This is a genomic window from uncultured Ruegeria sp., from assembly GCF_947500045.1.
In the GTDB taxonomy this organism is placed as follows: domain Bacteria; phylum Pseudomonadota; class Alphaproteobacteria; order Rhodobacterales; family Rhodobacteraceae; genus Ruegeria.
The window spans coordinates 167380-224143 of record NZ_CANMQQ010000003.1 but is presented as its reverse complement, the minus strand read 5'-3'; the positions used below and the strand labels follow the sequence as shown (position 1 = coordinate 224143).

53 protein-coding genes and 3 tRNA genes (2 of these 56 running past the window's edge) are annotated in these 56764 nt (G+C 56.1%); 31 read left to right on the top strand and 25 right to left on the bottom strand.

Features of this window, described 5'->3' with window-relative positions; all coding sequences use genetic code 11:
• The 3 genes from Q1B46_RS06995 to fabI all read right to left on the bottom strand — a co-directional run.
• Positions 1-582: the 5' portion of an aminotransferase gene (locus Q1B46_RS06995; RefSeq protein WP_299946254.1), read on the bottom strand. 594 nt of this gene lie to the left of the window's left edge; only the first 582 of its 1176 coding nucleotides appear in the window; it begins with the start codon at positions 580-582; the stop codon falls past the left edge of the window.
• Between the two features lie 65 nt (positions 583-647).
• Positions 648-1157: a xanthine phosphoribosyltransferase gene (gpt, locus tag Q1B46_RS06990; protein ID WP_299660598.1), complete on the bottom strand. Its 510-nt coding sequence runs from the start codon at positions 1155-1157 to the stop codon at positions 648-650.
• A gap of 6 nt (positions 1158-1163) precedes the next feature.
• Positions 1164-1970 (bottom strand): enoyl-ACP reductase FabI, encoded by an 807-nt coding sequence (gene fabI / locus Q1B46_RS06985; protein ID WP_299946250.1) that lies wholly within the window; start codon positions 1968-1970, stop codon positions 1164-1166.
• Between the two features lie 134 nt (positions 1971-2104).
• On the opposite strand from fabI, the gene pdxH reads away from it, so the two are divergent.
• The 4 genes from pdxH to Q1B46_RS06965 all read left to right on the top strand — a co-directional run bounded on the left by pdxH (position 2105) and on the right by Q1B46_RS06965 (position 3954).
• Positions 2105-2710 carry a pyridoxamine 5'-phosphate oxidase gene (gene pdxH / locus Q1B46_RS06980; RefSeq protein ID WP_299946247.1) on the top strand — a complete coding sequence of 202 codons (606 nt, stop codon included), beginning with the start codon at positions 2105-2107 and terminating at the stop codon, positions 2708-2710.
• A gap of 121 nt (positions 2711-2831) precedes the next feature.
• Positions 2832-3359 carry a cold-shock protein gene (locus Q1B46_RS06975; RefSeq protein WP_299946243.1) on the top strand — a complete coding sequence of 176 codons (528 nt, stop codon included), beginning with the start codon at positions 2832-2834 and terminating at the stop codon, positions 3357-3359.
• 10 nt (positions 3360-3369) lie between these two features.
• The gene (locus tag Q1B46_RS06970) at positions 3370-3834 is read left to right on the top strand and encodes a DUF192 domain-containing protein (RefSeq protein WP_299946241.1); all 465 of its coding nucleotides are present in this window, start codon (positions 3370-3372) and stop codon (positions 3832-3834) included.
• A gap of 43 nt (positions 3835-3877) precedes the next feature.
• Positions 3878-3954: transfer RNA gene (locus tag Q1B46_RS06965), tRNA-Pro, on the top strand.
• 9 nt (positions 3955-3963) lie between these two features.
• On the opposite strand, the gene Q1B46_RS06960 is transcribed toward Q1B46_RS06965, so the two are convergent.
• Complete coding sequence (locus tag Q1B46_RS06960) at positions 3964-4398, bottom strand: hypothetical protein (protein ID WP_299946238.1); 435 nt, start codon at positions 4396-4398, stop codon at positions 3964-3966.
• A 540-nt stretch (positions 4399-4938) separates the two neighbouring features.
• On the opposite strand from Q1B46_RS06960, the gene Q1B46_RS06955 reads away from it, so the two are divergent.
• Positions 4939-8556, top strand: a complete 3618-nt coding sequence (locus tag Q1B46_RS06955) for a vitamin B12-dependent ribonucleotide reductase (RefSeq protein WP_299946236.1) — start codon at positions 4939-4941, stop codon at positions 8554-8556.
• A 543-nt stretch (positions 8557-9099) separates the two neighbouring features.
• On the top strand, positions 9100-9345 hold the full coding sequence (locus Q1B46_RS06950) for a hypothetical protein (RefSeq protein ID WP_299946234.1): 246 nt from the start codon (positions 9100-9102) through the stop codon (positions 9343-9345).
• A gap of 54 nt (positions 9346-9399) precedes the next feature.
• Here the strand turns inward: Q1B46_RS06950 and Q1B46_RS06945 are convergent, their stop codons facing one another.
• Complete coding sequence (locus tag Q1B46_RS06945; RefSeq protein WP_299946232.1) at positions 9400-10944, bottom strand: trimethylamine methyltransferase family protein; 1545 nt, start codon at positions 10942-10944, stop codon at positions 9400-9402.
• A 420-nt stretch (positions 10945-11364) separates the two neighbouring features.
• On the opposite strand from Q1B46_RS06945, the gene Q1B46_RS06940 reads away from it, so the two are divergent.
• Positions 11365-11883 carry an outer membrane beta-barrel protein gene (locus Q1B46_RS06940; RefSeq protein ID WP_299946229.1) on the top strand — a complete coding sequence of 173 codons (519 nt, stop codon included), beginning with the start codon at positions 11365-11367 and terminating at the stop codon, positions 11881-11883.
• Positions 11884-11954: 71 nt separating this feature from the next.
• On the opposite strand, the gene Q1B46_RS06935 is transcribed toward Q1B46_RS06940, so the two are convergent.
• A complete protein-coding gene (locus Q1B46_RS06935) occupies positions 11955-12299 on the bottom strand; it encodes an MmcQ/YjbR family DNA-binding protein (RefSeq protein ID WP_299946694.1) in 345 nt (114 codons plus the stop codon).
• Between the two features lie 218 nt (positions 12300-12517).
• On the opposite strand from Q1B46_RS06935, the gene cysS reads away from it, so the two are divergent.
• The 3 genes from cysS to Q1B46_RS06920 all read left to right on the top strand — a co-directional run bounded on the left by cysS (position 12518) and on the right by Q1B46_RS06920 (position 16613).
• Entirely contained in the window at positions 12518-14137 is a 1620-nt protein-coding gene (gene cysS, locus Q1B46_RS06930; protein WP_299946227.1) for a cysteine--tRNA ligase, read from the top strand.
• 63 nt (positions 14138-14200) lie between these two features.
• A complete protein-coding gene (gene cimA / locus Q1B46_RS06925) occupies positions 14201-15835 on the top strand; it encodes a citramalate synthase (protein ID WP_299946692.1) in 1635 nt (544 codons plus the stop codon).
• 1 nt (position 15836) lies between these two features.
• Positions 15837-16613, top strand: coding sequence for a squalene/phytoene synthase family protein (locus Q1B46_RS06920; protein WP_299946224.1), 777 nt, complete (start codon positions 15837-15839; stop codon positions 16611-16613).
• A gap of 2 nt (positions 16614-16615) precedes the next feature.
• Here Q1B46_RS06920 and Q1B46_RS06915 read toward each other — a convergent pair whose 3' ends face one another.
• On the bottom strand, positions 16616-17845 hold the full coding sequence (locus tag Q1B46_RS06915; protein WP_299946221.1) for an MFS transporter: 1230 nt from the start codon (positions 17843-17845) through the stop codon (positions 16616-16618).
• 98 nt (positions 17846-17943) lie between these two features.
• Between Q1B46_RS06915 and Q1B46_RS06910 the strand changes: the two genes are divergently transcribed.
• Genes Q1B46_RS06910 through Q1B46_RS06900 form a run of 3 tightly spaced genes read left to right on the top strand, consistent with a single transcriptional unit; the run spans position 17944 to position 19570 of the window.
• On the top strand, positions 17944-18576 hold the full coding sequence (locus Q1B46_RS06910; RefSeq protein WP_299946219.1) for a DNA-3-methyladenine glycosylase 2 family protein: 633 nt from the start codon (positions 17944-17946) through the stop codon (positions 18574-18576).
• On the top strand, positions 18573-19238 hold the full coding sequence (locus Q1B46_RS06905) for an alpha/beta fold hydrolase (RefSeq protein WP_170757582.1): 666 nt from the start codon (positions 18573-18575) through the stop codon (positions 19236-19238). The genes Q1B46_RS06910 and Q1B46_RS06905 overlap by 4 nt, the downstream gene beginning before the upstream one ends.
• Before the next feature lie 29 nt (positions 19239-19267).
• Positions 19268-19570: a putative quinol monooxygenase gene (locus Q1B46_RS06900; protein ID WP_299946216.1), complete on the top strand. Its 303-nt coding sequence runs from the start codon at positions 19268-19270 to the stop codon at positions 19568-19570.
• 4 nt (positions 19571-19574) lie between these two features.
• Here the strand turns inward: Q1B46_RS06900 and Q1B46_RS06895 are convergent, their stop codons facing one another.
• Positions 19575-20000: a VOC family protein gene (locus tag Q1B46_RS06895; RefSeq protein ID WP_299946214.1), complete on the bottom strand. Its 426-nt coding sequence runs from the start codon at positions 19998-20000 to the stop codon at positions 19575-19577.
• 31 nt (positions 20001-20031) lie between these two features.
• Positions 20032-20637, bottom strand: coding sequence for a pseudouridine synthase (locus Q1B46_RS06890; protein WP_299946689.1), 606 nt, complete (start codon positions 20635-20637; stop codon positions 20032-20034).
• A gap of 213 nt (positions 20638-20850) precedes the next feature.
• On the opposite strand from Q1B46_RS06890, the gene Q1B46_RS06885 reads away from it, so the two are divergent.
• Positions 20851-21438 carry an HNH endonuclease gene (locus Q1B46_RS06885; RefSeq protein WP_299946211.1) on the top strand — a complete coding sequence of 196 codons (588 nt, stop codon included), beginning with the start codon at positions 20851-20853 and terminating at the stop codon, positions 21436-21438.
• A gap of 3 nt (positions 21439-21441) precedes the next feature.
• On the opposite strand, the gene Q1B46_RS06880 is transcribed toward Q1B46_RS06885, so the two are convergent.
• On the bottom strand, positions 21442-21903 hold the full coding sequence (locus Q1B46_RS06880; RefSeq protein WP_299946208.1) for a disulfide bond formation protein B: 462 nt from the start codon (positions 21901-21903) through the stop codon (positions 21442-21444).
• Positions 21900-22478, bottom strand: coding sequence for a YqaA family protein (locus Q1B46_RS06875; protein WP_299946207.1), 579 nt, complete (start codon positions 22476-22478; stop codon positions 21900-21902). The genes Q1B46_RS06880 and Q1B46_RS06875 overlap by 4 nt, the downstream gene beginning before the upstream one ends.
• Positions 22479-22623: 145 nt before the next feature.
• Here Q1B46_RS06875 and Q1B46_RS06870 point away from each other — a divergent pair.
• A tRNA-Leu gene (locus tag Q1B46_RS06870) sits at positions 22624-22709 on the top strand.
• A gap of 82 nt (positions 22710-22791) precedes the next feature.
• On the opposite strand, the gene Q1B46_RS06865 is transcribed toward Q1B46_RS06870, so the two are convergent.
• The 3 genes from Q1B46_RS06865 to Q1B46_RS06855 are packed head-to-tail and all read right to left on the bottom strand — an operon-like array spanning position 22792 to position 26874.
• Positions 22792-23826: a lipocalin-like domain-containing protein gene (locus Q1B46_RS06865; protein ID WP_299946204.1), complete on the bottom strand. Its 1035-nt coding sequence runs from the start codon at positions 23824-23826 to the stop codon at positions 22792-22794.
• Positions 23816-26230 (bottom strand): ABC transporter permease, encoded by a 2415-nt coding sequence (locus Q1B46_RS06860; RefSeq protein ID WP_299946202.1) that lies wholly within the window; start codon positions 26228-26230, stop codon positions 23816-23818. The genes Q1B46_RS06865 and Q1B46_RS06860 overlap by 11 nt, the downstream gene beginning before the upstream one ends.
• Positions 26227-26874 carry an ABC transporter ATP-binding protein gene (locus Q1B46_RS06855; protein WP_299946199.1) on the bottom strand — a complete coding sequence of 216 codons (648 nt, stop codon included), beginning with the start codon at positions 26872-26874 and terminating at the stop codon, positions 26227-26229. The genes Q1B46_RS06860 and Q1B46_RS06855 overlap by 4 nt, the downstream gene beginning before the upstream one ends.
• A 158-nt stretch (positions 26875-27032) precedes the next feature.
• Between Q1B46_RS06855 and Q1B46_RS06850 the strand changes: the two genes are divergently transcribed.
• Positions 27033-27467 carry an ion channel gene (locus tag Q1B46_RS06850; RefSeq protein WP_299946686.1) on the top strand — a complete coding sequence of 145 codons (435 nt, stop codon included), beginning with the start codon at positions 27033-27035 and terminating at the stop codon, positions 27465-27467.
• Here Q1B46_RS06850 and cls read toward each other — a convergent pair.
• Genes cls through Q1B46_RS06835 form a run of 3 tightly spaced genes read right to left on the bottom strand, consistent with a single transcriptional unit; the run spans position 27464 to position 31542 of the window.
• On the bottom strand, positions 27464-28876 hold the full coding sequence (gene cls, locus Q1B46_RS06845) for a cardiolipin synthase (RefSeq protein ID WP_299946196.1): 1413 nt from the start codon (positions 28874-28876) through the stop codon (positions 27464-27466). The two genes, Q1B46_RS06850 and cls, sit on opposite strands and share 4 nt — an antisense overlap.
• Before the next feature lie 23 nt (positions 28877-28899).
• Entirely contained in the window at positions 28900-29874 is a 975-nt protein-coding gene (locus Q1B46_RS06840) for an HAD family hydrolase (RefSeq protein ID WP_299946194.1), read from the bottom strand.
• A gap of 60 nt (positions 29875-29934) precedes the next feature.
• Entirely contained in the window at positions 29935-31542 is a 1608-nt protein-coding gene (locus tag Q1B46_RS06835; protein ID WP_299946192.1) for an arylsulfatase, read from the bottom strand.
• 275 nt (positions 31543-31817) lie between these two features.
• On the opposite strand from Q1B46_RS06835, the gene Q1B46_RS06830 reads away from it, so the two are divergent.
• Complete coding sequence (locus Q1B46_RS06830; RefSeq protein ID WP_299946189.1) at positions 31818-32414, top strand: Crp/Fnr family transcriptional regulator; 597 nt, start codon at positions 31818-31820, stop codon at positions 32412-32414.
• 8 nt (positions 32415-32422) lie between these two features.
• Here Q1B46_RS06830 and Q1B46_RS06825 read toward each other — a convergent pair whose 3' ends face one another.
• On the bottom strand, positions 32423-33514 hold the full coding sequence (locus tag Q1B46_RS06825; RefSeq protein ID WP_299946186.1) for an AI-2E family transporter: 1092 nt from the start codon (positions 33512-33514) through the stop codon (positions 32423-32425).
• Between the two features lie 168 nt (positions 33515-33682).
• Here Q1B46_RS06825 and Q1B46_RS06820 point away from each other — a divergent pair, with 168 nt between their 5' ends.
• From Q1B46_RS06820 to Q1B46_RS06810, 3 genes are all read left to right on the top strand, one after another.
• Positions 33683-34540: a YihY/virulence factor BrkB family protein gene (locus tag Q1B46_RS06820; RefSeq protein ID WP_299946183.1), complete on the top strand. Its 858-nt coding sequence runs from the start codon at positions 33683-33685 to the stop codon at positions 34538-34540.
• Positions 34537-36444 carry a multiheme c-type cytochrome gene (locus Q1B46_RS06815; protein WP_299946181.1) on the top strand — a complete coding sequence of 636 codons (1908 nt, stop codon included), beginning with the start codon at positions 34537-34539 and terminating at the stop codon, positions 36442-36444. The genes Q1B46_RS06820 and Q1B46_RS06815 overlap by 4 nt, the downstream gene beginning before the upstream one ends.
• 93 nt (positions 36445-36537) lie before the next feature.
• Positions 36538-36729: a hypothetical protein gene (locus tag Q1B46_RS06810; RefSeq protein WP_299946178.1), complete on the top strand. Its 192-nt coding sequence runs from the start codon at positions 36538-36540 to the stop codon at positions 36727-36729.
• 6 nt (positions 36730-36735) lie between these two features.
• On the opposite strand, the gene Q1B46_RS06805 is transcribed toward Q1B46_RS06810, so the two are convergent.
• Both Q1B46_RS06805 and Q1B46_RS06800 read right to left on the bottom strand, forming a co-directional pair.
• Positions 36736-37452 (bottom strand): RlmE family RNA methyltransferase, encoded by a 717-nt coding sequence (locus Q1B46_RS06805; protein WP_299946175.1) that lies wholly within the window; start codon positions 37450-37452, stop codon positions 36736-36738.
• Positions 37453-37842: 390 nt separating this feature from the next.
• Positions 37843-38955, bottom strand: a complete 1113-nt coding sequence (locus Q1B46_RS06800; protein ID WP_299946173.1) for a Ppx/GppA phosphatase family protein — start codon at positions 38953-38955, stop codon at positions 37843-37845.
• Between the two features lie 241 nt (positions 38956-39196).
• Between Q1B46_RS06800 and Q1B46_RS06795 the strand changes: the two genes are divergently transcribed.
• The 4 genes from Q1B46_RS06795 (at position 39197) to Q1B46_RS06780 (ending at position 41724) form a co-directional block, all read left to right on the top strand.
• Positions 39197-39493: a virulence factor gene (locus tag Q1B46_RS06795; RefSeq protein ID WP_299946171.1), complete on the top strand. Its 297-nt coding sequence runs from the start codon at positions 39197-39199 to the stop codon at positions 39491-39493.
• Positions 39494-39519: 26 nt separating this feature from the next.
• Entirely contained in the window at positions 39520-40446 is a 927-nt protein-coding gene (locus tag Q1B46_RS06790) for a methylenetetrahydrofolate reductase (RefSeq protein ID WP_299946169.1), read from the top strand.
• 9 nt (positions 40447-40455) lie between these two features.
• Positions 40456-41517 carry a methyltetrahydrofolate cobalamin methyltransferase gene (locus Q1B46_RS06785; protein WP_299946167.1) on the top strand — a complete coding sequence of 354 codons (1062 nt, stop codon included), beginning with the start codon at positions 40456-40458 and terminating at the stop codon, positions 41515-41517.
• 133 nt (positions 41518-41650) lie between these two features.
• Positions 41651-41724 (top strand) — tRNA-Gly (locus Q1B46_RS06780).
• A gap of 13 nt (positions 41725-41737) precedes the next feature.
• Here Q1B46_RS06780 and Q1B46_RS06775 read toward each other — a convergent pair.
• Positions 41738-42592 (bottom strand): class I SAM-dependent methyltransferase, encoded by an 855-nt coding sequence (locus Q1B46_RS06775; protein WP_299946166.1) that lies wholly within the window; start codon positions 42590-42592, stop codon positions 41738-41740.
• Between the two features lie 23 nt (positions 42593-42615).
• Positions 42616-44658, bottom strand: coding sequence for an ASKHA domain-containing protein (locus tag Q1B46_RS06770; RefSeq protein ID WP_299946164.1), 2043 nt, complete (start codon positions 44656-44658; stop codon positions 42616-42618).
• Between the two features lie 215 nt (positions 44659-44873).
• Here Q1B46_RS06770 and guaB point away from each other — a divergent pair, with 215 nt between their 5' ends.
• From guaB to Q1B46_RS06755, 3 genes are all read left to right on the top strand, one after another.
• A complete protein-coding gene (guaB, locus tag Q1B46_RS06765; RefSeq protein WP_299946163.1) occupies positions 44874-46322 on the top strand; it encodes an IMP dehydrogenase in 1449 nt (482 codons plus the stop codon).
• A 59-nt stretch (positions 46323-46381) separates the two neighbouring features.
• Positions 46382-47545 (top strand): RsmB/NOP family class I SAM-dependent RNA methyltransferase, encoded by a 1164-nt coding sequence (locus tag Q1B46_RS06760; RefSeq protein ID WP_299946161.1) that lies wholly within the window; start codon positions 46382-46384, stop codon positions 47543-47545.
• A 104-nt stretch (positions 47546-47649) separates the two neighbouring features.
• On the top strand, positions 47650-49956 hold the full coding sequence (locus Q1B46_RS06755; RefSeq protein WP_299946159.1) for an ATP-binding protein: 2307 nt from the start codon (positions 47650-47652) through the stop codon (positions 49954-49956).
• A gap of 5 nt (positions 49957-49961) precedes the next feature.
• On the opposite strand, the gene Q1B46_RS06750 is transcribed toward Q1B46_RS06755, so the two are convergent.
• A complete protein-coding gene (locus tag Q1B46_RS06750) occupies positions 49962-50555 on the bottom strand; it encodes a gamma-glutamyl kinase (protein ID WP_299946157.1) in 594 nt (197 codons plus the stop codon).
• Positions 50556-50746: 191 nt separating this feature from the next.
• Here Q1B46_RS06750 and recA point away from each other — a divergent pair, with 191 nt between their 5' ends.
• From recA to Q1B46_RS06730, 4 genes are all read left to right on the top strand, one after another.
• Positions 50747-51811, top strand: coding sequence for a recombinase RecA (gene recA / locus Q1B46_RS06745; protein WP_299946156.1), 1065 nt, complete (start codon positions 50747-50749; stop codon positions 51809-51811).
• Between the two features lie 178 nt (positions 51812-51989).
• Positions 51990-54659, top strand: a complete 2670-nt coding sequence (gene alaS / locus Q1B46_RS06740; protein ID WP_299946155.1) for an alanine--tRNA ligase — start codon at positions 51990-51992, stop codon at positions 54657-54659.
• A gap of 1 nt (position 54660) precedes the next feature.
• Positions 54661-54948, top strand: a complete 288-nt coding sequence (locus Q1B46_RS06735) for a DUF1330 domain-containing protein (protein ID WP_299660461.1) — start codon at positions 54661-54663, stop codon at positions 54946-54948.
• A 356-nt stretch (positions 54949-55304) separates the two neighbouring features.
• Positions 55305-55925: a transglutaminase-like cysteine peptidase gene (locus tag Q1B46_RS06730; protein WP_366871428.1), complete on the top strand. Its 621-nt coding sequence runs from the start codon at positions 55305-55307 to the stop codon at positions 55923-55925.
• 72 nt (positions 55926-55997) lie between these two features.
• On the opposite strand, the gene Q1B46_RS06725 is transcribed toward Q1B46_RS06730, so the two are convergent.
• A complete protein-coding gene (locus Q1B46_RS06725; RefSeq protein WP_299946150.1) occupies positions 55998-56471 on the bottom strand; it encodes a hypothetical protein in 474 nt (157 codons plus the stop codon).
• Between the two features lie 277 nt (positions 56472-56748).
• A protein-coding gene (gene typA, locus Q1B46_RS06720) for a translational GTPase TypA (RefSeq protein WP_299946148.1) crosses the window boundary here: on the bottom strand, positions 56749-56764 show its end. It continues 1802 nt past the right edge of the window; the window shows 16 of its 1818 coding nt (coding positions 1803-1818); its start codon lies beyond the right edge, outside the window; its stop codon occupies positions 56749-56751.

The window sequence follows — 56764 nt, the reverse complement described above, 5'->3', positions numbered from 1 at the left end:
TTCCCGCGCAAGGTCATAGAAGCGGCGCACCAGATTCGAGGGGTATTCAACTCCGCCGGGGTTGTTTGGCGTAACCAAAGCAATAGCCCGGGTGTTGTCCGTTATAAGGGCGCGGGCTTTGTCGGGGTCGGGCAGCAAATCATCACCTGTGGGCAGGTCGATGGTTTTGACCCCGGCCATATCCAGCCACATTTTGTGATTGAAATACCAAGGAGTTGGCAAGATCACTTCGGCCCCCTGGTTGGTGATCGCCGAGATCACGGCGGCAAATGCTTGATTGCAGCCAGAAGTGATAGCGACCTGTTCTGCGGAAACCGTTGCTTCGTAATGTTCGCTGATTTGAGCTGCGAGTTCGGTGCGCAGATCGTCATTGCCCAGAACCGGGCCGTAAAGATGCGCGTTGTCCTGTTCTACCGTGAATTCGGCCAGAGCTTGCCGCAGCGCTAACGGGGGCGGATCGACCGGGGCCGCCTGACTGACATTGATCAGCGGGCGGTCTGCCGGGAATTCTACCCCTTCGAGCCAACGCCGTGCCTCCATCACCGGAGGGGGGAAAGTGGTGCTGGTGCGTGTCTGAGCCATGGCAGAACCGTTTTTACCGCGAGGCTCCGCCTCGCGCTCCGAGGTATTTTTGAACAGGATAAGGGTCAGTCAGTGCCTCTGTAGGGCTCGACATACTGCAACGCCATGTCCCATGGGAAGAAGATCCAGGTGTCCTGGCTGACCTCGGTGATGAAGGTATCCACTAACGGGCGACCCTTGGGTTTGGCGTAGACGGTGGCGAAATGGGCATTGGGATACATCTCGCGGACAAGTTCCAGCGTTTTGCCGCTGTCGACCAGATCGTCGATGATCAGGATGCCGGTTCCATCGCCCATTAGATCGGCATTGGGGGCCTTGAGAACCTCTGCCTCTCCCTGCGATTGATGATGATAGGATTTCACGCTGACGGTATCGACCTTGCGAATATCCAGTTCGCGGCTGACGATCATTGCTGGGGCCATGCCGCCACGGGTGATCGCCACCACCGCACGCCAAGCGCCATCGTCGGGCCCTTGCCCATCCAGACGCCAGGCCAGTGCGCGCGAATCGCGATGAATCTGATCCCAGCTAATGTGGAAGCCTTTTTCGTGCGGCAGACGGTCCTTGGCGCTCATGGTCTTTTACCCTTTTTCAACGTCCGGCGCGTCGACTGCTTTCATGCCGACAATGTGATAGCCCGAATCCACGTGCAGGTTTTCACCTGTCACGCCGCTGCTGAGGTCGGACAGCAGATACAATGCCGATTTCCCGACATCGTCGATTGTCACGTTCCTGCGCAGGGGCGAGTTATACTCGTTCCACTTCATGATATAGCGGAAATCGCCAATGCCGCTGGCGGCGAGCGTCTTGATTGGCCCCGCCGAGATCGAGTTGACGCGGATGCCGTCTTTGCCCAGATCTTCGGCCAGATATTTAACAGAGGCTTCAAGCGCTGCCTTGGCAACACCCATCACATTATAGTGGGGCATGACCTGTTCGGCACCGTAGTAGGTCAGGGTGACTGCGCTACCACCTTCGTTCATCATCTTTTCGGCACGCTGCATAACGGCGGTAAACGAATAGACCGAGACGTCCATTGTCAGTTTGAAATTCGCGCGCGATGTATCGACATAGCGCCCTCGCAGCTCATTCTTGTCAGAAAACCCTATCGCGTGGACGACGAAATCCAATTTGCCCCATTTCTGTTCAAGCGCGTTGAACAGACCATCAACCGAATCTTCGTCGCTGACGTCACAGGGCAATACAATTTCGCTGTCCAATTGTGCGGCCAGTGGATCGACGCGTTTTTTCAGGGCATCCCCCTGATAGGAAAAGGCCAATTCGGCCCCGGCATCGGACAAGGCGCGGGCTATTCCCCATGCGATTGATTTGTCATTGGCCAGTCCCATGATGAGGCCGCGTTTTCCGGCCATCAACTGATTTGACATCTTCGGTTCTCCGCCTGTCGTCGCGTTGTATCCGGTTGGTTTATGCCATTGATTGTCCTGCTTCAAGGCCATGCGCTCTTGCTCGCAGCGGGTTCTCGCCTTAGGGTCGGGTTAATTATTTCCAGGGGATGGAAATGAACGAGCATAATGGCATCTTTGCCGGGGCTGATCCGTTTGAAATTGCGGGTCGGTGGCTGGCTGAGGCGGAAAAGACCGAACCGAATGATCCTAACGCGATTGCTTTGGCAACCGTGGACTCAGATGGTTTACCGAACGCCCGCATGGTTTTGCTGAAGGATATCGAAAAAGGCGCGTTTGTCTTTTATACGAATTACCACAGTGCCAAGGCGCAGGAGCTGGACAGCTCTCATAAGGCCGCTTTCGTGATGCATTGGAAATCTTTGCGGCGTCAAATTCGTGTTCGTGGTATAGTCACAAAAGAAGATGGGCCACAGGCGGACGAGTATTATGCTTCGCGTTCGCTCAAAAGCCGCCTGGGGGCCTGGGCCTCGCGGCAGTCACAACCTTTGGAGAGCCGGACGTCTCTGATGGCCGAGGTGGCCAAGGTGACAGCAAAGCTGGGTCCTAATCCGCCTCGCCCTGAGTTCTGGGGGGGGTATCGAGTAACGCCTGTCGAGGTTGAATTCTGGGCTGACGGTGCCTTCAGGCTGCATGACAGGTTTCAGTGGAAACGGCAGGATGCTGATTCCGACTGGCAAGTGCAGAGGCTGAATCCATGATGTTCGCGTATCGTGAAATGCAACTGATTGCAAATAATGGATTTTTTCGGCTTGAATTTGCACGCCAATGCCATAAACAACAGACCTTTAACGACTTGCCTATCATCGTAATGGGAACACAGTGCCAGAAGATCTGAACAGCATGTATCGCGTCCGTGGACACGTTAAATGGTTCGATCCCGCAAAGGGATACGGATTTGTTGTCTCTGACGAAGGCGGTCCGGATATTCTGTTGCATGTCAACGTTTTGCGGAATTTCGGTCAAAGCTCGGTCGCGGATGGGGCGGGCATTGAGATCATGACCCACAAAACCGACCGCGGTGTTCAGGCGGTCGAGGTGGTCAGCGTTGACCCGCCGGTGCGCGCTGAGGCGATGATGCTGGCTGATTTCGCAGAGCTCGATCCGACTGTGATCGGGAACGCCCCACTGGAGGCTGCGCGCGTCAAATGGTTTGACAAGGGCAAGGGCTTTGGATTTGCCAACGTCTTTGGCAGCAGCGAAGACGTGTTCCTTCATATCGAAGTCCTGCGGCGCTCGGGGTTGGCTGATCTACAGCCGGGTGAGGCCCTGGCTATGCGGGTCATTGACGGCAAGCGTGGACGGATGGCCGCGCAGGTCATGGCCTGGGAAGCGGCGCTGAGCGATTAGGTTCTGAACTATGAAGACAGCTTTCGCACTGGCGATCCTGACCTTTATGTTTTGCGGGGTTGCGTGGGCTGAATGCCGTCCCGACCGCGTTGAATTGCGAAACGATCTGGCTCAGGTTCGCTTTGATATCGAACTGGCTGTAACCCCTCAGGAACGGTCGCGCGGATTGATGTTCCGCGAGAGTATGCCGAGCCGATCCGGTATGATGTTCATATTTGATCCGCCGCAGCCGGTGGCATTCTGGATGAAAAATACTCTGATTCCACTCGACATGATCTTTTTGGATCAAACAGGCGTCGTAACCCGTGTACACGAAGGGGCGATACCGGGCGATCTAACCCCAATTGAAGGGGGCGATTCGGTTTATGCCGTGCTGGAAATCAACTCAGGGCTGGCCAAGCGGTATGCTATTCGACCCGGAACGCAGATGCGGCACGAAGTTTTTTTACAAGGTCCTGCAATTTGGCCCTGTTAGGGCTTTTCAAATCAGATTGGCGCGTTTAGGAAGGCGCACGGTCCGGGGCGTGGCGCAGTCTGGTAGCGCACCTGTTTTGGGTACAGGGGGTCGTAGGTTCGAATCCTGCCGCCCCGACCATTTCTTTTCTTACACCGGTGTTCCACCGAAATTGGTGTAAAGTCTGGAAAAATCCCTGTCCAACTCTTCGCTTTCTATAGGAATCCTAAGGGTGCTTCCGCCCTTTTGCGGAACCATGAAAAACAACTCGGCATCCACCCGATACCCATTTTGATTTCGCGATGAACTTAGGCGGGTGACGATCTCGGGCAGATCCTGAGGATACCCGTCAAAGCTGAGAATCAGATATGCGGTTGCTTCGGGCGATAGGGTTTCCCGACATTCGAAGCTACCTGTTCCGATCTTGACGTATTGGTCACCTGGCCCGGCGCAATCTGTTTTGAATGAATTAAACAGATTTTGTGGATATCCCGAAAACTGGGCACTTCGGGAGGCAGGCGGCGTCTCTTGTGATGTGCAGGACACAATCAGCAACGCGAGGGGCACAAGAAAAAACAGACGCATGTTGAACCGATCCCCGATCAAATTTGTTACATTGCCTCACTATGACATGGACCGCGTTTGCGAAACGATGATTCTCTGAGGCGATCACCTACGGAAGGGTAGGTGATAAACGGTCCCTAACTGTGGCGTAAAAAACGGGAATTCATCTCTATGCATTCCGCTGTTGGGGTACCTGTTTCCGCCGCTGTCCTGTGGAGGAATCGAGAATTGGCGAAAAGCCGCCAATCAGTCGAAACAGGTCAAGTCAAAAGATTCCAAAAATGATTGAAAAGTCCGTTGACCAACTAGGGTGATATACGCCAGATTGTATAGGCCGAAAGACGAGCCACTAAATCTGGTAGGCAATGACCAGAAAAGGCCGGGGCGAGGGATTGAAAGCAAACCAACGTGACGTGAAGCCGTAATTGCGGTTTTGCGCTGTTATCGGCAGCGCCCGGTCCCTTGCGTCTCAAATTTACGGCAACGCGGGCGGCACACCGCGATATCAAAATTTTGTGCCGAGGACTGAAATTTGGACAGATCGAAGCTGGGGCAGCGGACATGAAGATTGAAAGAAAATTCACCAAGCCGGGACAGGATGCATATGCCGATTTGGATTTCGTTTCTGCGACGTCTGAAATCCGCAATCCTGATGGCACCATCGTGTTCCGCCTGGATGAGATCGAGGTTCCCGCGAAGTGGAGCCAGGTGGCCAGCGATGTCATCGCCCAGAAGTATTTCCGCAAAGCCGGTGTGCCCTCCAAGTTGAAAAGGGTCAAGGAAAAGGACGTTCCGGAATTTCTTTGGCGCTCGGTTCCGGCGGAAGATGCAGAATTTGATGGTGAAGTGTCGTCAAAGCAAGTGTTCGACCGTCTGGCCGGTGCCTGGGCGTATTGGGGTTGGAAGGGCGGTTATTTCTCGACCGAGGAAGACGCGCGCGCCTATTTTGACGAGATGCGCTATATGCTGGCAACCCAGCGCGCCGCGCCGAACTCGCCGCAGTGGTTTAACACTGGTCTACACTGGGCTTATGGAATCGACGGTCCCGCGCAGGGTCATCACTATGTCGATTATAAAACCGGCAAGCTGACCAAATCGAAATCCGCTTACGAACATCCGCAGCCGCATGCGTGCTTCATTCAGTCCGTCGATGATGATCTGGTGAACGAAGGCGGTATCATGGATCTGTGGGTGCGTGAGGCGCGCCTGTTCAAATACGGCTCGGGCACCGGGACCAACTTCAGCCATCTGCGTGCAGAAGGCGAGGCGCTGTCGGGCGGTGGCAAATCCTCGGGCCTGATGGGCTTTCTCAAGATCGGCGACCGCGCCGCTGGCGCGATCAAATCAGGCGGCACAACCCGTCGGGCAGCGAAGATGGTAATCGTCGATGCCGATCACCCCGACATCGAGAAATTCATCGAATGGAAGGTGATTGAAGAACAGAAAGTGGCCTCGATCGTTGCTGGATCGAAGATGCACGAGAAAATGCTGAACGGCATTTTCGAGGCCATCCGCACATGGGACGGCACCACTGATGACGCCTATGATCCTGCCAAGAATGACGCGTTGAAAACAGCGATACGCGAAGCGAAAAAGGTTGCGATCCCCGAGACTTACATCAAGCGTGTGCTGGATTATGCTAAGCAGGGCCACGACAGCATCGAATTCCCGACCTATGATACGGACTGGGATTCGGAAGCCTACAGCTCGGTTTCGGGTCAGAATTCGAACAACTCGATCCGTGTGACGAATGCGTTCCTGACGGCTGTTGAAAAAGACGCCGATTGGGAGTTGATCAATCGTAAGGATGGCAAGGTTGCCCGGACCATAAAGGCGCGGGATCTGTGGGAAAAGGTCGGCCACGCGGCATGGGCCTGTGCCGATCCGGGTATCCAGTTCCACGACACCGTCAACGAATGGCATACGTGCCCCAAAGACGGCGAGATTCGCGGCTCGAACCCATGCTCGGAATACATGTTCCTTGATGACACGGCCTGTAATCTGGCGTCGATGAACCTGCTGACATTCCTGAAGGATGATGAATTCCAGGCGGCGGATTATATGCACGCCTCGCGCCTGTGGACTCTGACACTGGAAATTTCAGTGACGATGGCGCAGTTTCCGTCGAAGGAAATCGCGCAGTTGTCTTACGACTTCCGCACCTTGGGTCTGGGTTACGCCAATATCGGCGGCCTGCTGATGAACATGGGCTACAGCTATGACTCGGACGAGGGTCGAGCGATCTGTGGAGCGCTGACCGCGATCATGACCGGTGTGGCTTATGCAACCTCGGCTGAGATCGCCGGTGAGCTTGGTCCGTTCAAAGGGTACGAACGCAATGCCGACCACATGTTGCGCGTTATTCGCAATCACCGCCGTGCGTCGCAGGGCGTGACCGACGGATACGAGAAGTTGGCTGTGAAGCCGGTGCCTCTGGATCATGGCAACTGCCCGGACAAGCGTCTGGTCGATCTGGCCATGTCGGCCTGGGACGAAGCGCTGAGCCTTGGTGAAAAGAATGGCTACCGCAACGCGCAAGCCACTGTGATCGCGCCAACCGGCACCATCGGTCTGGTGATGGATTGCGACACCACCGGGATCGAGCCCGACTTTGCACTGGTGAAGTTCAAAAAGCTGGCCGGTGGCGGTTACTTTAAGATCATCAACCGCTCTGTGCCGTCGGCGCTTGAAAAACTGGGCTATTCCTCGTCTCAGATCGAAGAGATTGTGGGCTACGCCGTCGGTCACGGAACCATCGGCAACGCGCCGGGGATTAACCATACCTCGCTGACAGGTCATGGTTTTGGCCCGAATGAGCTGGCCAAAGTGGATGCCGCGCTGGAAAGCGCTTTTGATATCCGGTTCGTGTTCAACCAATGGACACTGGGCGAGGATTTCTGCACCGGCGTTCTGGGCATTCCGGCGACCAAGCTGAATGACCCGACCTTCGACTTGCTGCGCCATCTGGGCTTTACCAAGGCGGATATCGACGCGGCCAATGACCATGTCTGTGGAACGATGACGCTGGAAGGTGCGCCGCACCTGAAGGAAGAGCATTATTCGATCTTCGACTGCGCCAACCCGTGCGGTAAAAAAGGCAAGCGTTTCCTTGGGGTTAACAGCCACATCACCATGATGGCCGCGGCGCAAAGCTTTATCTCGGGCGCGATCTCGAAAACGATTAATATGCCGAATGACGCGACCATTGAGGACTGTCAGAAAGCCTATGAACTTAGCTGGTCTCTGGGTGTGAAGGCCAACGCGCTGTATCGTGATGGTTCAAAACTGTCGCAGCCTCTGGCTGCCGCACTGGTCGAGGACGATGACGAGGCAGCAGAGGTGCTGGAAAGCGGCTCGGCCCATGAAAAAGCAGTCGTTCTTGCCGAAAAGGTCATCGAGAAGGTCGTCGTCAAGGAAATCATCCGCAGCCATCGTGAGAAACTGCCGCATCGCCGCAAGGGTTACACTCAAAAGGCAATCGTGGGCGGCCACAAGGTATACCTGCGCACGGGTGAGTTCGAAGACGGCCAATTGGGTGAGATCTTTATCGACATGCACAAGGAAGGCGCTGGCTTCCGGGCAATGATGAACAATTTCGCCATCGCCGTGTCGGTCGGCCTGCAATATGGCGTACCGCTGGAAGAATTCGTGGATGCCTTCACCTTCACCAAGTTCGAACCGGCGGGAATGGTACAGGGCAACGACTCGATCAAGAATGCAACGTCGATCCTGGATTACATCTTCCGCGAACTGGCCGTGTCTTATCTTGATCGTACTGATCTGGCCCATGTGAAACCCGAAGGCGCCAGCTTTGATGATCTGGGTCGCGGTGAAGAGGATGGGTTGCCAAACGTGTCAGAAATCAGTGACAGCGCAGCCACCAAGTCTTTGGAAGTGCTGAAACAAATCAGCTCGACCGGCTATCTGCGCAAGCGTCTGCCACAGGATCTGATGGTGTTCAACGGTGGTCAGGCTGACACGACCGGCATGGCAGAAACCGCAGCCACATTCGAAGCGTCCGTTGAAGCGGCGGTCGCAACCGGAATGGACGCGCGCACCAAAGCCAAGATGCAAGGCTATGAGGGTGACCCATGCGGCGAATGCGGCAATTACACGCTGGTGCGCAACGGCACCTGCATGAAATGCAACACTTGTGGTTCTACAAGCGGGTGTAGCTGAATTTAGCGCCCCGGCAACCCGGGGTGCAGGGGTCGGATGCTGCCAAAGTAACCGGCCCCGACGAATACGGAACAAGGCGCTGAGACTTACCTTCGATGCCTTGCTCCACTCGGTCGACATGCCCGTGTTGGCCGGGAACAGGGTGGGGCGGAATATTTGCTCTTTCCCACTCTCTCACGGGGCGGGTGCGCTCGCCCCATGCGCAGTCCAGGCCGCAGGCAAAAAAATACCGGGCGGTCAACGAAATGAGCCTGGAAGGCGAAACTAACAGGGGGCTTCGGCCCCCTTTCTTTTTTTGCACTCAGAATCGGCTTTATCAGCAGAGCTTTGCCGGATCAGCCGCGTCTTGTCGGGCAAAGGTTGCCGAGACGGCGTCTGGCCATTTTGCCCGGCGGGGCTTTGCGGATGCGACTCGGGCAAACACGCAAAGATTGGCGCGAACAGCTTTGACTCGTGCAAAACGGGTGACGCGCTGAAGTAGGGGCGGTTATCTGACGCCTGTCCGGACGCAACAACACAGACAACACACTCAGGAGGCACAAAATGAAACCGAAGAAACTGGCAATTCTCTCTGCTCTGGCTTTTGGACTGCCCGCCATGGCGCTTGCTCAGGGTACTGCAGACACCAATGGTGATGGAGTTCTGACCATCGATGAAGTGCAGGCAGTTGTACCTGATGTCGATGCCGACGGCTTTGCACTGATGGATGCCAATGGAGACGGAGCACTGGACCCCGATGAGATCGCGGTCGCACAGGAGGCAGGATTGCTGCCACCCTCTAACGGCTGATCTAGCTTGAAAAGGGGCGGTCCGGTATCGTTCGGGCCGCCTGTTTTCAATATCTTACATGGGCAAGTGAATGTTGAACTTGCTGCGCAGTTCCGTATCAAGAAGTGGATCGAACCGGGCGTTGGAAGGTGCAGACAGAATTTCTTCTTTCCGCGCGATGGCCTTGGCAATCAAATCCGGTTTTCCCAACTCCACCCATTCCTTGGGCGAAGTACGGTCCCCGAAAGTTGGATACACATAATCCGCCTGCATCCGGCTGAGAGTGGCATCCGTGCCCAGATAGTGCCCGGGTCCACCCATGCAGACCTCGGCGATCTGATCCAGTGCCAGCGTTTCGTCGCTGACCTCGATACCGCGCACGCAGCGCTGTGCCTGACCGATCAGATCATCGCTGAGGATGAGGCTTTCATGGCAAAAACCCAACAGTGACGCATGCATCCCTGCGGCCTCGTAGACCATGTTCAGGCCCGACAAGCCCGCCATGACGTTCGAGCACATCTGCTCCCACCCGGCCTGCATATCAGGCAGTTTCGAATCTGAAGCGCCCGCTGCGGCACCTCCCGGCAGATCGTAGAAGTGATGCATCTGGGCGCAACCAGCGGTAAGCAGCGCTTGCTCGCCCGATCCGATAGACATGGCACCAGTGCGCAAATCAAGACCGAAGGGCCAAGTGCCAAAAATAGCGGGCGCACCTGGGCTTACGGCGTTAACATAAACCAATCCGGCCAGGCATTCGGCGGTTGCCTGCGTGATCGCACCTGCGATGGTTGAGGGTGCCGTTGCCCCGGCCATGCCCGCAGACAGCAGCAAAACAGGCATTCCGGCCTTGATGCATTCCTCCATCACTTCGCAGCTTTCGGTTGCGAACTTCATAGGTGGCACGACGAAACAGTTCGAGTTCGATACGAATGGCCGCGCGCGATACTTGTCTTCGCCACCAGCAATCATGTGCAGCATCTCAATCGCGGGTGCGACATGGCTGGGTTCGGTGAAGGATGTCCCGATATGCTTGAACGTCCCCGAACACGCAGCGTAAATCGTGTTCAGGTCCATCTCAAGGTTGTCGGGGATATCACGGCAAACCATCGGGCGCTGAACAAAGTGAATGTTATCAAGCTGTTCACAGATGCGCGCGGCGTCGTGCAGATCCTGTACTGTTGAATCGCGATATTCTTGCCCGTGTACATCGACCATGCTGACGGCGGCACCGGCAGTTCCGTAATGGACGCGATTGCCCCTCAGCTCCAGGTCAGTTTTCCCATCACGGCTATATAACGTGACGGTGCGATTTGCTTTTGCAATCGTGTCCTCGACCAGCGCGCGGGGGAAGCGGATGCGGCCATCGTCGCCCAAGATGCAGCCCGCGGCGACAAGATAGTCGATCCCGCTTTGGGGTGCATCAGCCAGCCCAATGGTCTCTAGCGCGGTCAATGCGGCCTCATGGATGCGTTCAATCTGCGCTTCGGTCAGAACTTTGAGGGTTCCGCCTTCCATGCCGGCGCGCACGGGCCGCAGATGTTCGGGTAACGCTGAGGCGCGTGCCGCACGTCGTGCCGCGCGCCCGCCGCTGCGCGACGAATTTCGGGTTTGTTGGTTCATAGTTTGGATCCGGTAAAAAAAGGACGTGTTGGAGTGAGTGTTCTCAGGTCACAACAGGCTGTCCACGCGCCGCACGTCCGCGATCCGCACCAATTGTGCGGCTGACCAGACGAATTTTCCAGACCTCGTTTTGCATCGGCCTTCCAAGCTTACTGAAACCATAATTTCAACGCCTAGCGTCATAATCTATTCTATTTGCGACTTGCGCATGAATTTCAGTGCCGATTTTTCATTCGCGCATGGACGAGGGCAAATTCATATACGCAAATGTTTTTTTCCGTTACGTTAGAATTCTGTTAACCTACACATAGTTAATATTAGAAGAACTGTTGATTTGAATTGAAGATTGGGGCGGATTGTCCATGAGATTGGCGCGTCCGCAACTGTACTAGGACCAGTTCCAGTTATTTGGAGGACTGTATGAAGTTGACAAAGACCGCACTCGTCATCGCGCTGCTAGCAGGTGCCGGGCCGGCTTTGGCTGAGGACTGGACCGGAGCTTATGCCGGATTCAGTTTCGGATATGCGGATGTCGACGGGTCTGATGGGGCGGGCGGCAGTAATGCCGGATTCGGCCCGGTCGTCGGGTATGACTATGATTTTGGCAACTTCGTCTTGGGCGGTGAGCTGGAATACAATTGGTTGAACCTTGATCTCGGCCAATCGGAAGGCAGCTTGGATAGCATGTCCCGACTGAAATTACGCGGCGGGTATGATTTTGGCCCGGCGCTTGGATATGTCATCGTAGGAGCCGCGCGTGCCAGCACGTCGGGCGACAGCGATACGGCAGCTGTTTACGGCATTGGCGTCGCTTATCCTTTGGGTGATCGATTCGTGATAAGTGGTGAGGCGCTGAGACAGGATTTTGACAACATTCCGCAGTCAGGTGGCGCCCTTGACGCAAACGTCTTTAACCTGCGCACGACCTTTCGTTTCTAGAAAACGCCCATTCTTAGTTGAATCGCTTGTTCGACGTCACTCCATCTCGATTTACTCAATAAGGCTGCGCATTAGCCACGCGGTGGCAATGTTGCCTGAACTTTCTTGGTGAGCGTTGTTCTTATGATGTCATAAGACGAAAGTAGTCGGTGCTGTATTTCTTCCGGATCCGCGGACCAGGGCAGGCGAACCCAACTGCGATGGAAATAGGGGGCCTTGGCGCCTACACCGGCGTCGATCAACATCTGGGCGGTTTCGATGTCGGGGGTTTTGACGGAAACTCCGTCACCTGCGGTGCCCACGCAGGCAAACATCTTGCCTCCAACTTTCCAAGCGTCGTGGCCTCCGCCCCAGGGATCGGAAAGCTCGGCGCCGGGCAGGGTGGCGCAAACGGTATTGACGTATTCTCGGGTCATGTTGGGCAGAGTGCCGTTGAGGGGGACAAAACTCAAGACTTGGCTCAGGGTCGAACCCGTGCTAGGCAAAGCACATGAACCGGAATATTTGCATCATTACTTGCTGCATTACCTGCTGATATCTCAAGCGGGCCGGTTTCTTTCGTTTTCATCTCTGAGACAAGTTGCTAAGCCCGCGCCAACGCGTGACGTATACGCTGTTTCAGGAGCACGACCCGATGACGACAATCAAACTGCACAACACGAGGACACGGACGAAAGAGGATTTCGTGCCGATCGATCCAATGAATGTGCGGATGTATGTCTGTGGCCCGACGGTCTATGACCGCGCCCATCTTGGGAACGCGCGGCCTGTGGTTGTGTTCGACGTGCTCTACCGTTTGTTGCGTTATGTCTACGGCGCGGATCACGTGACCTATGTGCGCAATTTCACCGACGTGGATGACAAGATCAACGCAACCGCGTTGGCGCGCAAGCAGGCCGGGGCCGAGGGATCGCTTGAGCAGTTGGTACAGGAACGCTCGGACGAGACTATTGGCTGGTACTTGCACGACATGGGCGCGCTTGGCGCGATGGAGCCCGACGCGATGCCGCGCGCCACACAGTACATTGCACAGATGGTTGCGATGATCGAGGACTTGATTGCCAAGGGGCATGCATATGCCGCCGAGGGGCATGTGCTGTTCGCGGTGGACAGTTGGAAGGAACACTACGGCGCGTTGTCCGGGCGCTCGGTGGATGACATGATCGCTGGGGCCCGGGTTGAGGTTGCTCCCTATAAGAAAAATCCGATGGACTTTGTTCTGTGGAAACCCTCGACCGATGAACTTCCGGGTTGGGACAGCCCGTGGGGTCGGGGGCGACCGGGTTGGCATATTGAATGCTCGGCAATGGCGGATGATTTGTTGTGGAAGCAACCGCTGGCTGTGGGCGCTTTGTCTGAACAAGCGCTGCAGCATCCTCACGTCATTGATATTCATGGTGGTGGCAACGATTTGATGTTCCCACACCATGAGAACGAGATCGCCCAAAGCTGCTGTGCAAATGAACAAGACGTCTTTGCCAATTACTGGCTGCATAATGAGATGCTGCAGGTCGAAGGTAAGAAGATGTCCAAATCGCTTGGCAATTTCTTCACCGTGCGTGATCTGCTGGAGCAAGGCGTGCCGGGTGAGGTGATCCGGTTTGTCTTCCTGCAGACCCACTATCGCAAGCCGATGGACTGGACCGAGAAAAAGGCGCATGAGGCCGAGGCGACGCTGCGCAAGTGGCGAGCGCTGACGACGGGCATCGAGCCCGCCGACACCGCTGCACCTGCGGTTATCGATGCGCTGGCAGATGATCTGAACACTGCAGGTGCCATCACTGAACTCCATCGTTTGGCCTCGAAGGGAGAGGGTGCTCTACTTCTTGCCTCAGCAAGAACTCTTGGTCTGCTCGCGAAAAAAAATGGATACTGGGCGGACGATCAAGAAACGATGGATAAGTCATTTTTCTCAGATGAAATATCTGCACTTATGACTCTGAGGGAACGGCTTAAGTCGCGAGCAAAAGCACTAATGAAAGTGGGCGACCGTGAAAACGGCAAATGGTTTTTCGAATGGGCAGATCAAATTCGGGATGAAGCCCTCCCAAGTTTCGGTTTCATCGTAAACGATACCGCAGATGGTTATGATTGGGAGCTGAAACCGGTACTTAAAGGAACAGGAGATGTGACTACATCCGCGGGCGAAACTAGTTCGACTAAAACACAACAAGATCGTTGGGATGATACGCTGGGCAGGCTGAAGAACTACAGACTCCGTTTGCAAAGCCAGTGCGATGAAATGGAAGTCTGAGTTCTTTGACGACTGTTTAAGTGCTTTCAAATGTAATCTCCATCAAGCCTAAGAGCCAGAATGATGATAAAAGAACGCCTCTACCTCTACGACACCACTTTGCGCGATGGGCAGCAGACGCAGGGTGTGCAGTTCTCGACCGCCGAGAAGGTGCAGATCGCACAGGCATTGGATGCGTTGGGCCTCGACTACATTGAAGGCGGTTGGCCCGGGGCGAACCCCACGGATAGTGCATTTTTCGAAGATGCGCCAAAGACTTCGGCGTGCATGACCGCGTTTGGGATGACCAAACGCGCGGGTCGCTCGGCAGAGAATGATGATGTGCTGGCCGCTGTGATGAATGCCGGAACTCCAGCTGTTTGTCTGGTTGGTAAATCGCATGATTACCATGTGACCCAAGCACTTGGTATCGCGTTGGAGGAGAACACTGAGAACGTGCGCGCCTCGGTCGCGCATATCGTGGCGCAAGGGCGCGAGGCTCTGTTCGATGCCGAGCATTTCTTTGATGGCTACAAGGACAACCCGGGTTACGCGGTTGAAGTGTGCCGTGCTGCGCTGGACGCGGGTGCGCGGTGGGTGGTGTTGTGTGACACCAACGGCGGTGCCTTGCCAGCCGAGGTCGGGCGGATCGTGTCCGAGGTGATTGCCGCCGGTCTGCCGGGTGATCGGCTGGGCATTCATACGCATAACGATACGGAAAATGCTGTGGCCAGTTCGTTGGCAGCCGTCGACGCGGGTGCGCGGCAGATTCAGGGTACTTTGAACGGATTGGGAGAGCGTTGCGGCAACGCCAACCTGACCGCTCTGATCCCGACGCTGATGCTGAAAGAACCCTATGCCTCGCGCTATGAGATTGGCGTGAAGCCCGAGGCCTTGGCCGGGCTGACGCGGATCAGCCGGATGCTGGATGATATCCTGAACCGGGTGCCAAGCAAGCAGAGCGCCTACGTTGGTGCGTCGGCTTTTGCGCATAAGGCGGGGTTGCACGCCAGCGCGATCCTCAAAGACCCGACAACCTATGAGCATATCGATCCGGCGCGTGTGGGGAACGCGCGCATCATTCCGATGTCGAATCAGGCCGGGCAATCGAACCTGCGCAAACGTCTGACCGATGCGGGATTATCCGTCGAAGCGGGTGATCCGGCGCTGGGGCGTATTCTTGAGCGGATCAAACTGCGTGAGGCCGAAGGTTATTCCTATGACACGGCGCAGGCCAGCTTTGAGCTGTTGGCGCGCGATGAGCTGGGGCAATTGCCCGAATTCTTTGAGGTCAAACGCTATAAGGTGACCGTTGAGCGCCGGAAGAACAAATACAACAAGATGGTCAGCTTGTCCGAGGCGGTTGTTGTTGTGAAAGTTGATGGTGAGAAGAAGCTGTCTGTCAGTGAATCTCTCGATGAAAGCGGCAGTGACCGGGGCCCGGTGAATGCGCTTGCCAAGGCTCTGGCCAAGGACCTGGGGCAGTATTCGCAGATACTTTCGGATATGCGGCTTGTCGATTTCAAGGTGCGCATCACCCAAGGTGGGACCGAGGCGGTGACGCGCGTGATCATCGACAGCGAAGACGGGCAGGGGCGGCGTTGGTCGACCGTAGGTGTAAGTGCGAACATAATTGATGCATCGTTCGAGGCTCTGTTGGATGCGATCCAGTGGAAACTGGTCAACGATTGTATCCCCCGCTCAGCTGCCGCTGAATAGCGTGGAATTCGACGACGACATCAAAGCCTGCGCAGCACTGGTGCATCGGGCCGATCCGGACCGGTTTATGGCGGCCATGGCCGCACCGGTTGAAGCGCGTGCAGTCCTGTTTCCGATTTATGCGCTGAACGTCGAAGTAGCGCGCGCCCCGTGGGTGACACAGGAAAGCATGATTGCCGAGATGCGTCTGCAATGGTGGCGCGATGCGCTGCAGGAAATTGCCGAACGTCCAAATGTGCGGCGTCACGAAGTTGTCACGCCATTGTCGCGCGTTCTCTCGCCACATCTGGCGGCGCAGCTAGATGAATATGTAGCCGTAAGGCGTTGGGATATTTACCGTGATCCGTTCGAGGATGAAGTGCATTTTGATGCCTACATCAACCACAGCGCGGGAACTCTGATGGCGGTGTCCGCGCAGGCTTTGGGCGCGGCGGATGAAGAAGTCTTGCGCAATTTTGGCTATGCCATGGGGGTCGCGAACTGGTTTCGGGCCATTCCCGATCTTGAGGCGCGGGGTCGCATCCCTCTGCTCGATGGCACACAGGATGGGGTCCGGGTGCTGGCACAGAAGGCTTTGGATCGATTGGCGCGTGCACGATCCACGCGTACTGAGGTTTCATCACAGGCACGTCCTGCCCTTTATGCAGGGTGGCAGACGGAATGGGTGCTGCGGACCACTTTGGCGCGGCCAGAACGCGTGGCTGCAGGCGCGCTGGCACAGGGTGAGCTCCGTCGCCGGTTTTCCTTGATGAAGACAGCAGCGACTGGACGCTGGTAAGGTCAGGCAGGTTGCGGGTCGTCTGACGGCCTCAGAACCAGCCACAGCAATGCACCACCTGCAAGGGTCAGAAGTGGGATCATAGCGAGGTTTACCGCCGTCCAGCCCTCGACCGCTGAGCCGCCCGAACAGTTCATCAACCCACCAGACGCCAGCGAGGCGAATGTTACACCGCCAAAGACTAGCAGATCGTTCAGGCCCTGCATCCGACCACGCTCATGCACTTCATGCGAGGCGGCCAGCATGCTCGTGGCGCCGATAAATCCAAAGTTCCAGCCAACGCCTAACAGGATCAGGGCGATGAAGAAGTTGCCCAGATCGACGCCTTGCAGGGCGACGATGCCCGCCCCGCCGAGGATGGCTAGTCCAAGGGCCACGATTTTCTCAACACCGAACCGTGCAATCAGGTGGCCTGTGAAGAAGCTGGGAATGTACATCGCTAACACGTGGCTGGTGACGATATCTGCTGCATCGCCTTCGGTATATCCACACCCGACAACGGCCAGAGGTGTCGATGTCATCACAAGGTTCATCAAAGCATACGAGACCATGGCACAGATGATTGCGACTGCAATGCGTGGCGTTTTTAGCAGCTCCAACCGTGTACGGCCTTTGGGTTCGTCCTTGGTCGGCTTCGGTGGCGTTGGGATGTCGAGAAAGAAGAACAGGGCGGAGCCGAGTACGTTGATCGCGATTACGGCAAGGTAAGTACCCAGAAACGGGATTACATAGGCCTGTGAGGTCAGTTTGACGATCTGCGGGCCGATGATCGCCGCCGCAAGCCCCCCTGCCATGACGTAAGAGATGGCCTTGGGCCGGAATGCGTCGGACGCGGTATCGGCGGCAGCAAAGCGATAGAATCCATGTGCGCTCATGTAGATGCCGGTCAGGAAGCTGCCCAGCAGGAATATCGGGAACGAGCCAAGATAGAGACCATAGGCTCCGATAACCCCGCCCGCAGCACCCGCAGTCGACCCCACAAGAAACCCGGCGCGGCGTCCCCAGCGTTGCATGATTGCCGAGATCGGCGTGGCCGCCAGCATCGATCCCAGAACGATCAGTGAAATCGGCAATGTCGCGAGGCAAGCGTTGCTGGCCAGCGATTGCCCAGCCAAACCGCCGACAATAAACATAATGGGCATCTGCGCGCCCAAGATCGCCTGCGCGGCCACCAATACGGCGACATTGCGCTTGGCCTGACTATCGTCGGGTGTGGCTGCGGTCAGTGTCATGGGCGAATGGTTATCTACGATTGAGACTAGGCACAAGCGGGTTGCATATGCGGTACATCCGCCTAACGTGCGGACAAGGATCACATATCGGAGAGCACATGTCCGTCGGACGCATCATCGAAACCTTGGACTGCGTGACCGAAGGGGCCGAATGGCTGGCCGGAGCTTGTCCAAAGATGGCTTATGCGATGGAGCAAACCGGTCCTTTGCCATTGCGACGCAAGCCGGATGGGTTCGCACAACTGCTCAGCGCGATTGTTAGCCAACAGGTCAGCGTGGCCTCGGCCAACGCGATTTGGAAGCGGTTACAGGATGCCAAATTGACCGGCCCGCGCAAGATCATGTGGGCCACGGATGATGATCTGCGGGCCGTTGGCCTCAGCCGTCAGAAAATCCGCTATGCCCGCGCTTTGGCCGAGGCGCGGATCGATTACAAAGCACTACAGGACGCCTCGGATGATGAGGTTGTCGCGATCCTGACCGAGGTGCCCGGCATCGGTGTCTGGACCGCTGAGATCTACGCCATGTTCTCGCTGGGTCGTGCGGATGTGATCGCGCCGGGTGATCTGGCCCTGCAGGAGGCGGCTCGCGTCCTTTACGATCTGCCAGAACGACCAACCGACAAAGAGTTGCGCAAGATGGCCGAAGCATGGTCGCCTTGGCGATCGGTTGCGGCGCGGGTGCTCTGGGCCTATTACCGGGTCGCAAAAGACAGAGAAGGGATCAGATGACACGGGTTTTGAATGCGCTGAGAAAAGAGCCGGTTTCGGGGGACACACGCTCGGTCGTGGTGTTTGTGCACGGCTATGGCGCCAACGGGGCTGACCTTCTGGGGCTGGCTGATCCGCTGGGCGAACACTTGCCGGATACTCTGTTCGTGGCCCCTGATGCGCCCGAGCAGATCCCCGGAATGCCCAACGGTTTTCAGTGGTTCCCTATCCCGTGGATTGATGGCTCGTCCGAGGAAGAAGCACGCCGTGGCATGGAAATGGCCGTTGAGGATTTCAACGCTTTCCTGGATGCGCTGATGGTGGATGAGGATGTTTTGCCCGAGCAGGTCGTCTTGTTTGGTTTCTCGCAAGGCACCATGATGAGCCTGTATGTCGCGCCGCGTCGTGAAGACCCGGTCGCCGGTATCGTCGCGTTTTCGGGCCGATTGCTGGAACCCGACCTGCTGCCAGATGAAACCGTTAGCCGCATGCCCATCCTGCTGGTACATGGCGACGCTGATGATGTGGTGCCTCCGCAATCATTGCCTGAGGCAGCCGAGGCGCTGCAGGCCGCTGATTTCAAAGAGGTTTATGCCCACGTGATGAAAGGCACCGGCCACGGGATCGCACCGGATGGCCTGAGTGTGGCGCTGGCTTTCATGCGGGACAAACTGAGCCTTTGACCTCTGGGCACTGACATAAGGAGGATGTGATGCTGATCGTGACAGGAGTGGTGGAAGTATCTGCAGCGGGGGTCGAGAAAGCCTCGACCGCTGCACAGGAAATGGTTGCGGAAACCCTGAAGGAGCCCGGATGCCTGATCTATGAGTTCAGCCAGATTCTGGGACAATCAAACCGTTTTCGGGTCTATGAGGAATGGCAGGACCAGTCCGCGCTCGAAGCCCATTTCACAACGCCACATATGGCAGCGTTTCAGGCTGCTCTGGGTGAGGTCGGAGTAACCTCGAGCGAAATCTACCGCGTGATTGGGGGCGAGAAGCAGCCGCTGCGCTAATGGATCAATCCCAAAGCCTGCCCTCGGAGAACTCCACCGAGTTGCCTGCCGGGTCGCGCACATAAAGTGACCGGGCGCCATTAGGCCAATCGAATTCGGCATCGACGGGAATATTCCAATCTAACAGATGCTTGCGCATCACGGCTATCTCATCGCGGGTCAGGACGAGGCAGACGTGACCAGGTCCGCGCGCGCCATGGGGCGGAACAGGCAGGTCTGGGTTGCTTGGTGGTTGCTCGGTCTCTTCGGCGTTGAATAGCAACAGGACCGACCCGCCGATCCGGTAAAAGACATGGCGATTGGCTGCGCGCTGAATTTTCTCAAGCCCCAGTACTTCTCCATAGAACCCTTCGGCTGCCTCCAGATCGTCGACATAAAGCGCGGCTTCCAGAATTGCCGAAGGGGAAGGAATGTCTGGTGTGACTTTCATACCGTAAGTGTATCACATCACGCAGTTTTTGTCATTGTCGGGGGCGTCGGTCCCGTTTGCGCGATGGAGAGGCGCTAATTGCCGGGATCGGCAGGCTCTCCCACTGACCGGGATTGAGGCCGTCCAACGACCAGTCTCCGATCCGGGCGCGGATCAGGCGCAGGGTCGGGTGGCCGACCGCAGCGGTCATCCGGCGCACCTGACGGTTGCGACCTTCACTGAGTATCAGTTCGATCCAGCAATCTGGCACGGTCTGACGGATACGGATCGGCGGGGTGCGTGGCCATAGGTCTGTGGGCTCGGCAATCAGACGCGCTTTGGCGGGGCGTGTCAGGCCATCCTTAAGCTCAATACCATCTCGCAGCGCCTTCATTGCCGCTGCATCTGGGATACCTTCGACTTGAACCCAATAAGTCTTGGCCATCTTGTGTTTGGGATCGGATATTTGTGCCTGCAGCCGCCCGTTGTCTGTCAGCAGCATCAAACCTTCGCTATCCCGGTCCAGCCGTCCTGCCGGATATACGTCCGGCAGATCGATGAAATCCGACAACGTGCTGCGGGGCGAGTCGGCATTAGCGCGATCCGTAAACTGCGGCAACACATCATAAGGTTTATTGAAACGGATGAACCAGGACATGCCATCGCCATAGCGTCCGGGCCACATCAGTGCAACCTGTGGATAACTGTCACCAATCTGTTACGGATTGAGCATAAGCAATACTCGAGATGTTGTGTGAACTCGGCACTTGTAAGAGTTTAAACACGAGATATAGTTGAATAAAGGCCGGGGCGGGTGTTCCCCGCTCTGGTGTCAAAAAACGGGCAGCTGAGTGCGAGGAGCGATTCTGTTATGGACGGAGACTTCAGGACCGAATTTGTCAGGGAACCCGGTGCGCTCAGGCATCATCCGGCATTGGTTCTGAACGCCGATTATCGCCCGCTTTCCTATTATCCGTTATCTTTGTGGCCTTGGCAGGAGGCGATAAAAGCCGCCTGGCTGGATCGTGTGGATATTGTGGCCGAATATGACGAAGTTGTCCGAAGCCCGAGTACCGAGATCCGAATACCCTCGGTCGTTGTTCTGAAAGATTATGTGAAACCCAGAAAGCGCGTGGCCTTCACGCGCTTTAATTTATTTCTGCGGGACGAATTCAAGTGTCAGTACTGCGGTAGCCGCGGAGATTTAACATTCGATCATGTCGTTCCGCGCGCTGCTGGGGGTGTCACCAGTTGGCAAAACGTCGTGGCGGCCTGTAGCCCGTGCAACCTGCGCAAGGGATCAAAGTCGCTTCGACAAGCCAGAATGTCTTTGAACAAACCTCCTCGGCAGCCCCACGCAGAAGCCCTAAGGAATATCGGCCGCAAATTCCCACCGAACCATCTGCATGACAGCTGGATCGATTTCCTTTACTGGGATGCCGAACTGGATCAGCTATAGCGCCTAACGTGCCCGCCAGGCCGCGATCCAAACAAGAACCAGACCAGCCGATATCAGCCCGTTCCAGCCCGCCATTGAAACGCCGAACATCTCCCACGGGATTTCATCGCACCGCACCAATGGTGCGGACATGATCTGATTCAACAGCTCTTCTGCGCTGAGGCCACCGATATCGCCGGATGTGCAGGTCGCTGGACCTTCCCACCAGCCTTGCTCGACCCCGGCATGGAAGAAACCGACCCCTGCGGTCGTGGCTGCAGCCAGGGCGCCCAGCAGGGGCAATGGACGAATGCCCAGAAAGGCGAACGCAAGCACGCCCAGAACGACTGCAGCGCCGTGCGGGTAGCGTTGCCAGATGCACATTTTGCAGGGCGACAACCCGCCGATGTATTGAAATCCCCAGGCGCCCAACAATAGGGCGGCCGAACCTGCGGTCGCAATCAGGATGAGCGTTTTCTTGGTCATAGGTACTTCACAATAAGGAAGCCACCAAACAGCAGGACGATGAACAAGGTGAACATCAGACCCAACCGCTTTTCGATGAAATCGCGGATTGGCTCACCAAATTTCCACAGCAGTCCGGCGACAAGGAAGAACCGCAACGCGCGTGCCAAAATCGAAGTGGCGATGAAAGTCCCCAGTGGCATACCAGTCCAACCGGACATGATGGTGATGACCTTGTATGGGAACGGAGTCACCCCTGCCGCGAGTACGGCCCAGAAACCGAAATCATTGAAACGTGCATTGAATTCTTCCATCGCGTGGGCTTTGCCCATGGCTTCGAGTATGGGCTGACCGAGGCTTTCGTAGAAGAACGCTCCGATGGCGTAGCCCAGCATTCCACCCAATACAGATGCCACCAAGGCGACAGTGGCGATCAGCCAAGCGCGCGATGGTCGCGCAATGATCATGGGAATCATCAGGACATCGGGTGGAATCGGAAAGAATGAACTCTCAACAAAAGCCACGATGGCCAGCGCCCACAATGCATGAGGGTGTTCTGCCAGACGAAGGGTCCAGTCATAAAGTGATCGCAACATGAAGAACAATTATCCCGGTAACAGTTGCTGCAAGCCAAACCATGCACCTGTCTGACCGTCAACCTCCGGTGATGAAACAATCGATGCAGTGGTTGTTTTTTGCCTCTGGACCTTCCCGCGGTAGGGCGGTAATTCAGTGGTCGTGGCCCAAGTGGCGGAATGGTAGACGCAGGGGATTCAAAATCCCCCGTCCTAACGGACGTGCCGGTTCGAGTCCGGCCTTGGGTACCAAAGTAAAAACAGAGGGTTAGGGGAACCTGCTCTCTGTTTTTTCTTTTTGACAATTATGTTTGCTCACACCAATTAGCTGGGTTCAGTATCCGGTCATCTCAAGATACCCGCGTCCTGCATGGCTGCCTGAGACGGTAACTGGGCCTTCCCAGTATTCGAATCGAGTCCCCATCCAGGCCTTGGGTGTCAGGGCAGATACTTCGACATCGACGTTATGATCCAGCAATGAAACACGCCATCGGGTTGGAACATCACGTTGTGCCACCCGGGTGGATTCAAGTGGATCTAACATAACAGAACCATCGGGCAGGGGCATGGTTTGCCCGTTCGAATCAATCCACGTCGCGGCGGTGAAATCCCCACGATCTCCGCGCAACCGGAATGCCATCAGTTTGTCGCCGCTATCAAAGCTGAGCGAGAACCAGTCCCAGCCGCTTTGATCTTGGGCAAGCGGTTGCGACGACCACTCACGATCCAACCAGCCTTTGCCGGTGACTTCGACGTCTTGGTCAGGCAAGTGCAGGATGCCTTCGACCGCAAAGAATGGCTGTGAGTAATAGTAACTGGCCTGACCATCAGCCGATTTCACCGAATATCCCGCATCGCCATGAAACACCAAGGGCCCCTGCGCCGCTAGTTTGAGATCATAACCAAAGTCTGATCCATTGGCGGTCAGGCTTAAGGTATTCAAATCGTCGCCGCGCATGTGCCATTCGTCGATCCAGGCCTCAAACGGATCAGCTGTGACACCGGCTTGCCCGATGCCGCCGCGGGATAACCGTTCCGCGAAATAGTGGTTTTCAGGTGTGGTCACCGCAGCGTGCCCCATCCAAATCTGGGGGCTTTGCCAACCTTCCGCTTCAGATGGCTTCAGGGCGGATCGGAACAAGGTCCACTGAATGCCATAGTCGCGGCCCTCGGCATCTTTGAGGTTTGCTGTCAGATACCACCATTCGATTCGGTATGATGGATGCGGGCCGTGATCCATGGGGAACTGAAAGCTGTAGCCCGGAACAGGTCGCGTGAATCCTTCTGCGCTGCCGCCAAGCCCTGCATAGCCCTGCGCCCAGCTGGTTATCGGGAGCAGGACAAATATGATGAATGCTCTAACGCTCACTGGCGAAAACCCTCAGCAAAGCGGCAGGCGGCAACCGGAGCAATCGCAGAGCGGGCAAGGCTGCCGCCAAAACAGCGGCGGCCAAAGTCAAAAGGAACAGAGCAAGCCAATCACCGGGGAATAGCTGCATGGGCAGACGCCAGCCGAATGCCTGCACGTTAATTATCGTCAGCAATACCCAGGCGAGGATCAATCCCAATGGCAAAGCCAGGCAGGCAGTTAATGCTGCAAGCAGGACGCTGCGCAAAACCTCCAGCCGGGCGAGCTGCGCGCGGGTCAGGCCCAACGCCCAGACCGGGGCGACTTGGGGAAGGCGCTGAGTCCACAATGTCAGCAGACTGGTCAGGATCGCAAAGCCCGCGACGCCCAGGGTCAGCACGTTCAGCGCCGAGGTGATTACGAAAGTTTTCTCGAAGATGGCCATCGATCGTGCCTTCATGGCCGCTTGTTGAACCACTGCCGTGGGCGATAGGTCAAACTGGGCGCGTAAACTCTGCACCAAATCCGAAGCCTGATCCGGTGCAACACGGACACCAAAGCGCCGGGTTTCTGTATTCGGGGCAATCTGATTGAGCAGCGGCATAGAAACGATCGCCTGACCGGTTGGGTTTCCATAGTCGGAATAGACGCCTGCGATTTGCAAAATATGCTCGGGTGTGATCGCCACTGTGTCTCCGGGCCACAAATCCGCGCGGCGGGCAAGTTGTTCGTTGATCAGGACTGCACCGTGGTTCAGGACGTTATCCCAAACGTCTGGTCCTTCAGCGATCAGGGGCCAATTGAGACGATAGCTTTCGTGATCAACGATCCCGTACAGAAACAAAGGCCCGGTTTCATGGGCCAACTCAGTGCTTCGTATGGGGAGGATCGCCGACACCCGTGGCGCCAGCCATTCGGTTATGTCTGCCGCTTGTGTATCATCCGCAGCGGTCACATAAAGCTCGGAAGTCAGGCGTTGATCCAGCCAGCCGGTGAAGGTTAGGCGGAAGCTTGAAACCATTGTTCCTACTCCGATATTTGCGGCTAGTGCCAGCAGCAAGGCCATCAGCGCCAGCGAAAGACCGGGCAATTGCGCGCGCATATCGGCCAGAACCCACTGTGAAACCGGAGTTTTTGCCCGCTGAATAAACAGCGCCAATACAGCCGACAGCAAAAGGGGCAGCAACAATGCAGCCCCGGTCAACACTCCGGCGAGCAGTGCAAATCCCGCGATCAACCCGCCGAAAGTAAAATATGCGATGGCACCTGCAGCAAGCAGGGCAAGGCCGCACATGCCTGTGATCAAAGCGGATGCTTTACCTCCGCCCCAGGCTTGTAATCCCGGTCCGGCAAGGATGGGCATGCGCGAAAGCCGCCAAAGCGCGTGCCCGCTGGCCGCCAGTGTGCCGCCCGTTGCCATCGCAAGACCTGCAGCAACCCATCGCGGGCGCAACGACATTTGGCCATCTATCGGCGCGCCGTAGAGACCGCGTAAGGTGGCGGCTACATCTGGTATTAATGCGCCCGCAAGGAAATATCCCAGAACAAGCCCGAACACACCTCCGATCAGGGCCAACAGCAGCAGTTCACTCAGGCCGATCCAGATCAGGTTTCGCATGGGCAGACCCAACGCACGTAGCGTGCGGATGGTGCCGCGCCTTTGCGCAAAGGCGAGGCCTACGGTGCCGTGAACGATGAACAGACCAACCGCGAACGAGAGCAGGCCGAAGGCTGATAGGTTCAAGTGAAAACTATCGGTGAGCTGCGCGGTATCCAGCTGCGTTGACGGTGTGATGCGTTGAAGGTCTGACGCGATTTCTGAAAGGGGCGGAACGCCACGGGGCTGATCCGGCAGGATGACCAGCCGGGAAATCTGACCGGGTTGGTTCAACAGATTCTCGGCCACGCCGATATCGGTCAGCACCAGATCAGGCGGCAGCGCTGTGCTGGTGATAACCGGTGGAAATCCGTCTGCCGATTGAAACAGCGGCGCAAGCTTGGGCGACATCAGTAACCGCCCCGGCGCTGTCAGCATATCAGCCGGGTTTGGGGCATCCGCGCTTTGCTCGATCTGTGAGATGGCGGGCAGGGCGGGATAGGCGACCATGTCCACCCCCATCAGGCGCACCGAACGGCCATCTGCACGCAACCTGCCTTCTAGGATGGCGGCCACCTGCCAGCCCGCGCGCCTGAGTTCTGAATAGCGCGACAACGGGATCAGCGAACCTGATGCGCGAAGTTCGTCGAATTGTCCGATGGCAAGCTGGGCGTTCGCGCGGTCATAGCTGGCGCGGGCCTCGGTGTTGATGGCCTGTACGGCCGACCAGAGACAGGTTGCCAAGGCGATACCCGTCAAAAGGGTCATCAATTGCAAAGGGTGCGCTCGCCAATGCGACAGTAGCGCATGGACCGCAGGACGGTTCATTCAATGCGCCCACCCGTCAGGTGCGCCCGGTGATCAAGTCGGGCGGCAATTTCAATCGAGTGGGTGACCAGCAAGAGCGCGGCACCGGTGTCAGCAACCAAAGAGAGCATCAGGTCCAGCACCACCGCGCTGGCCGTTTCATCCAGATTGCCTGTGGGTTCATCCGCCAACAATAATCGAGGCCGGATTGCCATGGCGCGCCCAATGGCGACCCGCTGCTGCTGGCCGCCCGAAAGGCTTTCGGGGTAGCGGTCTTTTAGATCGGACAGGCCTAGACGCTCTGTCAGGTGTGCGGTCCATTCCGGATCTTCCCGCCCTGCAAGCCGAGCGTGGATTGAAAGATTCTGATCAACTGTTAGCGACGGGATCAAGTTGAATTGCTGAAAGACCAGCGACAGTGTGCTGCGGCGCAATGCTGCCTGCTCAACATCGTTCAACCGGGACATGGGGCTTCCGTCCAGCGTGATCTCGCCGCCGTCGAAACCGTCCAAAGCTGCCACAAGGTGCAGCAGCGTGCTTTTGCCACTGCCGCTTTCACCGGTCAGCGCCAATGTCTCGCCCTGTTCCAAAGCCAGCGAGACGTCATTCAGGACAGGCCGCCCGCCGGGATAGGATTTTCGAACGTGATCAATCGATAGCAGCATGCGACCTCTCAACTGGCTCCGTCACAATGTGCAACGCAGCACGCCAGTGTCCAGAGCAGAGATTGGTTCTATTCGCCGCAGCCGTCCACTTGGGCGCGGGGTTGTCCAGAGCGCGCGAAAGCCCCATGCTGGCCGTGATCAGAGTAAAGGCCGTTTACATGACATTGTCGCAACAGATCATTTGGGGCAGCTTCTATCTTGGCATTTGTTTTCTGATCGAAATCATGCTGCTGACATGGTGCGTTCTGGTCATTCGCAAGCTGGTCGCGAATTGGGAGACACGCAGCACTATCCTCGCGACTGCGGGCCCGATCAGCGTGGCGCTTATGTTTATCGTTCTGACCCATACGGTTCAGGTCTGGATCTGGGCGATCGTCTGGGTGTGGGGGGATGTGCTGCCAGATTGGAACTCGGCCCTTTACTTCTCGTTGGTGACCTTCACGACGCTGGGCTACGGCGACATCGTGTTGGGTGAAGGTTTGCGCATATTTGGTGCATTTGCGTCGGTAACTGGTCTGTTGTCCTTTGGGCTGTCTACTGCATTCTTGGTGGCCCTCATGACGCGAGTGTTTGAAGAGCGGTTTCTGAACTAGAGGATTGGTGCAAACAGTCGTGCGAGCGGCGCGCCAAATCGGATATGGAACGGTTGCTGGGGCAGGGCGCGCGTCAACTCATAACTTGCGGCGAAATCGGTCTCTAGCATTGTTGCTGTCGCTTCCGCCGCGCGGGAATCAAAGAACAGAGCCATCGCTTCAAAGTTCAGGCGAAAGGATCGGTTATCCAGATTTGTGGTGCCGACCGCGGCCAGAGTGTCGTCGACGACAAACACCTTTTGGTGCATGAAGCCATCCGTATAACGAAACACGCGGGCGCCGCAGTCGCGGATTTCATCGAAATATGCAAAGGCAGCCAACCAAGGCAGACGATGGTCGATGATATCCGGCACAAGTATGCGCACATCCACACCACGCAATGCCGCGTGCTGCAACGCGGTCATGATGTCGATATCGGGCACAAAATAGGGTGAGGCGATCCACAGCCGTTCCTTGGCCTCGGCAATGGCTGAAAAGAACATCATCGCGCCCGTTTCAGTGTCGTCGCCCGGACCAGTCGCCACTAGCAAGGCGTTCATATCCTGATCAGATTCACTGCCAGCCCAATCGAGCTGATCAATCAGGTCTTCGTTGCGGGCCCAGTGCCAATCTTCGGAAAAAATCAGTTGTAATTGTCGAACGACATGACCGGTCATTTTGATATGCGTATCGCGCCAGCGGCCGAAACGAGGGCTCTGCCCCAGATACTCGACCCCGATGTTGTGGCCACCGATAAAACCGGTCTCGCCATCGATGATCACGGTCTTTCGGTGATTGCGATAATTCAGTTGAAAACGAAAATTGGGCCCACGCTGTTCGCGCGGATCGGCCACGTCGACACCGGCCTCGCGCAGGGTTTCCAGATAGCTTGAGGGCAGGCCATAGCTGCCCACAGCATCGGTCATGAACCGAACATGTACGCCACGATTTACAGCTGCAATCAGCCGTTCCTGCACTTTGCGGCCCAGCTCATCATCTCTGACGATGTAAAACTGGATCAGGACATAGTTTTTAGCCTCATCAATGGCGGCAAGTATGGCATTGAACGTGGCATTCCCGTCGATCAGCAACTCGGCGCCGTTCCCGCGTGACACGGGCAAATGGGCCAGTGCCTCGAACGGTCGGGGATTGATCCGCATCGTCTTTGGATCAGGTTTCGAGAAATCCGCAAAAGTCTTGATCCCCTCGACCACGCGTTCACTTTCCTGCCGCGCAATGCGGTAACCCTTAAAGCGATGGTGCCCAAGAAACAGATAGAGCGGTACGCCAAACACTGGCGCGGTCAAAAGGAACACGACCCAACCCACCGCACCTTGTGGCGTGCGCGCAGTCTGCGCCGCGCGAACAGAGAAGAAGACCGCTACGCAATAGAGACCAAACAGAAAAAACGAGACGAGCAATGTCCACATGGGCGCGCAGTGATCCGGGTTGCTTAGTTTGCCCCAGTGTAGATGCGTGACCAGTCGTTGGCCATATCAACTATGACCCAGCCCATATCGGGTCCTTTGTCCAGACCATCGACCAACCGCCCTATCGGGCTTTCTCGATCATACGCCCATTCGCGATCTGGATCTGTATGATGGATCAGAATGCCCATCCGAGGTCCGTCGCCTGCTGTGGTCCATTCAAGCATCGCGAAATCCCCGTCCGAGTTTCCTCCGGCAAAAATGGGGCGCTTTCCGATAGTGCGTTCGATGTTGATCGGTTTGCCTTCCTTATCGTCGATAAAGGCGATGCCGGGGGCCTTGTTGATTACAGGCACGCCGTCAGAGAGGTCATAGGTCGTCTCGCCATAGGTGCCCAGGATTTGCTCAGGTGGGATGCCATATGCGTCTTCCGCAAAAACACGCATGAAATGCAGCCCCCCGCCTGAGACGATATAGGTTTTGAAATCCTCGTCCCGTAGATAGCGCAACAGTTCGACCATCGGTTGATAGGTCATCTGGTCGTAGGGCAGATTGGTTTCTGGATGTCGCGACGTTTCCAGCCACGTGGCCACTGCATCTTGGAATTCCTCGACGCTGCTACCTGAATGCGACGCATTTACCACCTCAATCAGTGCCTCATGCCCGCCCTGCAATATGGTTTGCAAATCGCCCTCTGCCGCGGCTTTCAGCGCCGGAGATGTAAGGATCGATGGGTCTTGTTCCGCAAGCTCGGCCAGCCGGTCCATGGCGAAGATGAATTGTAAATAGACGGGCTGTTCAGCCCAAAGAGTGCCGTCATTGTCAAACACGGCAATCCGGTCGGCAGGCGTGACATAGCTTTCTCCCGACGGGTTTGTCACGGCATCGACAAATTCAATGATCTGCTGTTTTGAGGCCGAGTCTGTCCAGCTGGGCAGGGGATCGGAAAATGCCACGATGGGGGTTGCGGCCATGATTGCGGCAAGTCTGAGAAAATTCATGAAAAGCCTCTAACATTAGGGAAAAAGGGCCGCATCTTTATGCGGCCCCTGCGGTTGGCTTTAGTTCGACGTAGGTGACGAAAGCTTTTTCATCACCTGATCCAGGCTAAAGCTTGCGGCCTCTTGCCGGGGAGGGAATTCCTGGAACGTTGTCAGGAAGTTGCCAACGTATTGCTGGGCAGGCACCAGGAAATATGCGCGGTCCAGTATCCAGTCGTAGTAGGTGTTCGAAGTGCGATAACCCCGCTCATACGGATCACGACGCAGGTTCACGATGATTGGCACGCGCAGTTCCGTGAACGGCTCCATCCAGGCGCGGAAAGTGGCCCAGGCTTTCTGCTCCAGAAAGATCAGCTTCCAATCATCAAAGCGCAGTGCGGACAGGTCGCCATCATCGGTGAAATAAAAGATTTCACGACGTGGGCTTTCAGCGGCCTCACCTGTCAGCAATGGCAGGATGTTGTAACCGTCCAGATGCACCTTGTAGTCGCGGCCCATTGCGGGCGAGGAATATCCGGCTTTCAGCTTGTCCTTGATCTCGGTATCTCCGGCAACTGCCAGATAGGTCGGCAGCCAGTCCATATGATGAACGATCTCGTTCGTGACCGAGCCCGCCTCGATCTTGCCGGGCCAGCGCACCATGGATGGCACGCGCCAGCCGCCTTCCCAGTTTGTATTCTTCTCGCCCCAGAACGGGGTCGAGGCAGCATCCGGCCAGGTATTGTAATGCGGGCCGTTATCGGTTGAGTAATGCACGATGGTATTGTCGGCGATGCCCAATTCATCCAACAGATCAAGCAGTTGGCCAACTTGAATGTCATGTTCGATCATCCCGGCGGTGTATTCATCGGCAGGGCTGCCGACAATTTCATTGGCCGTTTCGCGCATTTCGTCCCCGACATGGGTGCGGAAGTGCATTCGGGTACCGTTCCACCAAACATAAAATGGCGTTCCGTTTTGATTGGCTTCACGGATGAACTCAACGGCGGCTTCCAGCGTTTCCTGATCAACCGTCTCCATGCGTTTCCGGGTCAGTGGGCCGGTGTCTTCGATCTCACCGCCTGCGCTGGATTTGATCACGCCACGGGGGCCGAAAGCCTCGCGGAAGGTGCGCCCATCGGGCAGAATGGCGTCCCCGGGATAATCCTCATGCTCGGGCTCTTCTTCAGCGTTAAGGTGGTAAAGATTCCCAAAAAACTTATCAAATCCGTGGTTTGTTGGCAGATGTTCATCTCGGTCACCCAGATGGTTCTTGCCAAACTGACCGGTGGCATAACCATGGTCCTTAAGCAGGCCCGCGATCGTAGGGTCTTCGATCTGCATCCCTTCCTTGGCGCCAGGCAAACCTACTTTCGACAGGCCGGTACGGAATACCGACTGCCCCATGATGTAAGACGACCGCCCTGCGGTGCAGGACTGTTCGCCGTAATAATCGGTGAAGATCATGCCTTCGTCAGCGACGCGGTCGATATTCGGGGTTTGGTACCCCATCAGACCCATCGTATAGGCCGAAATGTTGGACTGACCGATATCGTCGCCCCAGATGACCAGAATGTTTGGTTTCTGATCTTGCGCCAACGCTGGAAGCGCCAACAGAACCGCAATCGATGCGGTTGCTGTTCGGCGCAATCCGATACGCCAGCTTTCTAAGAACCGGGTTGGTAACATGATTTGCTCCTGAACTTGCGGACAATTTGCCCATACGAAATAACTGGATTCTGCGAACAGAAAGGGGTTAGTTACAGGTTGTAAACTGCGGATATCCCGACCAAAAAAACGGGAACTGGGAATCCTCTGCCGGTAATGTAGGCGAGTGCAGCCAATTGAAAATTATCATATGATGAAGTTTAAATATATAGATGACAAAAATTGAGACTGATCAGAAGGCGTTAAGGGAAAGTACTTGGTTCAAAGCCCGGTCCTCCGCATTTCAGAATGCGCTGATGAGCTGCGCAATACGCCGGACATATGGCACTGATGAGGCTTTGTACCTACAGGGGGATCCCGCGAATGGCATCCACGCCGTTTTGGAGGGCAGCGTGAAGATAACCGTGCCGGCAGATGACGGGCAGGATTTTGTTATGCATCAGGAAGGGCGGGGCTTTTGGATCGGTGATCTCGCATTATTCGCCACGGCGCGCCGATTGGTCAGCGTGGTGACGACCCGATCAACTGACACGCTTTTCTTTCCAGCCTCAAGGTTGGAACGTATGGTCCAAGAAACACCTGATTACATTCGGGATTTCTACGCGCTGTCACATGAGAACATGCAGAAAGCCTTGCGCATCGTCGCCAACCTTGCGGTGACGGGAACCGAGAAGAGGCTGGTTCTGCGATTGCTGCATTTGGACGAGGTCGCATCCGATGCTGCAGGTTGGATACCTGTTTCACAAGAAGAACTGGCCGCCATGATCGCGGTCTCTCCGCCGTCTCTGCACCGAGCATTGCACCGGCTTATCGACTTGAATTTGATAGAAGGCGGTTATGGTCGACTGCGGCTGAAAGATCGCCGCGCGCTGATTTCAAGCTGCCAGAGCTAGCACATAGATCACGAGGAATGGGTGCTTGCAGATTGGTCATCCTCGCCCAATCGCCCGTCCAATGACATCAGGATCGCTACCGGGCGCAGCGCGGGGATGTGGCTGAAGATAATAAGAATACACACGGTCAACGGAACGCTGAGGAACGCTCCGATCAGGCCCCAGACAGTGGTCCAGAAAGTCAGAGCCAAGATGACAAGGAAGGTCGACATATTCAGAGAACGGCCCAACATGGCGGGGTCCAGGAAATTGCCGATCATAAATTGTAGGGTGCCGCAGCCAAGAACAATGATCAGAAATGGACCAATGGTTTCAAATTGAACCAAAGCGATCATCGATGGAAAGATCACCGCAATTATCGAACCGATCGACGGGATGAAATTCAGAGCAAATGTCAGCACGGCCCATGTCTCGGCATATTCAAGCCCGAGGAGTTTGAAAATTGAGTAGCTGATAAGAGCGGTGATCAAACTGATCAATGTCTTCACTCCGACATAGCGCTGCAGGCTGTCAGAGATCGCATCCAAGACCGAGGCAAGGTCGGCCCCAAGTTGTGGATTACCAGCGGCAAGTTGGATTTTCTTGCGGAATGCCAACCGCTCGGCCATCAGAAAAGCGACATACAGGCTGATTAGGAAAAACTGGTTCAGAAGCGAGGTCGCGCTGCCCAGCAAAATCCGCGCAACGTAGGACATGTCGATGCTGACCAGATTATCTCGGATAAAACTGGTGACGTCGTTACCTACCAATCCGGTAATCCGGTGGACCGCTCCGTCGAATTGGCTTTCATAGGTGTTGATCGAGCGTGCAAATTGCGTGGCTTGGCTGCCCAAGATGTACATAATCATGAACAAACCAGCCAAAACCACTGTGACTCCAGCAATATTTGCCAACCAGATCGGCGCACGCGTCACCGCGATAACCCGATCGCTGAGGGCTAGAATCAGCACATTGACCAGCAGCGCCATTGTCAGCGGCACTAAAAAGTTCGAACCCGCATAAAGGCCGAGTACCACCAACGTGGCCACGATCGCGACGTCTCGCAACACGCTCAGTTGCAGGCGGGCCCCGGATTGGTTGTTTTGAGAGTCAGAAGTCATGCGATGGCCTCGGTGTGGATGCAGACTGATAGCGTTTGAGGACGTTCAGGTTGATCCTGCACAGGCTGACGGGTTTATGCAATCCATACAGAAGGTTATGCGCAGGAATTCCATACCGTCGACCGATTGGCGGTTCTGCAGGGGTAAAAGGCGCGTTAGGCTTGGGCAATGTCACGCGTTTCGATTCTCTTTTCCAATAATTTCCTGCGCGCCCTCTGGCTTGCCGTACGTCGGTTCAACGACAAGGACGGTTTTGTCATGAGCAGCCACGTGGCGATGTCATTGATGATGGCTTTGTTTCCGTTTGTTCTGTTCACGGTGGCATTGGCAGGGGCGTTGTCGCAAGGATATGTGACAGATGAACTGATCGAGCTGATTTTTGGTGCATGGCCCAAAGACGTGGCTGATCCGATCGTCTCAGAACTGCGTTCTGTACTGGCCGGGGCAGGTTCTGGTGTGATCACTTTGGGCGGTTTGTTGGCCATCTACTTTGCCTCAAACGGAGTTGCTGCCGTGCGCCGCGCCATGACGCAGGCTTATCATGACAAGGACAATTGGCCATTTTGGAAGACCCGATTGTTGTGTTTCGCGTTGGTTATCATTGGCGGTGCGGCCATTCTGGCCATCGCCGCGGTAGAGGTGGTTCTGCCGGTTTACACTCGTTTGGTTTCAGAAAAGACGGCCGTGGATGTCGACAATTGGCTGTCGGTTGATCGCTTGCGGTGGACATTTACGGTTGCGGTGCCTGCTGGCACTGTCTTGCTCGCTCACCTGATCCTGCCCACCCGGCGGCACCGCTTGATACAGATCCTTCCGGGCGTGATTTTGACTCTGGCGTTGTGGGCTGCAGGCGGATGGGGGTTCTCGATCTACATCGCGCAATTTGCCACATACAGCGCGACATATGCGGGACTTGCCGGCGCGATGGCGGCTCTGATCTTCCTGTACCTGTGCTCTGCGATGCTGATCCTCGGGGCAGAATACAATGGCGCCTTGATCGACCTGAAAAACGCGGAAAACAAATGACATATCTTCGAATGTTGATGCTAACTGCGACGCTGTGGGTGGTGGCCCACGAGGGTCGGGCGCAGGAGTATGTCGGGTCTGAGACATGTTCCGATTGTCATCAGGAACAGACCGAAGCCTGGCAGAACTCTCACCACGCGCTTGCCTGGACCGAGGTGGCAGACGGCCACGTACAGGCCGATTTCGACGGCAGCAGTTTTTCGCATGATGGGATGAGCGTTTCTTTCGCGGACCAAAACGGCATTCTGTCGGCGAGGGTCACCGAAAAGGATGGTGTCACCACCGATTACCCGGTTCATTCGGTGGTCGGCATTGCACCGCTGCAGCAATACCTTTTCGAAACCGAGCCGGGCAGATTGCAGAGTTTCGATGTCGTTTGGGACACTGAGAAAGACCGTTGGTATCACCTGTATCCCGAACAGGATTTACCGCCGAATGATGGGCTGCACTGGACAGGGCCATACAAGAACTGGAATGCGCGCTGTGCCGAGTGTCATGCGACCGGCTACGTAAAGAACTACGACGCCGAGGCAAAAGTCTATGCTTCGACGCAGGCCGAAATTGGGGTTGGATGCGAGGCGTGTCACGGACCGGGGTCTGCACATCTGGAGTGGACGACCGGGACGGCACTGGACGATGGTTTGGGTGAGTTTGGTTTTCCAATCGATTGGGGCAGGGGCCAGACCGAAGCAGAGATACAGCAATGCGCGGGCTGCCATTCCCGACGTGAGGCGTTGGAAGATGGCAACCCAATCCCCGGAAAACCCTATCATGATGCCTATAATCTGGCCGTTCTGCGGCCGGGCCTTTACCACCCCGATGGCCAGATTTTGGATGAGGTATATGTTTATGGCTCGTTCCTGCAATCGCGCATGTATGCCGCAGGGGTTGGGTGCATGGATTGCCATGATCCGCACCGGGCCGAGGTGAAGGCCGAAGGTAATGGACTGTGTACGCAGTGCCATTCCCCTGCAGGAAACCCGGATTTTCCGACGCTTCGGCAGGCCAGTTATGACACGCCGACACATCACCACCATGTCGAGAATTCCGAGGGTGCGCAGTGCAAGAACTGCCACATGATCGAGAGGACTTATATGGGTGTTGACGGCAGGCGCGATCACAGCTTTCGCATTCCCCGCCCTGATCTCGGGCTTGGAACAGATGCCTGCACCGATTGTCATGCGGAAGAGGGGCAGCCATGGGCTGCACGGCAGATCGCAGGCTGGTATCCGGACGACACCCGCAGGACCGCACATTACGGAACAGCATTTGCAGCTGCAGGCAGTGGTCAGCTGGACGATCCCGAAACGCTGACCGCGATCGCATTGGACAAGGCGCAGCCCGGCATCGTTCGCGCAACCGCCTTGTATTTGCTTCAGCCATTCGCCACTGCGGATTTGGCAGAGCGGGTGGCACCGCTCTTGTCCGATCCAGACCCGCTTGTACGGGCCAATGGACCGGTTCTGCAACGGCAGGCACCCGTGCCCGAACGCGTCGCACGGCTTGAGCCTTTGTTAGCAGACCCAATACGTAATGTTCGTGTTTCGTCGGCTAAAGAGTTTCTTGCGGTTCCCGCGCAGGCCATGACGCAGGAACAACGAGCAAGCGCTCAGCAAGGTATGGCGGACTGGCAGCGCAGCATCTCGCATCGATTGGACTTTCCCGAAACTCACATGGTGCTGGGGGGCTGGGCGCTGACGCTTAGAAACGCGGAAGCGGCAGAAGGGGCGTTCCGCGAGGTTGTTACACTGGATCCGCAACGGGCCGAGGCATGGCCGATGCTGGTGCAACTGGCCCATATCAATCGCGGGCCAGAGGCAGCGGTAGCAACATTGGACGAGGCCCTGTCCGTTCTTCCAAATGACCCGAACCTCAAGCAAATGGCGCGGGATCTCGGCCGTTGACTGGCACCAATCCGGCAGATTTCTGCCACGTTCCCGGCAAAATTTCTGACTAGACTCACCTAAGCAAGCACTCAGATTGCCAACAGGTGACGCATGGATCGTACCGCAACAATCGCAAAGCCGCTATCGGCCACCCGAAAATCGACGTTGGATCAGCGCATCGAAGAGCTGCGCATGCGCGGGCCTGTTTACATCAATCACGGCGAGGCGATCTTGTTGCAGGGCACCGCAGCGGCCTCGCTAAGAAAACAATGTATTGCGCAGGCCAAGATCGATCTGGACTAATTCCGCCTAACCTCGGAAGCCGGTGGCGACAACAAATTTTTCAGAACTGTCCGAACGCGACGCGGGTGGCTTCACGTTGGCGACCTTCTCGAATTTCTGCTTAAGCAGTTTTTGAAGGTCCCCCTCGGCCCCGCCGGCCAGCACCTTGGCGACGAAGGTGCCGCCTTCTTCAAGAACATCGAATGCGAAATAAGCCGCCGTCTCGCACAGCGCCATAATCCGCAGGTGGTCAGTCTGCTTATGCCCCGAGGCCGAAGCGGCCATATCGGACATCACCACATCTGCTTTACCCCCCAGCCAATCCTTGACCTGCTGGTCGGCGTCATCTTCCATGAAATCCAACACATGTGCAGTGGCCCCTGCAACAGGCTCGACCTCTTGCAAATCGACCCCCAGAACGGTGCCGATCCGCTTTCCCGACCGTTCGCCCAGCGCGTTGACGCGTTTCACTGCCACTTGCAACCAACCACCGGGCGCACAACCCAGATCAACGACGCGCGCACCCGGAACCAAAAACCGGTACTTTTCGTCCAGTTCCAATATCTTGAACGCAGCACGACCACGATACCCTTCGACTTGGGCACGTTTTACATACGGATCGTTCAATTGCCGCTCTAACCAACGGGTCGAACTAAGCTTGCGTCCGCGTGCGGTTTTGACCTTGACCTTCAGGTCGCGCTGCCCGCGGCCTGAATTGTTTTTGCCGCTCGGGGTTTTGCCCATGCAATTGATCTCCTGAAAGCTGATCGGTCCCTACCGTCTTGCGCGAAGCGTATCAAGAAGGGCCTAGTCCCTTACTATCAGGTCCGGCCACGGAGACGAAACACCAAACATCCAATAACCTACGCCGTTCACTACATGCGAGATGCAGGGCGTCCTTTTCCGCGACGTGGTTTCAAAAGTATGCAACAGATCCCGTGCATCCGATGCCTGCTGTTCTGGCACAGCAATTTGAATGCCGCCAATCGCCAAAGCCCAATGAGGGACCATGTTAACAATGTTGTATCCAGGGCAGAATACGTCGAACCCGGCGGCTTCCAGAGAACAGATTGTCGTGGCAGCCGTACTGGAGCGATATGCAAGTGCTATGGTCGTGTAATTATTCACGAGAAATCAGAACGGTCCGTCTTCCAGTACACCGTCCGCGCTCATCTGTGCATAAAGCAAACCTTCGCGCAGCCCCCGATCCGCCACAGAAAGGCGATCAGTGGGCCAGCAGCGTAGCAATGCCTGCAATATGGCCGAACCGGACATGATCAGGGCCTGCCGATCATCTCCGATCCGAGGATCTCGGCGGCGCCCACGAGGGCCGAGTTCTAAATAGCCTCGTATAACCTTGTCAATCTGATCGCTGGTCATGCGCAGCCCGTCCACCTTGGTCCGGTCATAGCGTTTTAGCCCCAGATGCGAGGCCGCCACGGTGGTAACCGTGCCGCTTGTACCAACAATCTGGAATCCTTCGCGGGCTTGTTCGTCTTTGTAGGGTGCGAAATCGGCCAGGTTTTCCTCAAAAAACCAACTCATAAGCGCAAAGCGCGCGGCATCGTCTTCGACATCGTTGAACTGGTCCCGCAATGTGGCGACGCCCAGAGGTACGCTGATCCAGTCGACAACTTTGGCCGCAGGAAATGGGCTGTCGGCGGTGTGGAACCCGTTATGCAGCCGCATGATCGATGCAGGGCGATCCCGGCGCGGTACAGACGAGATGTCGATCCAAACCAGCTCGGTCGAGCCACCGCCGATATCGACGACCAGCAATTGCTCGGTCTTGGTCGAGACCAGTGGTGCGCACGAGATGACGGCCAGACGCGCTTCTTCCTCGGGCTGGATGATATCTAGCGTCAGACCGGTTTCGCGTTTCACTTGCCGGATGAAATCGCGCGAGTTCTTGGCGCGTCGGCACGCCTCGGTCGCGATCAGGCGCATGCGCTTGACCTTGTTGCGTTTCAGCTTTTGCTGGCAAATACGAAGGGCCTGTACCGTACGGGCCATCGACGCCCGCGACAGGCGTCCGGTGCGTTCCAGACCGGCGCCCAACTGCACCGACTTGGAGAAACTGTCGACCACATGGAAGCCACTGCCCTTGGGCTGGGCGATCAACATGCGGCAGCTATTTGTCCCCAGATCCAGTGCCGCATATAATGCATCCAGATCGGGTCTTGCCGGCGCGGGGCTTTCGACCGCTTTCGGGAGCGCGCCCGCACCTTTGGGACGCTTGGGCGCCATATTAAACGCCCTCCGATTTTCGAGTTGCTCTGACCATAGGTCGCGCTCATCGATCACGCAAGACACTCATTATTGTCATTAGGATTTTGATGTTCGGTTTTGGCAGACAGGTCACTAAAAGCAGCGGTATGTAGCCGTGGGCAAAAACGTCGCTGGAAATGCGCCTTATGTCGAAATTCGACCGACCTGAGCCCACATTGAAGTTTAGAACCGGCCCATCGGGGTAGAAGGAATCACTGTTATGCCTGACGTCACCATCGTTTTCTGGCGCGACATTCCCGCTCAGGTCATTGTCGGCAAGGGCCGTCGTGGCGCGAAGCGGCAGTTGGAGGAACGGTTCGAGCAAGCCATCGACCGGGCTGCCATGAAGGTGAATGCCAAGGACAGTGATGCCTATCTGGCCGAGTGGCGTAAAGCCGAACCTTTCGCAGTTGAGGGCGACCCGTCCGAAATTGCCGAGGCCGAGGCACTGCGTCTGGAAACGGAATACGATCAGGACCGCATCAAGACCCTGATCGCCAACGACGGTTGGGCATGAGCCCGAAATCTTTGTGGGAGGCCGCTATGGCTTTGCTGAACTTCAAGAAACGTGATGCGGTCGAAAACGGCCCTGTGAACCCGACCGTTGAAGCCTTTTTGCAAGGCTATTCGATCGAGGTGATGCCGCGCACTGCCGAAAAGGTGGAAGACTTCCGCGCGCTGCTGCCGGAAGACACGCGCGTGTATATCGCCCATATCGAGGGTACTCCGATCGAGGATATGGTGAAAACCGCCAAGCGCATCGCCGCCGAAGGTTACCCCGTGATGCCGCATTTCCCCGCGCGGATCATCAAGGATGCGGCCACGTTGGAAAACTGGATTTCCATGTATCAGGGCGAAGCCGGTGTTGATCAGGCGCTGCTGCTGGCCGGTGGTGTGAACAATCCTCATGGCGATTTCGACAGCTCGATGCAGTTGCTGGAAACCGGATTGTTTGACAAAGCAGGCTTCAAACGCCTGCACGTGGCTGGTCACCCAGAGGGTAACAAGGACATCGACCCCGATGGTTCGACCAAGAATGTCGATGATGCGCTGCGCTGGAAACAGAAGTTCAGCGAGACCACGGATGCCGATATGGCGCTGGCCACTCAGTTTGCGTTTGACGCCAAGCCGATCATTGCATGGGCCGACAGTCTGAAAGAGGCCGGGATCGATCTGCCGATCCATATTGGCATCGCGGGCCCGGCCAAGCTGCAAACGCTGATCAAATTCGCTATCGCCTGTGGTGTTGGCCCATCACTGAAGGTTCTACAAAAGCGCGCGATGGATGTTTCCAAGCTGCTGCTGCCTTATGAGCCCACCGACGTTCTGACCGAATTAGCCAACCACAACGCAGCGAATCCGGACTTCAACATCACGAACGTGCACTTCTTCCCGCTGGGCGGTATCAAGACCAACGCCAACTGGGCGATCAACAATGGCGGCGCTTCGGCGAAGCCTGCAAACTCCTAAGGAACGGAAATGACCCGTACAGTCGTAGAATCAAAAACAAAAACTGCCGTTCTGGGCTTTGACGAACCGTTCTGCGTGATCGGTGAGCGGATCAATCCCACGGGGCGCAAGAAACTGGCCGCAGAATTGGAAGCGGGCGATTTTTCGACCGTCGAGAAAGACGCGTTGGCGCAGGTTGCTGCAGGCGCGACCGTTCTGGATATCAATGCCGGCGTTGTCTACAACTCGAACCCCAACCCGAACGAGACCGAGCCGCCGCTGATGACCAAGATCGTCGAGTTGGTGCAGGGACTCGTCGAAGTTCCGCTATGCATCGATTCGTCAGTTCCGGGTGCTCTGGAAGCCGGTCTTGAGGCGGCCGAGGGTCGTCCACTACTGAACTCGGTCACCGGTGAAGAAGATCGTCTGGAACTGGTTCTGCCACTGGTCAAGAAGTACAACGTGCCAGTTGTGGCGATCTCGAACGACGATACTGGTATCTCGGAAGACCCCAATGTGCGTTTCGACGTTGCCAAGAAGATCGTTGAGCGTGCAGCCGATTTCGGCATCCCCGCACATGACATCGTCGTTGACCCTCTGGTTATGCCGATCGGTGCGATGGCAACCGCTGGTCAGCAGGTGTTCGCTTTGGTTCGTCGTTTGCGCGAAGAACTGGGCGTGAACACCACTTGCGGCGCGTCCAACGTATCGTTCGGTCTGCCGAACCGCCACGGTATCAACAACGCCTTCCTGCCGATGGCAATGGGGGCTGGCATGACATCTGCGATCATGAATCCTGTGGCGCTGCCAGTTGGACCCAAGAAACTGGCTGAAAAAAAGGCTGAGGTTGAAGCCAAAGGCATCGTGTTGCCTGCGGACATGGATGACGAGACCTTCTGTCAACTGTTCGGACTGGGCTCGACCAAGCCGCGCGCTGGTAAAGAGATGGAAGCCATCCGCGCCGCCAATTTGTTGACCAACAACGACCCGCATGGTGGTGAGTGGATCAGGTTCAACAAGTCGCCTGACGAGGCCGGTGCTGCTGGTAGTGTTGGGGGTCGTCGCGGTGGTGGCCGCCGTCGCCGCGCGTAATCAAAGAAATTCAATGGATTGGGCCGGATTATTGATCTGGCCCATTTTCAATTTTGAGCAGAGAATATTGACGGCACATAACCTTGCAGACCCTTGAACCGGGGTTACAAGCAATGGTACTCAGAACCGAGCGGCGGGTATGATGTAATGGTAGCCTGTCAGCTTCCCAAGCTGAACGCGCGGGTTCGATTCCCGCTACCCGCTCCAGATTCCCGTTATCTTACGATGCCCGCGCTTGAAGCAGATTTATGACTGCAGGTACGCGTATGCCTTCAGGGGTACGATACGCTCCAAATTCGTCAGCTACTGCATTGATGATGGCGTCAACATCGTCCTGCACCCCCTCGAAGTGAGCAATGACCCGAGCCGCAGGTCCGACGCGCGTGCACAGAGTTGCGGCCTCTTTTACGCTGGAGGGCGCTGCGAGCGTCAGCGGGATCGCTTCGACTTTTATGTCGGCCAATCCAGCGCGGGACATCAAATCTGACACGCGGTCTCGGTCATGAAATGCAAGCGGCCCGGGCGCATTGCGATCTACCTTTGGCGGTTGTCCTAGTTGCTTGACAGCGGCCAGATGAGGGGTCTTGAACCACGGGTTCTCTGACAGGCCTCCCCAGGCGGCAAAAGTTATCTGCCCACCGGGTTTCAGTGCCCGCGCCATGTTGGCGAAGGCTGCAACCGGGTCTGAAAAGAACATCACGCCAAAACGTGAGATCAGCGCGTCGCAATCACCTGGCGAAATCTCGGCAACCTGCGCGTCAGCATATTTGAAATTCAGGTTGCTGAGCTTGGCCTGATCCGCGCGCTTGCGCGCCCGTTCGAGAAATTGTTCCGAGATGTCAACGCCCAGAACATCCCCCTCGGGCCCAATCTGCTGGGCCACGGTCAACGCACTCGCTCCGGTTCCGCATCCGATATCGACAACGCGCATCCCCCGGGTAAGCGCTGCGCGATCGAGCAAAAGGTCCAGAACCGGTGAGAATAGGTGGTCTAACTGATCTTCGAAGGTCAGCCAGCGACCGCCCATTTCGGATTTGCCCCAGAACTCTTCCTGATCTCCGTTAATTGACAGCATGTTATCCTCCGATTCTGGGGTGACTATGACCTCCTGCGACGCCGACGACCAGATTTTTGATCATCGCCGCCGGTATTGAAGGACGGCGAGGGCAGGGTGACGATCTGTGCCAGTTCAGGGAATGGATCGGTTTTATGCGGAATCGCGTTAGCTGCGACGAAATGATCCTGAAACTTGGGCTCGATGGCGGTTTCGACCTTGGTGATTTCACGCACCACACGTTCGATCTCGGCCCGCGATCCGATGTTGCAAAGCGCGATCCGAGCGCCGGTTCCGGCAGCGTTACCGGCGCTGGAAACCTTATCGAGCGGAGCGTCAGGGATCATGCCAAGAACCATCGCGTGTTTGCTTGAAATATGTGCTCCGAACGCTCCGGCCAGCACCACGCGATCGACTCGGTCGACCTCCATTTCGTCCATCAACAACCGCGCACCGGCATAGAGCGCGGATTTCGCCAGTTGGATGGCACGGATGTCGCCCTGAGTGACGGTGATGCGGGGGCCGCCTTCGGCGCTTGCGTCATGGATTAGATAGGCGTGCGTACGCCCTTCGGGCACATTCCGAGTGGTGCCGGTTTGCTCGGCCGACCCGATCAGGCCGCTTTCATCCAACAGACCGGCAATACGCATTTCCGCGACAGCTTCGATGATACCCGAGCCGCAAATGCCGGTAATGCCGGTGCTTGCGATTTCCTGATCAAAGCCGTCTTCATCCGACCATATCTCGGACCCGATCACGCGAAAGCGGGGCTCTTTGGTGACAGGATCGATCTCGATCCGCTCGATGGCACCGGGTGCGGCGCGCTGACCGGAACTGATTTGAGCGCCCTCAAAGGCGGGACCAGTGGGGGAAGAGCAGGCCAGAACGCGTTGGGTGTTGCCCAGCAGGATTTCAGCGTTGGTGCCCACATCCACGATCAGCACAAGGTCTTCGGACTTACCGGGCTCCTCAGATAAGGCCACGGCGGCACAATCGGCGCCTACATGGCCTGCGATACAGGGCAGAATATAGACCTGCGCGCGTGGGTTCATTGTGGTCAAGCCCATCTCAGGCGCGGGTAGTGAGATGCTTTCGGACGTCGCCAACGCGAAAGGGGCTTGGCCCAGTTCGACCGGGTCCAGCCCCAGCAGCAGGTGATGCATGACCGGGTTGCACACGAAAACGGTCTCGACAATCAGCGTGGCCTCAATCCCGGCTTCATCCGCGATCGAGGTGGTCAGGTCATTAATCGCCTCGCGAACCGCTTTGGTCATTTCCTGGTCGCCGCCAGGGTTCATCATGGCATAGGAAACGCGGCTCATCAGGTCTTCGCCGAACCGGATTTGGGGATTCATCAGGCCAGAAGATGCCTTGACCTCACCCGTTTCCAAATCGGTCAGATGGGCCGCGATGGTTGTCGAACCGAGGTCAATGGCCAGACCATACAGGCCGTGTTCATGCAGTCCGGGCCAAATTTCGACGATACGGGCAACAGTGTCTTTATGGCCCTTATGTACAGCCACGGTGACCTCCCACTTGCCCTTTCGCAGAACGGGCTGCAGCTTGGACATCAGGGATAGATCCGCGGTGACGGCCCCGATGTCCCATTGCTCGCGCAGGGCGCGCTCCAGCCGCTCCAGATCGCCGGTGGGGGAGTGCATGTCAGGCTCTTCCACCACCACGAAATACAGGCGCGTTGCCGGGTCCATGATGATCGCCTGCGCAGTGGCTGCCTTGCGCACGACTTGGCGGTGGACTTGGCTTTCGGGTGGAACGTCGATCACCACATCGCCTTGGACTGATGCCTGGCAGCCCAAACGACGGCCCGGTTTCAGTCCGCGTTTGTCATCATAGCGCTGTTCAACCGCGTTCCATTCGCTCAGCGCATCCTCAGATACTGTAACGCCATGCTTGGGAAACTCGCCATAGCTGGGGGTGATCTGACATTTCGAACAAATCCCGCGCCCGCCGCAGACCGAATCCAGATCGACGCCCAACTGGCGCGCAGCAGTCAGGATCGGCGTGCCGACGGGAAAATGCCCGCGTTTACCGGACGGGGTGAAGACGACAAGGGGATCGGTGGTCATGAAAGGCCTGCCTTTGTATTCGCGCGTATGTCGGGGAACATATGAGTTTGAACGCAAAGGGAAAGGGTATTCCGCGGCACGTTTTGCACAGCTTGCGTCGTTTTCGGGCGCGGCAGAAGCCCGCAGGTGAAAACAACTTGGGTTCAGGGCTTTCCCTTGGGTGAATTCCATGTAATAGGGTCACCGTCAAACGGGCTTTTGCATGGGGTTATCAGATGCAGATTCGTGAGGCACTCACCTTTGACGACGTTCTTCTGGTTCCGGGCGCATCTTCTGTGCTTCCGGCGACGGCGGATACGACCACGCGCGTGACGCGCGAGATTTCCATGAACATCCCGCTGCTAAGTTCAGCGATGGACACAGTGACCGAGGCGCGCATGGCCATCGCCATGGCGCAGGCGGGCGGCATCGGCGTGGTGCACAAGAACCTGTCGATCGAAGAACAGGCCCGTGAGGTTCGGCGGGTCAAGCGATTTGAATCCGGGATAGTTTATAACCCGGTCACGCTGCGCGTTGATCAGACCCTTGCGGATGCGCAGGCCTTGGTGGACCGATATAACTTTACTGGCTTCCCGGTTGTCGATGAAGCAGGCCGGGTGGTTGGCATCTTGACCAACCGGGACATGCGCTTTGCCAGCTCAGATCAGACGCCTGTGAACGCGATGATGACCTCGGACAATCTGGCGATGTTGCAAGAGCCTGCCGATCTGGAAGAGGCAAAAAGCCTGATGCGGGCCCGTCGGATCGAAAAACTGCTGGTGGTTGATGGTGATGGCAAGCTGACCGGCTTGCTGACACTGAAGGACACGGAACAGGCGGTGTTGAATCCGACCGCTTGCAAGGATCAGTTGGGCCGTCTGCGTGTGGCCGCCGCGACTTCCGTCGGGGATGCCGGGTTCCAGCGGTCCGAGCAGCTGGTGGATTCGGGTGTCGATATCATTGTTGTCGATACTGCGCATGGGCACTCACAAGGTGTTCTGGATGCGGTCACGCGGGCTAAGACACTTTCCAATGAGGTGCAGATCATCGCGGGCAATGTTGCCACGGGCGAAGCGGCCCAGGCGCTAATCGATGCGGGCGCTGATGCGATCAAGGTGGGGATTGGGCCAGGTTCGATCTGTACGACCCGGATGGTTGCCGGTGTGGGCGTACCACAGTTGACCGCAATTATGGACTGCGCGGCGGCGGCAGGTGATGTGCCGGTCATCGCGGATGGCGGCATTAAATTCTCGGGCGATTTTGCCAAGGCGATTGCCGCAGGTGCATCCTGTGCCATGGTTGGTTCGATGATCGCGGGAACAGACGAAAGCCCGGGCGAAGTGATCCTGTATCAAGGCCGTTCGTTCAAATCCTATCGCGGGATGGGAAGTCTTGGTGCAATGGCGCGCGGTTCTGCCGATCGCTATTTCCAGAAAGATGCCGCCAATGACAAGCTTGTCCCCGAAGGCATCGAGGGGCAGGTGCCTTACAAAGGATCGGCCAGCGCCGTCATTCATCAGTTGGTGGGCGGGCTACGCGCCGCTATGGGTTATACCGGCTGCGCGACCGTGGATGAGATGCGCCACAATTGCAATTTCGTGAAAATCACTGGTGCAGGCCTGAAAGAAAGTCATGTGCATGACGTCCAGATTACCCGCGAAAGCCCTAACTATCGGATCATGTAACTGCTGCGGGGCTCAATCCCGAGCGCTGCAATCAACGGCGTAATTAGACGGACCTCTCAATGACACCCGCAGCCCGAGTTCAGGCCTCGATCAGCATTCTTGACGACATTCTGGCCGGAGCACCAGTCGAGAAGGCGTTGACGGGTTGGGCAAGGCGCAGTCGGTATGCGGGTTCCAAGGATCGTGCGGCGATCCGGGATCACGTATTTGATGCGCTACGCTGTAAACGATCTTTTGCTGCGCGCGGGGGGGCTGAATCGGGCCGGGGGCTGATGATTGGCGCTATCCGATCTTCGGATAACGATCTTTCTCAGTATTTTACTGGCCAACGTTATGCCCCAACACCGGTGACGGAATTTGAGCAGGATCAGACCTTCCGGACCGAAGCCGAGGGTCTCGATATTCCTGAATGGTTGTGGCCCGAATTCACGGCTTCGCTGGGGGATGTGGCCAAGGCGGCAGCTAAAGCGTTGCAGGGTCGAGCTCCGGTGCATCTTCGGGTGAACAAATCACGTGCAAGCCGCGCTGAGGTCACTCAGCGGCTTTCTGACGAAGGCATTCTGACGCGGCCTCATCCGGCTTGTGATACCGCTTTGGAGGTAACGGCAGGTGCGCGCAAAATTTCCCAAAGCCAAGCTTACCTGGAAGGCTTGGTCGAGCTGCAGGATGCCGCCAGTCAGGCAGTTGTTGCTGCGCTGGATTTGCAACCTGGGATGCGGGTTCTGGACTATTGCGCAGGTGGTGGTGGCAAGGCACTGGCATTGGCGGCAAATGCCCAAAATGTTCAAGTCTTTGCGCATGACGTCAATCCCGGGCGAATGACGGATCTGCCTGCGCGCGCAAAACGGGCATGCGCTGACGTCACGTTGCTGACATCAGATATGGTTGCCGGGCAGGCCCCGTTTGACATCGTGTTGGTGGATGCACCCTGTTCAGGAAGTGGATCATGGCGTCGTTCTCCGGCAGGGAAATGGGCGCTGACGCCAGAGCGTTTAGCTGATCTGACACAAACTCAGGCGGCGATCATGCGCAGCGTCGTGGCGCTGACTGCAGATGCTGGCACACTTGCCTACGCGACATGTTCGATGCTGGCCGTCGAGAACGACGCGATCGTAGACGCGTTTCTCTGCGAGCACCCAGATTGGCAGGCCGTGTTCCGTAAAACGTGGCTGGTTTCACACGGGGCGGATGGATTTTATTCAGCCCACTTGACTAGAATATAGTTAACATAAAACAACCTAGGGGAGTTTTATCCGCTGATTTGTTAAGCGGCAATTAACGATTGCGGGCCGATATTGGTCAAATATGTCTTAACAAGAGTTGTTTTATGTCTAGTGTTTCCGAAGCGTTCCCACGTTTATCAGATGCAGGGGTATCCGATCGTGGGCGCTACGTGTCTTTGGGGCTTATTGCCTTTCTCTTATGCTTGCTTGCCGCTTTTGACGTGTTGCCAAAACAATGGAACGCAGGTGTTGCGACCGTCGGGTTGACCTTTTTTGCCGTGACGGGGTTCGCCTTTCTCCGAACTTGGGTTACCAAACGGATTGAGAAGAATACCAAAGACGTTCTGACAACGCTGTTAGAACAAGACATGGCCGCCTGCATCGTTGCGGACCAGAGCGGCAGGATTGTTCTCGTCAATACACGAGCCAATGCTCGCCTCGCAGCTGATCCCGGTAAACTCATTGACGAAACGCTGCGTTCCGTTTTGGCAAATCCGGCTGCGGTTTTGCTGCGTCTTCAAACTCTGGCCAAAACACAGGGCAAGGCCGATGAAAACGTGGTCACGCGTGGGCAGTCGATACCAGTTTCGGTAACAAAACTGGATCATGATTGGTTCTGTTGGCGATTTGCTTTGGAAACAGTGCAGCCCTGGGGAACTGTGGGTTTGCCGGTTATTACGATCGGGCGGAATGCGGTTATCCTGAATGCCAACGATGCAGCTACCCGGTTTTTTGGTCACGCACCAACTACTCTTGCAGAGTTGTCGACCACCGAATTGGACACGGATGATCCGGTCGACTGCGGCCGTGTTATTCGGGTTAAGACCCCGGAGGGCGATAAATCGGTCCTGGTTTCTTTGCTGAGGCAAAGCGGAGTTACCCGAGAACTGCTTTTGACGCCAATTTCGGATGACGACACCAGGCCAGGGGCAACCTCATTTGCTGATTTACCGGTTCCGATCATTCAGCTGGCACCAAGTGGCGAAATCAGAGAAGCCAATCGCCTTGCGATTCAGCTGGTGGGAGAAATACAGCCCGGCAAATCCAACATCGAAGAGATTATGCATGGGCTTGGTTACTCCATTCGTGACTGGCTTGCCCGAACCGTTGAGCAGAAGTCCGCACCAAAGTCCGAATTTCTGCGTCTTACCCGTAAGGACAAAGAGGTCTTTGTTCAGGTTACACTATCCCGCATCACGAAAGACGGTCAGGTTTGCCTGATTGCAGTACTGAACGATGCGACCGAACTGAAGACGCTTGAGGCGCAATTTGTTCAAGGTCAAAAAATGCAGGCCGTCGGTCAGTTGGCAGGTGGCGTCGCGCATGATTTCAACAACTTGCTGACCGCAATTTCCGGGCACTGCGATTTGCTGCTGTTGCGTCACGATCAAAACGATCCCAATTACAGCGATCTGGTGCAGATCAACCAGAATGCCAATCGTGCAGCCGCTCTGGTCAGTCAGTTGCTTGCTTTTTCGCGCAAACAGACGCTACGGCCCGAAGTTCTGGATTTGCGCGATACGATTTCAGATCTTATCCATCTTTTGAATAGGCTTGTGGGTGAAAAGGTGCGGTTAACGCTCAGCCATGATCCTGTGCTCAAACCTGTCTGTGCAGACAAACGCCAGCTTGAGCAGGTGTTGATGAATCTTGTTGTCAATGCGCGCGACGCCATGCCTGACGGCGGCGAGATTCGGATAGAAACCGAAGTTCTGAATTTGGAGCGGGCCTATTCGCGTGACCGGGCGACAGTGCTGCCGGGCGAATACGTTATGGTCAAGGTGATCGACAGCGGCGTCGGAATCCCCCCGGATAAGCTGCAAAAGGTGTTCGAACCGTTCTATACGACCAAGCGCACAGGCGAGGGCACGGGGTTGGGCCTGTCAACCGTCTATGGCATTGTGAAGCAAACCGGCGGTTTTATATTCGTGGACAGCGTAATGGGGACAGGAACGGAATTTACCGTGCTTTTGCCGGTAAGCACTGCGACGCATACTCCTGAACCCATCACTGCGGCGGCACCAGAAGAACAACGATCAACACAGGGTGAAGGCGTTGTATTGTTGGTTGAAGACGAAGCCCCGGTTCGCGCCTTCGCGACGCGCGCACTGAGACTGAAGGGGTATACAGTGCTTGAGGCGGAATCCGCTGAGGATGCGTTGCGGGTATTGGATGATCCGAACCTGACGGTCGACATTTTCGTCACTGATGTGGTGATGCCCGGAATGGATGGCCCGACCTGGGTGCGTGAGGCGATGAAAACCCGCCCGGATGTTCGCGTGGTCTTTATGTCTGGCTATACCGAGGGTGCCTTTGGCGAAACCGGGCCCGAGATCGAAAGTTCAACCTTTCTACCGAAGCCATTCTCGCTGACACAATTGACCGAAGCGGTGTTTCAGCAACTCAACTAAGTTTTCTATTCGGCGGATTGATGCAGTGCGAATTCTGCAGTGTGCAGGTTGCGAAACTGCTGTTCAGTTTCCTTAGAAAGCTCCAGCTCTAGTCTGGGCGATACGTTCTCTTGGGGCAGGTGTATGTCACAGTTCAGACGGTTTTGCAGGAAATCCAGAATCTTGCTCTGGTTCTCATACTTATAGACATGGCTGACGCCAGCACCATTGCTGCGCGGCATAAGAAAATCGCTCTGGCACCCGACATCCGCATAGGCCGGAGGGGAATTCTGCATATGGGCGATCACAAATGAATCAAAACTCAGCGTCTGTGTAGAATGTGGGTGATCAACCAACTCAGGGCGTGTGCGATACCGGTACCAACTGCCCAGCCAATCGATGGGTTCGCGAACAACCGCCATCACCTCCATTTCAGTGTCGAACAGTTTCCGAAACATCGTTTGAAAGAACCGATCATAACGGCGCATGTTTGCGTGTTTCAGGTCCGTCGGTCCAGCGATCACGAGATCGGCGCGGTCGCGCAGGGCGGTTTGATACGCCGTGCTACCGGTCTTGGGAACGGATAAAAGCGCCAGACGCTCTTCATAAAAAACAAGCATTTATCTTTTCTCTTCAACGCTTTTTCGAGATGCAGATTGTCGTAAACGACTCTTTAACACAATTGTCCAAGACTGATTTTCATAAGTTTTAGTTGAAATGTTCTCTTTTTGGTCCCATAAGGAACAAGAGGCGAACAAAGCAGCGATTGCCGCCCGTCAAAGGGTGTGACAAAAGGGATAGTGACAGGACAATGGCGGATCTTCTGACAATGAGCGACAAGAAAAACGCGGACAAGCAAAAGGCGCTCGACAGCGCGTTGGCACAGATTGAGCGACAGTTTGGCAAAGGCTCGATCATGAAGCTGGGTGAAGACTCCAAGCAAGACATCGAGGCCAGCTCGACTGGTTCGCTGGGGCTGGATATCGCACTGGGAATCGGTGGTCTACCGATGGGGCGGATCGTCGAGATTTACGGCCCGGAAAGTTCGGGCAAGACCACGCTCACGCTGCATTGTATAGCTGAGCAGCAAAAACGTGGTGGTGTGTGCGCGTTCGTGGACGCGGAACATGCGCTCGACCCGCAATATGCGCGTAAGCTGGGCGTTGATCTGGACGAACTGCTGATCTCACAGCCTGATACCGGTGAACAGGCGCTTGAGATTACTGATACTCTTGTGCGCTCGGGCGCAGTGAACATGGTTGTCGTCGACTCGGTTGCGGCGCTGACGCCGAAATCTGAACTTGAGGGCGATATGGGCGACAGCAGTGTCGGCGTCCAGGCCCGTTTGATGAGTCAGGCAATGCGCAAACTGACGGGTTCGATCAGCCGCTCGAAATGCATGGTGATCTTTATCAACCAGATTCGGATGAAGATCGGCGTGATGTTTGGTAGCCCAGAAACCACAACTGGTGGTAACGCGCTGAAGTTCTACAGCTCGGTCCGTCTGGATATCCGCCGCATCGGCGCGATCAAGGATCGGGATGAAGTCGTCGGTAACCAGACCCGTGTGAAGGTTGTGAAGAACAAGGTTGCGCCACCGTTCAAGCAGGTCGAATTCGACATTATGTATGGCGAAGGCATCTCGAAAATGGGTGAACTGCTGGATCTGGGTGTAAAGGCCGGTGTGGTCGAGAAGTCCGGTTCGTGGTTCAGCTATGGTGACGAGCGGATCGGGCAGGGGCGTGAAAATGCCAAGCAATACCTACGAGATAACAGTCGCGCGGCACTGGAAATCGAAGACAAGATTCGCGCGGCTCATGGATTGGAATTCGAGATGCCGCCCGAAGCGGACGAGGATGATATCCTCGAAGCCTAAATAGTTGCTGATGGGAACAGCAGAAATCCCCCGGCATCCGATGGTGCTGAGAATACCTGGAACAGGGCGGTCTCCTCGGGCCGCCTTGTTTCGTTCTGGCGTGCCTCACCTGTGGACACTCCTGTGGCGCGGGGCTAAACCTTTGCGGATAAACTGATTGCGCGCTGAGAGAGCCCCAATGCCCACGCTGAACGATATCCGATCAACCTTTCTGAACTACTATGCCAAGCAGGGCCACGAAGTGGTTGCATCTAGCCCGCTGGTACCGCGCAATGACCCGACATTGATGTTCGTGAACTCGGGCATGGTGCAGTTCAAGAACCTGTTCACTGGCGTGGAAACCCGTGATTACAAGCGTGCCACAACGGCACAAAAATGTGTGCGCGCAGGCGGTAAGCACAATGATCTGGACAATGTTGGATACACTGCACGACACCATACCTTCTTTGAAATGCTGGGAAATTTCTCGTTCGGAGATTATTTCAAACCGGAGGCGATTCCATTTGCGTGGGAATTGATCACAAAGGAATTCGGGATCGACAAGAATCGCTTGTTGGCCACCGTCTACCACACTGACGACGAAGCATTTGAGATTTGGAAGAAGGTAGGCGTTCCCGAGGACCGGATCATCCGCATCGCCACCAACGACAATTTCTGGCAAATGGGTCCGACCGGACCATGTGGCCCATGCACCGAGATATTCTATGACCATGGCGACCATATCTGGGGCGGCCCTCCGGGCTCAGCCGATGAGGATGGCGACCGGTTCATCGAAATCTGGAATATCGTTTTCATGCAGAACGAGCAGTTCGAGGATGGCTCTATGGTCGAACTCGATATGCAGTCGATCGACACAGGCATGGGTCTGGAACGGATTGGCGCGTTGCTGCAGGGCAGCCACGACAACTATGACACCGACCTGTTCAAGACCTTGATTGAAGCGTCGGCAGACGTGACAGGTGTTGATCCCTATGGGGATCAGAACGTGCATCACCGAGTGATTGCAGATCACCTGCGTTCAACCTCGTTCCTGATTGCGGATGGGGTCATGCCGTCGAATGACGGTCGCGGATACGTTCTGCGCCGCATCATGCGCCGTGCGATGCGTCATGCGCATCTGCTGGGGGCGAAAGATCCGGTTATGCACCGTCTGGTGCCGACATTGGTTCAATTGATGGGCGCGCAGTACACCGAACTCGGCCAGGCGCAACCGCTGATCGAAGAGACACTGTTGCTGGAAGAAACCCGGTTCAAACAGACGTTGGATCGTGGGCTGAAGCTGTTGGATGAGGAAGTCTCTGATCTGCCAGAAGGTGATCCGTTGCCCGGCAACGCGGCGTTCAAGCTTTACGATACCTTCGGTTTCCCGCTCGATCTGACGCAAGATGCACTCCGCGAAATGGGCCGTACCGTTGACACTGACGGATTTGATGCGGCCATGGCCGATCAAAAGGCAAAGGCACGTGCAGCGTGGGCCGGTTCCGGTGAGGCTGCGGATCAGGTCGTCTGGTTCGATGTACTGGATACGGCCGGAGCCACCGATTTTTTGGGTTATGATACTGAAAAGGCCGAAGGTCAGATTGCCGCGCTGGTGGTTGATGGCGCTTTGGTCGACAAGATCGAACAGGGTGGCAGCGGTTGGGTCGTGGTCAACCAAACTCCGTTTTATGGAGAAGCGGGTGGTCAGATTGGCGACACGGGCGAAATCCGCAGGCTTGATGAACGAGACGATATCGCCCGCATAGAGGACACCAGAAAATTCGCCGAAGGCAAGGTTTATGCACACAAGGTGACGGTTGATCGTGGGTCGATCTCGAAAGGCGATGCTGTTGAGCTGGAAGTCGATCACGCAAGGCGCACAGCCATTCGCGCAAATCATTCGGCAACACACCTGTTGCACGAAGCGCTTCGTGAAACGCTGGGGGGGCATGTGGCCCAACGCGGCTCGTTAAACGCGTCTGATCGTTTGCGATTTGATTTCAGCCACTCCAAAGCTTTGACGCAGGAAGAGATTCAAAAGGTCGAGAGTGAGGTAAATGCATTTATTCGCCAGAACTCGACGGTCGAGACACGTATCATGACCCCAGATGATGCACGTGCGCTGGGTGCGCAGGCGCTGTTTGGCGAGAAATACGGAGACGAAGTCCGCGTCGTGTCGATGGGCAAGGCACCCACGGGCAAAGGGCAGGATGGTGAGACCTGGTCTATTGAACTGTGTGGCGGTACTCATGTGCGCCAAACCGGCGATATCGGTACATTTGTGGTTCTCGGTGACAGCGCAAGCAGCGCGGGTGTGCGCAGAATCGAAGCCTTGACGGGTGACGACGCGTATAAGTACCTGTCAGCTCAGGATCATCGTCTCGGTGCCATTGCCATGGAACTGAAGGCACAACCAGATGATGTCGTCGCGCGCGTAAAGTCATTGATGAATGAGCGGAAATTGCTTCAAAATGAAGTAGCGCAGTTACGCCGCGATCTGGCAATGTCCGGAGGCGCAGGGCAGGGTGGTGCCGAAGCAAAAGCTGTGAATGGGATCGCGTTTTTTGCTCAGTCTCTGACTGGAGTATCGGGTAAGGACTTACCGGCGCTTATCGATGAACACAAAAGCCGGTTGGGATCTGGGGCTGTTTTGCTGATTGCGGATACTGGTGGCAAGGCCGCTGTAGCTGCTGGTGTCACACAGGACCTGATTGAAAAGCTATCCGCCGTGGATCTGGTGCGTGCTGCGGTTGCCGAGCTTGGCGGAAAAGGCGGTGGCGGCCGACCCGACATGGCACAGGGCGGAGGCAAAGATGCCTCGAACGCGGACGCAGCGATAAAAGCCGCTGAACAGGTTTTAGGAGGATAAAATGCCTGCACTCTGGATTGCACATGTAACGGTAACTGATACCGAGGCCTACGGAAAATACGCTGAACTTGCGGGTCCGGCGATCGCCGCACACGGGGGTGCGTTCATTGCCCGTGCCGCGCGATACGTGCAGTTGGAAGGTAAGGAGCGCCCGCGTAACGTGGTCGCCCGGTTCCCTTCGGTCGAAGCAGCTGTGGAGTGCTATAACTCTGCTGCATACCAACAAGCACTGGATCACGCCCGTGGTGCCAGTGAACGTGAACTGGTTGTGGTCGAAATCACTGACTGAGATTCGCACTGATTCTGTAAGTCAGAATAGCAATCATTTGACAGGTCCGGATTTGGGCCTGTCAATTACAGCGCAAGGGGATACGATCCCTAGGCTGAAATTAAAATAATCATTAAAAAACAAATAGATAAAAATTAGATCTCTGGGTATCGAGTTCCAGAGAGTCTCGAATGTGGCAATGGCTGCCATGATCTTGTGCGGAAATGGTCATGGAATTTGACGAATTTCCGCCGTTTTTTCCCTCAACTTAACAAGTGATTGCGTAAGTACCTCGACCTGCAGATATTTTTCTTTTGAGATGGTAGAGTTCTGGGGCACGCCAATCATTTGGATTGAACTGGATCTGAGGGACAGGCATGACAACCGTTGGCGCTACGATGAAAATAATCTGTGAACGTGCCATAAGGTTTAGCGGGCATTTCAGTATGGTTGCCCTGGTCGCTGGTTCGACGCTGATTGGCTCAGTCGCCTCAGCGCGTGACGCTGCATTCATACAGAGTGTTTCTGCCTCACCACCGCCTTCAGGTGCACGGCAGCTGTGTCATCAATATACCTGGGCCTGTGCACATAAAGGTGCAGCTTCCTTATCCAGTGCTCAGGAAATGAAGCTGGTTAACCAGATTAATCGGCGCGTAAATGCGTCGACCCGTGAAATTACCGATCAATCGCAATACAAGACACGTGAGATGTGGGCCTTGCCGACAACGCGTGGCGGGGATTGCGAAGATTTTGCCTTGTTGAAGAAGCGCGACCTGATCAAAGCGGGGATCGATCCACGCAAATTGTTGTTGGCGACCGTTCTGGACACCCGCAGAAATTCGCATGCGGTACTGGTTTACCGCTCAAACCAGGGTGATTTGGTTTTGGATAACCTGACGAACCAGGTCAAACCCTGGTCCGCCACGCGGTATCTGTTTCTGCGCATGCAGGACCCGAAGCAGCCACGTAATTGGGTGGGTGTCTACGGGCAGAGCTGAAGACAATTTAGGCGAGATGTCGCGTCTTCAGTCTCCGCTATTTATTTCTTGAAAACTTAGACGAAACGAAATCTAGGTCCCCTTATCCCCGCCGCCAACTGGTGGTTCCGTAGGCGGCTCTGGATCGGGCTTAGTGGGTGGTTCCGTAGGCGGCTCTGGATCCGACTTTGGATCTGGTTTGTCTTCGGGCTCAGGCGCATCAGGTGGCTCATTAAACCCATCATCGCCGTTCTCGTTATCCGAGCCGTCGCCATTTCTTTGATCGGCAAAGCCGACAGAAGCGGTTGGCGCATCGGTCAGCAGCGAAGCGAATGCAGGACAGTCAAGCAGAGTTTGTTCAAGAATGCTCTCAAAATCAGCACGCCGTTGGATATAGCGCACCATGCGTGAGCTTACGACGTCACAGGCGCAAAGCGTATTTGAAGAAACGGATTGTTTTGCGGTCTTCACCGTACACATCTCAGATGCCTGAGCTGAACCGACTGAAATCAGAGGGAAAGAAGACGCGGCGAAAACAACTGATAAAAACTTGGATTTAATGCGCATGGCACCTCTCCTTGGATATACTCATTAACTACACCGCCATATATAGGGGCGGCGTCATACTTTGAACACAAATTCTCCTTTTTACGTCCCATTTTCAAGCACCCAGTAGGGAGCAATGACTGATCCCAGTTCGCCGTATCCGGAAAAAACCGTTTAATAACAAATGAAAAGCCTGCCATGTCGACGGACTTTTGGATTTTGGACTATTTCCTAATTGACGCAAATTTGCCACGAATGCGTCATTGTTGCCAAAGTGTGAACTCGGTTACTGCGTAGGCTACGCAGATCGGGCC

Coding starts and splice junctions, on each gene's coding strand:
- gpt (WP_299660598.1), bottom strand. CDS start 1,157: ATGAGCGCCAAGGACCGTCTGCCGCACGAAAAAGGCTTCCACATTAGC.
- fabI (WP_299946250.1), bottom strand. CDS start 1,970: ATGTCAAATCAGTTGATGGCCGGAAAACGCGGCCTCATCATGGGACTG.
- pdxH (WP_299946247.1), top strand. CDS start 2,105: ATGAACGAGCATAATGGCATCTTTGCCGGGGCTGATCCGTTTGAAATT.
- Q1B46_RS06970 (WP_299946241.1), top strand. CDS start 3,370: ATGAAGACAGCTTTCGCACTGGCGATCCTGACCTTTATGTTTTGCGGG.
- Q1B46_RS06960 (WP_299946238.1), bottom strand. CDS start 4,398: ATGCGTCTGTTTTTTCTTGTGCCCCTCGCGTTGCTGATTGTGTCCTGC.
- Q1B46_RS06955 (WP_299946236.1), top strand. CDS start 4,939: ATGAAGATTGAAAGAAAATTCACCAAGCCGGGACAGGATGCATATGCC.
- Q1B46_RS06950 (WP_299946234.1), top strand. CDS start 9,100: ATGAAACCGAAGAAACTGGCAATTCTCTCTGCTCTGGCTTTTGGACTG.
- Q1B46_RS06945 (WP_299946232.1), bottom strand. CDS start 10,944: ATGAACCAACAAACCCGAAATTCGTCGCGCAGCGGCGGGCGCGCGGCA.
- Q1B46_RS06940 (WP_299946229.1), top strand. CDS start 11,365: ATGAAGTTGACAAAGACCGCACTCGTCATCGCGCTGCTAGCAGGTGCC.
- Q1B46_RS06935 (WP_299946694.1), bottom strand. CDS start 12,299: ATGACCCGAGAATACGTCAATACCGTTTGCGCCACCCTGCCCGGCGCC.
- cysS (WP_299946227.1), top strand. CDS start 12,518: ATGACGACAATCAAACTGCACAACACGAGGACACGGACGAAAGAGGAT.
- cimA (WP_299946692.1), top strand. CDS start 14,201: ATGATAAAAGAACGCCTCTACCTCTACGACACCACTTTGCGCGATGGG.
- Q1B46_RS06915 (WP_299946221.1), bottom strand. CDS start 17,845: ATGACACTGACCGCAGCCACACCCGACGATAGTCAGGCCAAGCGCAAT.
- Q1B46_RS06910 (WP_299946219.1), top strand. CDS start 17,944: ATGTCCGTCGGACGCATCATCGAAACCTTGGACTGCGTGACCGAAGGG.
- Q1B46_RS06905 (WP_170757582.1), top strand. CDS start 18,573: ATGACACGGGTTTTGAATGCGCTGAGAAAAGAGCCGGTTTCGGGGGAC.
- Q1B46_RS06900 (WP_299946216.1), top strand. CDS start 19,268: ATGCTGATCGTGACAGGAGTGGTGGAAGTATCTGCAGCGGGGGTCGAG.
- Q1B46_RS06895 (WP_299946214.1), bottom strand. CDS start 20,000: ATGAAAGTCACACCAGACATTCCTTCCCCTTCGGCAATTCTGGAAGCC.
- Q1B46_RS06890 (WP_299946689.1), bottom strand. CDS start 20,637: ATGTCCTGGTTCATCCGTTTCAATAAACCTTATGATGTGTTGCCGCAG.
- Q1B46_RS06885 (WP_299946211.1), top strand. CDS start 20,851: ATGGACGGAGACTTCAGGACCGAATTTGTCAGGGAACCCGGTGCGCTC.
- Q1B46_RS06880 (WP_299946208.1), bottom strand. CDS start 21,903: ATGACCAAGAAAACGCTCATCCTGATTGCGACCGCAGGTTCGGCCGCC.
- Q1B46_RS06875 (WP_299946207.1), bottom strand. CDS start 22,478: ATGTTGCGATCACTTTATGACTGGACCCTTCGTCTGGCAGAACACCCT.
- Q1B46_RS06860 (WP_299946202.1), bottom strand. CDS start 26,230: ATGAACCGTCCTGCGGTCCATGCGCTACTGTCGCATTGGCGAGCGCAC.
- Q1B46_RS06855 (WP_299946199.1), bottom strand. CDS start 26,874: ATGCTGCTATCGATTGATCACGTTCGAAAATCCTATCCCGGCGGGCGG.
- Q1B46_RS06850 (WP_299946686.1), top strand. CDS start 27,033: ATGACATTGTCGCAACAGATCATTTGGGGCAGCTTCTATCTTGGCATT.
- cls (WP_299946196.1), bottom strand. CDS start 28,876: ATGTGGACATTGCTCGTCTCGTTTTTTCTGTTTGGTCTCTATTGCGTA.
- Q1B46_RS06840 (WP_299946194.1), bottom strand. CDS start 29,874: ATGAATTTTCTCAGACTTGCCGCAATCATGGCCGCAACCCCCATCGTG.
- Q1B46_RS06835 (WP_299946192.1), bottom strand. CDS start 31,542: ATGTTACCAACCCGGTTCTTAGAAAGCTGGCGTATCGGATTGCGCCGA.
- Q1B46_RS06830 (WP_299946189.1), top strand. CDS start 31,818: ATGAGCTGCGCAATACGCCGGACATATGGCACTGATGAGGCTTTGTAC.
- Q1B46_RS06825 (WP_299946186.1), bottom strand. CDS start 33,514: ATGACTTCTGACTCTCAAAACAACCAATCCGGGGCCCGCCTGCAACTG.
- Q1B46_RS06820 (WP_299946183.1), top strand. CDS start 33,683: ATGTCACGCGTTTCGATTCTCTTTTCCAATAATTTCCTGCGCGCCCTC.
- Q1B46_RS06815 (WP_299946181.1), top strand. CDS start 34,537: ATGACATATCTTCGAATGTTGATGCTAACTGCGACGCTGTGGGTGGTG.
- Q1B46_RS06810 (WP_299946178.1), top strand. CDS start 36,538: ATGGATCGTACCGCAACAATCGCAAAGCCGCTATCGGCCACCCGAAAA.
- Q1B46_RS06805 (WP_299946175.1), bottom strand. CDS start 37,452: ATGGGCAAAACCCCGAGCGGCAAAAACAATTCAGGCCGCGGGCAGCGC.
- Q1B46_RS06800 (WP_299946173.1), bottom strand. CDS start 38,955: ATGGCGCCCAAGCGTCCCAAAGGTGCGGGCGCGCTCCCGAAAGCGGTC.
- Q1B46_RS06795 (WP_299946171.1), top strand. CDS start 39,197: ATGCCTGACGTCACCATCGTTTTCTGGCGCGACATTCCCGCTCAGGTC.
- Q1B46_RS06790 (WP_299946169.1), top strand. CDS start 39,520: ATGGCTTTGCTGAACTTCAAGAAACGTGATGCGGTCGAAAACGGCCCT.
- Q1B46_RS06785 (WP_299946167.1), top strand. CDS start 40,456: ATGACCCGTACAGTCGTAGAATCAAAAACAAAAACTGCCGTTCTGGGC.
- Q1B46_RS06775 (WP_299946166.1), bottom strand. CDS start 42,592: ATGCTGTCAATTAACGGAGATCAGGAAGAGTTCTGGGGCAAATCCGAA.
- Q1B46_RS06770 (WP_299946164.1), bottom strand. CDS start 44,658: ATGACCACCGATCCCCTTGTCGTCTTCACCCCGTCCGGTAAACGCGGG.
- guaB (WP_299946163.1), top strand. CDS start 44,874: ATGCAGATTCGTGAGGCACTCACCTTTGACGACGTTCTTCTGGTTCCG.
- Q1B46_RS06760 (WP_299946161.1), top strand. CDS start 46,382: ATGACACCCGCAGCCCGAGTTCAGGCCTCGATCAGCATTCTTGACGAC.
- Q1B46_RS06755 (WP_299946159.1), top strand. CDS start 47,650: ATGTCTAGTGTTTCCGAAGCGTTCCCACGTTTATCAGATGCAGGGGTA.
- Q1B46_RS06750 (WP_299946157.1), bottom strand. CDS start 50,555: ATGCTTGTTTTTTATGAAGAGCGTCTGGCGCTTTTATCCGTTCCCAAG.
- recA (WP_299946156.1), top strand. CDS start 50,747: ATGGCGGATCTTCTGACAATGAGCGACAAGAAAAACGCGGACAAGCAA.
- alaS (WP_299946155.1), top strand. CDS start 51,990: ATGCCCACGCTGAACGATATCCGATCAACCTTTCTGAACTACTATGCC.
- Q1B46_RS06735 (WP_299660461.1), top strand. CDS start 54,661: ATGCCTGCACTCTGGATTGCACATGTAACGGTAACTGATACCGAGGCC.
- Q1B46_RS06730 (WP_366871428.1), top strand. CDS start 55,305: ATGACAACCGTTGGCGCTACGATGAAAATAATCTGTGAACGTGCCATA.
- Q1B46_RS06725 (WP_299946150.1), bottom strand. CDS start 56,471: ATGCGCATTAAATCCAAGTTTTTATCAGTTGTTTTCGCCGCGTCTTCT.